Here is a 51,986-nt window from a genome sequence, read left to right as displayed (position 1 = left end):
ATATCAGGTGTGTCGTCTAAATGATTCAGCTCACCTGCCACAGGCGGCGGGCACTGTCAAAGCCTTTGCGCAGGAGAAATTGCAATATGGAAGATCACGCATTGCCGGGGACGCCTCCTGTGCCGCTGACATTGCGAAAATCAGCGCGTGCGCGGCGTATCAGTTTGCGGATTTCCCAATTGGATGGGCGGGTTACACTGACTTATCCGCAAGGTATTCCCGAGTCTGAGGCGCTGAGTTTTGCGCGCACCAAGGAAGAATGGATAAGGCAGCACCTACAAGAACAGCCAGTTCTGGCAGAGGTTCAAATCGGACTGACGATCCCAGTTGAAGGGTCTGACCGCCGAATCGTTCCCACGTCCGGCCGACGGGTGTTGTTGCAGCCCGATGCGGTCGCCGTTCCTGCCGGGGCTGAGCCGCGTCGATTGGCTCGGTTTTTGAAAGAACTTGCGCGGGATCGATTGACCGGAGCCTGCGATGACTATGCGGCGATTCTGGGTCGTTCATATACCAGCCTGAGCCTTCGTGATACGCGGTCCCGGTGGGGGTCTTGCAGTTCGCAAGGCGGACTTATGTTCTCATGGCGATTGATCCTCGCGCCGCCAGAGGTCTTGCACTATGTGGCGGCACATGAGGTGGCACATCTGGCTGAAATGAACCATTCGCCCGCATTTTGGTCGCAGGTCGAGCGAATATTTGGCCCGTACGAAAAGCAGCGTCGATGGTTGCGGGATAATGGGGCAGAATTGCACCGCTACAGGTTTGATGCATCGCCCAGTTGACCCCAAAGGTTTTTGTGATCACATGGGGCTATGTTAAGTACACGTCCAACTGACAGCCAGCCAGCCACTCATGACCGGGTGTATCGCGCCCTTCGATCACGCATTATGCATGGCGAGATTGCCCCGGGCCAGGCGCTGACGTTGCGTGGCATCGGCAAGGAATTCGGAGTGTCGATGACGCCGGCGCGCGAAGCTGTGCGCCGCTTATCCGCTGAAGGGGCGCTGTTCTTGTCATCATCTGGACGCGTGTCGACTCCCGAGCTTACAAATGACCGGATCGAGGAACTGGCCGCGCTGCGAGCGCTTCTCGAGGTTGAACTGGCCAGCCGGGCTTTGCCACGCGCGCACATTGCTTTGATCGACCGGTTGCAGAGCATCAACATGAACGTGGCTGAGATGGTGACCAAGCGCGATGCGGTTGGATACATTCGCGCCAATCTGGAATTCCACCGGACGCTTTATCTACGCGCGCAGGCCCCAGCAATGTTGGCGATTGCCGAGACGGTGTGGTTGCAACTGGGCCCCACGATGCGCGCGTTGTACGGGCGGCTCAGACGCACCGAGCCTCCTCATTATCACAAACTGATTATCGCTGCGCTCAAGGCCGGAGACGAGCCAGGGCTGCGGTTGGCCGTGCGCTCGGATGTGACCCAAGGTCTGCGTCTTTTGGTGAGTTGAGCGGCTTGTTGCCGACCTGCCAACCGGCTGCAAGGCAATGCGCACAGTTCTGGTCTGAGAAAGCCGACTGCGTTACGCTGAGGCAAATCACAAACAAGAGCAGATTACAGTCATGATCAATCGACGGACCTTTTCTATCGGGCTTGGGTCAACACTGCTGGCCGCCTGTACAGGTGGCGGAGTGCCATCCAGCGCGCCGGCATCGCGCATGCGACCGGTTCCCAACACAGGTTGGGATGCGTGGGTAACAAATTTCAAAGGGCGTGCTGTCTCTCAGGGAATTTCCCAGACCACGATCGACCGCGCTTTCGTCGGGGCAGGGTATCTGCCTGATGTGATCGAGCGTGACCGCAATCAGGTCGAATTCAAACGCTCGCTGGAAGACTATCTTGCGATCGCAGCCTCGGATGAACGCATCAGTACCGGTCAGCAGATGCTGCAACGCTATGGCCCCGTTTTGTCGCAGATCGAGTCGCAGTATGGCGTCGACAAAGAAGTGGTCGTCGCCGTCTGGGGGCTTGAAAGCCGCTATGGCGAGCGACGTGGTGACGTTCCTGTGGTCTCGGCGCTGTCGACCTTGGCCTATGACGGGCGGCGTGGTCAGTTCTTTGAAAGCCAGTTGGTCGCGGCGATGAAAATTCTGCAGAATGGCGATACGACACCTGCCAATATGACGGGCAGCTGGGCCGGAGCCATGGGGCACACCCAGTTCATCCCAACCTCTTACCTGGCCTATGCCGTGGACTTCACCGGGGACGGGCGCAGGGATATCTGGTCAGATGACCCGACGGATTCACTGGCTTCGACAGCCGCGTACCTGTCGCGCGCCGGCTGGGTACGTGGGCAACCCTGGGGTGGAGAGGCTGGAACAGTATCCGGTACACCGGTGGCCGTTCTGCAGCCACAGACACCGGGACCACGGATCGCCGTGTTCCGCAACTTTCAGGTGATCAAGCGCTACAACAACTCGGACAGCTACGCGATTGGCGTTGGGCATTTGTCAGACCGGATTGCGGGTGGTGCGCCGTTTCAGACCTCATTCGGACCAGATGCCACCGGCCTGACGCTGGAAGATCGCAAGGACCTTCAGCGCCGCCTGACGTCGGCAGGATATGACACGCAAGGTGCGGATGGTGTGATTGGTAAAAACACCGAAGCCGCGATCAGCGCGTATCAGCGGGCCAATGGTTTGCCGGTGACCGGAGACCCGTCTGTTACGCTGCTGCGCCAGCTTGGTGGTTGAAGGTTTAAGCCGCCAACCCTTTTGAACCGATATCCAGAAACTTCTGACGGCGGTCCTTGATCAGGGCCGCCGAATCCTTGCCGTCCAGCTCTTTCAGCATTGCAGCGATCGCGGCCCGTACCGATTCAACCGTTGCTTCACGATCCCGATGGGCGCCGCCTTTGGGTTCGGTGATGATCCGGTCACAAACGCCTAGCTTGTAAAGGTCCTGAGCAGTCAGACGCAACGCTTCGGCCGCCTCGCGCATCTTCTCGGAATCCTTCCATAGGATCGAGGCGCAGCCTTCAGGTGAAATCACCGAGTACACCGAATGCTCCAGCATTGCGACGCGGTTGGCCGTGGCAAATGCGACCGCGCCACCCGACCCGCCTTCACCGATAATCACGGAAACCAGAGGCACACCAATCTTCAGGCACATCTCCGTCGACCGTGCGATGGCTTCGGACTGGCCGCGTTCTTCGGCACCTTTGCCCGGATACGCGCCTGCTGTGTCAATCAGAGTGATCACCGGCAAGCCAAAGCGCCCCGCCATTTCCATCAGGCGTACAGCCTTGCGGTACCCTTCGGGCCGCGCCATGCCAAAGTTGCGTTCGATCCGCGACTTTGTGTCCGAGCCCTTTTCGTGCCCGATCACCATGACGGGCTGATCGTTGAACCGCGCCAGACCACCGATCACCGCCAGATCGTCAGCAAAGTTTCGGTCGCCCGCTAACGGGGTAAACTCAGTGAAAAGCGCATCAACATAGTTGTTGCAATGCGGGCGCTCAGGGTGACGCGCTACCTGACATTTCCGCCAGGGGGTCAGTTCTGCATAAAGCTCGTCCAGCAGTTTGGCGGCCTTGGTATCCAGCGCAGCTGCTTCTTCGGCCACGTCCATCTCTTCATTGGCGCGGGCCAGCGCACGCAATTCTTCGGCTTTGCCTTCGATCTCGGCCAGCGGTTTTTCGAAATCCAGATACTGGGTCATGACGCCTCTCAACGCGGAAGTTCCCTGCTATATGACCAAAGGTCGCCCGGGATGCAACTCAGCAAGATTTGTGGGTTGGGAATATGCGACCTCGGTAGGGCAAGCAGACGAAAGGGATATCCTTATGGCCACAAGCTATGAAGACCGTGTGTTGCGCGTATTGGCCTATATCCATGACAATCCCGCAGGTGACCTGTCTTTGGACACGCTGGCGGATGTCGCAGCCATGTCGCGGTTTCACTGGCACCGTGTTTTTCGCGCGCTCACCGGTGAAACCTGTGCGCAATCCGTGCGGCGCTTGCGGTTGCACCGCGCCGCCATCTGGCTGGTGCAATCGGACAAGCCAGTTGCACAGATCGCGGTCGAGGTCGGTTATCCCAATCTAAAGTCTTTTGCGCGGGCCTTTTCCGAGGCCTACGGCAGAAGCCCCACAGCCTTTCGCAAGGTCGGGCAGTTTCTGCCAGCCAACCCTCATTTCAAAACCGGAGAATATCCAATGCATCCCGTTACAACACGTACCGAACCCGCACGTCGCGTTGTCGCCCTGCCGCACAAAGGGGCCTATGGCGAAATAGGCAAGAGCTTTGAGGCCTTTAGTGCCCTGTGCGAGTCGCGCGAATTGTGGTCCAAGGTGGGCCCGGTGATTGGTCTGTACCTCGACAGCCCTGACACGGTGCCCGAAGATCAGCTGCGCAGCTTTGCGGGGGCCGAATACCGAGGGGATCAGACACCTGAAGGAATGGATGACCTTAAGATTCAGGGTGGAAAAACGGCAGTGCTGACGTTCAAAGGACCGTATTCCGGCCTTCACGCCGCCTACCACAGCTTGTTTGGCAACTGGCTTCCGGAATCGGGTGAAGAACCGGCAGATCAACCGTGTTACGAGATCTACCTGAACGACCCCCGTGAAACCCCGCCAGAAGAACTGCTGACCGAAATCTGCCTGCCGCTGAAGTGATCTAGCTTGGCCAGAGAACCGGGTAGAGCGAGGCCACAAGCAACGCTGCCATGGTCCAATTGAACACCAGCAACCGGCGCGGGTTGGTCAAGATCCGCGCCATCTGCTGCCCCAGCAACGTCCACGTGCTGACGGATGGTAAGTTGATCGCACCAAACACCAGCGCGACGACCACAATTGCATTCAACGTCTGATCAGGTGTGTAAGCCGTTGTCGCTGTCAACGCCATCGCCCAAGCCTTTGGATTGACCCATTGAAAGACAGCGGCCTGCAGAAAAGTCATTGGTGTGCCTGACAGATCTTGTCCCTGCGCCGGTGCGGCATGTGCGATCTTCCAGGCGAGATAGAGCAGATAGGCAACCGATGCGAATTTAAGGACGGTGTAGCTGATGGGATACCGGTCGAACACCTGAACCAGACCGGTGCCGACAAGCAAAACCATGAAGGTAAACCCCAGACCAATTCCCAGCATATGCGGGATTGTTCGCCGGAACCCAAAATTTGCGCCTGAGGCCATCAACATCAGATTGTTCGGACCCGGCGTGATCGAGGACACGAAGGCAAAAGTGATCAGGGCCAGCAATATGTCATAAGTCATGTTGCGGATAATTGCCGCTTTGGGGGCAAATGAAATTGCGTTTTCGTGCGCTTATGCATATTTGCTGCAACTAATGGCGAAAACTGATCGAATAAACCAAGAAATATTGCGTGAGCTTTCTTTGGATGGGCGTATCAGCAATCTGGAACTTGCAGATCGCGTCGGTCTGTCCCCATCTGCCTGTCTGCGCCGTGTGCAAGAGCTTGAGCGGGCTGGTGTCATTACCGGCTACCGGGCGGTTTTGAACCCGGCGGCACTGGGCGTTGGGTTTGTCGCCTATATCGGTGTTGGTCTGGGAGAGCACACCAAAGCGGCCCAAGAAGGCTTCGAACGCGCGCTGCAACAGGCGCCTGAGGTGGTCGAGTGTCATAACATCACGGGCACCATCGAATATCTGCTGCGGGTCGAATGTGCCGACCTGCCATCTTACAAAACGTTCCATACCGAGGTGCTGGGAACCTTGCCGCATGTCACCTCAATTACGTCTTATGTGGTGATGGGATCGCCCAAGGATTTGCGGGCTTGACGGTGAAATTGTGAACTTTCACGCTCTTGCAGGGTAAAAAATCACGTCCTAGTGTCATCCCAAGGACGTTGCCAACGGGGCTAATCCCAAAATAAGGCGCGCACAGGGAGACAAATATGAACTACGTTCGAACCGGGGCGATGGCGTTTGCCATTGCGCTTATCGCCGGAGCTGCCGTTGCAGCCCCTCTGAAATTGCAACCTGCAAGCCCGCAGCCCAGCCCCAAGGCAGGGCTGGATGTGAGATACGCGTGGGAGGGAAATCCCCCTCGGAAAATTCAGAACCTGTCCAAAGTGGACCACCTTTTGAAGAAGGCAAAAGCGGGGCCGCCTTTGAAGGGCCTGGACTATCGCGATACTGAAGATGGTGACCCTGTTCTGACGTTTGGCAAGGCCTACAACGTTGCCGCCGACATTTCCGGATACATTCGTTTCGACTCTGCTGGCGTCTATGAGTTGGAGACATGGTCAAATGATGGGCTTGAAGCGTGGGTCGGTGGCCAGCAGATTGGATATGTGAACGGGCGTCAGCCGTGCGAAGCCAATCAACGGACCGAGGTCGAAGTTCCGCAGGCGGGTTGGTACCCATTGAAGATTAAGTATTTCCAGAAATACGGGTCATCTTGCCTGATGATGAAATGGGGTAAGCAGGGCGAACGCTTCACCTGGACGCCGAACGATGTGTTTGGCCGCTGACCCGAAAAGACGGTCGACTAGAAACAATCAAAGGCGCCATACCGGCGCCTTTGATTTGGGTTCTTACGGCTATTAGCCGTTCGATGCGATCAGTTCCGCCTGAGCAACGATAACCTCGGCCTGCTTGATCGACGCGATGTCGACCAGTCGGCCTTTGTAGACAGTTGCGCCTTCACCATTCGCTTTGGCTTGTTCCATCGCGGCCAGGATTTCACGGGCCTCTGAAACGGCCTCATCTGTTGGGGTGAAAACCTGATTGGCCAGCGCGATTTGTTTGGGGTGAATGGCCCATTTTCCGACCATGCCCAGCGTTGCGGACCGTTTGGCCTGTGCGATGTACCCGTCGTCATCCGAGAAATCCCCGAACGGGCCGTCGACCGGCAGCACGCCATGTGTGCGACACGCGGCGACGATTGCAGCCTGCGCCCAATGCCACGGATCGGACCAGTGTTTTTCGCCTTCGCGCAGCATGTAGTAGTTTTCCTGTGTGCCGCCGATGCCTGTGGTCTGCATGCCCATCGAAGCGGCAAAATCCGCGGCCCCCAGGCTCATCGCTTGCATCCGGGGGGATGAAGCAGCGATTTCCTCGACATGCGCAACGCCGGCTGCGGATTCGATGATGACCTCGAACGAGATCGGTTTGGTCCGCCCCTTGGCGCGTTCGATCGCTGTGACCAGCGCGTCAACTGCATAGACATCTGCCGCACAACCAACCTTTGGGATCATGATCTGATCCAGACGATCCCCGGCTTGTTCCAGCACATCGACCACGTCGCGGTACCAATAGGGCGTATCCAACCCGTTGATGCGAATGGACATGTATTTGTCGCCCCAATCGACGGTGTTCAGCGCCTCGATCACATTGGCGCGCGCGGTATCCTTGTCCGACGGGGCCACCGAGTCCTCAAGATCCAGATTGATGACATCCGCGGCTGATGCCGCCATCTTAGGGAACAGCTTTGTGTTCGAACCGGGGCCAAACAACTGGCAGCGATTGGGCCGAGCCGGTGCGGCGGGTTGGATGCGGAAACTCATCTGGACCTCACGTGAGTAATGAAATTACGATTTTCTTGCTCAATGAGGTATTAAATTGCGCAGAGTAGCGCAAGCATCATTGTGCAAGTGCGGCAATGCAAGCGCAGAATATACGTCGATAAGCTGGAAACGAGCGATGAAAGTTTGATCAGTTTGGAAACTTCGAAGATTTTCGCGTCGATTCATAAAAATGCGCAAGAATACTGCATGCGTATACAAGGCGGCCAACTAAAACGCGAAATGCTCGTCTTGTTGCTTCTCTAGCTTATGCCAGAATCAAAGGAGTGCACCGCAATGATCGAGACACCGTATCTGCTGTTTTTGGGCGATGCGCCCGACCAATTGGCAGCCAAAGTGGCTATAGGTATTAAGGATTGGCGCCCGGAAAACGCTGTAGGGCAATACCGGATGGACGGGTGCAAAGCGGATCTGGGCCTGACCGACATGACTTTGGCCGAGGCGCGCGACGCAGGTGCCAAGACGCTCGTCATCGGGGTGGCCAACCGTGGTGGTGTGATCAGCCAGGAATGGAAAAAGGTTCTGGTGATGGCGCTGGAGGAAGGTTTTGATCTGGCGTCCGGCTTGCATAACTTGCTGCGTGACGAACCGGATCTAGTCGCCGTTGCCGAGGCCACCGGTCGCAAATTGCACGATGTCCGTGTGCCCGAAGTCGAATATCCGATCGCTAATGGCATCAAACGCAAAGGTAAGCGCTGTCTTGCCGTGGGCACCGATTGCTCGGTTGGTAAGATGTACACCGCCATGGCAATGGATGCCGAGATGCGTAAGCGGGGTATGAAGTCCACCTTCCGCGCCACTGGTCAGACCGGCATTCTGATCACTGGTGACGGTGTTCCATTGGACGCGGTGATCGCGGACTTCATGGCCGGTTCAGTCGAATGGCTGACGCCGGACAATGACGACGACCACTGGGACCTGATCGAAGGGCAGGGGTCCTTGTTCCACGTGTCTTATTCCGGCGTGACTATGGCGCTGATCCACGGAGGTCAGCCGGACGCATTGATCCTGTCCCATGAGCCGACCCGTGAACACATGCGCGGACTGCCAACCTATCAGTTACCGTCGCTTGCAACTCTTCGGGATACAGCGTTGGAACTGGCCAAGGTTGCGAACCCGGAGTGTCAGGTCGTTGGCATCTCGGTCAACACTCAGCACATGAGCGAAGCAGATGCGAGTGCATATCTGGCTAGGGTTGAGGAAGAAATGGGTCTGCCTGCGACTGATCCGTTCCGCTTTGGCTCGGGCAAGCTGGTCGACGCGTTGGCGACAATGTAAAAGGTTCGGATGCTGCGTGCCCAATGTGAGGGTTGCGGGGCGCCCAATGAGGCAGACAAGGGAACAAGCATGCAAGTTGATGTTTCGCGGGATGTATTCCAGTTGGCGCAGGTTTTTACCATTTCCCGCGGGTCACGAACGAAGGCCGAAGTTCTGACGGTGCGTCTGTCGGACGGCACGCATCAGGGATGGGGCGAGTGTGTTCCCTATGCCCGCTACGATGAAACGCTGGCTTCGGTTGAGGCTGAGATCGCAGGTCTGCCCGCAGATTTCACGCGCGACAGTCTGATGGGTTTGCTGCCTGCAGGCGCCGCCCGCAATGCGGTCGATTGCGCGCTGTGGGATCTGGAATGCAAGCAAGCAGGCAAACGCGCCTGGGAACTGGCAGGCCTTCCGGTACCGACCCCCGAGATCACGGCTTACACCCTTTCTTTAGACACACCCGAGGCGATGCGCGCTCAGGCTGCCCAAAACGCCCATCGCCCATTGCTGAAGATCAAGTTGGGAACACCTGATGACATGCCCAGGCTTGAGGCCGTGCGGACCGGCGCCCCAAATGCAACCATCATAATCGATGCCAACGAAGGCTGGTCGGCCGAGGTTTATGCCGATCTGGCCCCTCATCTGGTGCGGCTTGGCGTTGCATTGGTCGAGCAACCTCTGCCTGCTGGGGACGACGATACGCTGTTCGGGATGGAGCGTCCGGTGCCCGTTTGTGCAGACGAATCCTGTCACGACCGGTCAAGCCTTCCGGCGCTCACGGGCAAATACGATGTGGTCAACATCAAGCTGGACAAAACCGGCGGTCTGACCGAGGCGCTGCAACTGCGCGAGGCAGCGCTGGCCGAAGGGTATAGCGTCATGGTTGGCTGCATGGTCGGCAGCTCGCTGGCCATGGCGCCTGCGACATTGCTGGCGCAGGGTGCGATGGTAACGGACCTTGACGGCCCGCTTCTGTTGGCCGAAGACCGCAACACCCCGCTGACTTTTGATGACGCCGGAGTGCACCCACCCGAAGTGGCGCTCTGGGGTTGAGGAGAGAAGACATGACCCGCACCGTTTATGTGAATGGCGAATATTTGCCGGAAACCGAGGCGAAGATTTCGATCTTTGATCGGGGTTTTCTGATGGCGGATGCCGTCTACGAAGTGACCAGCGTTCTGGATGGAAAGCTGATCGACTTTGAAGGCCATGCGGTACGGCTTAAACGGTCTTTGGACGAATTGGACATGGCTGCCCCTTGCAGCAAGGAGGATCTGCTCATTATTCACCGTAAGTTGGTCGAGCTGAATGACATCGAAGAGGGGTTGATTTACCTTCAGGTCACGCGCGGAAGCGACGGCGATCGGGACTTTGTATTCCCGGCGGATGACACCAAACCAACCATCGTTTTGTTCACTCAGAACAAACCTGGATTGGCGGATAGCCCAGCCTCCCGTAAAGGCGCCAAGATCATTTCAATTGACGACATTCGGTGGGGTCGCCGCGATATCAAAACGGTGCAGTTGCTGTACCCATCGATGGGCAAGATGATGGCGAAAAAGGCTGGCGCGGATGATGCGTGGATGATCGAAGATGGCTATGTGACCGAAGGCACCAGTAATAACGCTTACTTCGTCAAAAACGGCAAGATTGTCACCCGCCCACTGTCAACCGACATCCTGCATGGAATCACCCGCAAGGCGGTACTGCGCATGGCGGCTGAAGCACAGATGGAAATCGAAGAGCGCCTGTTCACCATCGATGAGGCAAAAGAGGCTGATGAGGCCTTCACCACCTCGGCCAGCGCGTTTGTTATGCCAGTGGTCGAAATTGACGGTGTACAGCTGGGCGACGGAACGCCGGGTCGGATCGCCAAACGTCTGCGTGAGATTTACCTGGATGAAAGCCGTAAAGCCGCAATCTGACGGCAAAAACGCAAAAAGCCCGCCAGACCGGCGGGCTTTCGACATATCAACCCGGCCACCTAGTCCTTCTTGCCTACGTTTTCCTCAAACGCGACGTCGAATTCGGCCTTTTTCTCGGGGCTGGCTTCAGTTTGATAATTAGCTTTCCACTCATCCATCGTCATGCCGTAGAAAACCTGACGGGCCTCATCTTTGCCCATCTCGATGCCTTTTTCGTTGGCCGCTTCCTGATACCAGCGCGACAGGCAGTTTCGGCAAAAACCGGTCAGGTTCATCATATCGATGTTTTGCACATCCGTCCGGTCCCGCATCAGGTGTTTTTGCAACCGGCGGAAGGCAGCGGCCTGAAGTTCGATTTCGGTTTGCTGATCCATGGTTGGGCTCCGAGTTGTTGGCGTATTGGTTTCGAGTGACCTAGCAAGCCTCAGGCTGTGTTACAATGGTACCGCGCTTGTGACCGATGGCGATTGCCGGCGAATACCTTATGCAAGGTGCAGCGCCAGCCATGGCATCAGGCAGAATACGATAATCAGGATCTTGTAGTTTGCCAAATATCGAAAATAGGCTTTTTTGACGTCCGCGCGCTCCATCTGAAACATGCGCCCGTGGATGCCGGCGATCCAGTCCAGCATGATCAGGATCATCAGGGTGCTAAACAGCAAAACGGCGATGTTGAGAACGGTCATCCAGCCGAAAACGGTTGTCAGGAATTCCTGTGTCATCTTTGCCTCCTTCGTCCCAATAATGTGGGAATTGTCGGGCTGTCTCACAATAGTTCGAGGCTTAAAACGGCCGCTGCTGGCCCTTATGTCACAGACAGCTATCTGCCAGAGCGTCTTGCAGAATCTTTGCCAGTCGCTCTGCCCATTCGCGTTGCCCATGGTGATCCGCAATCAGATCATTGCGCAATTCAATCAGCGCGTTGGGACGCCCGTGCACCGTGCAGTGCCTGTCTATCGCATCACCGGGCAGCACGCCCGTGTAAGGCTCGTTCACGCCAACACACAGATCACCTTCGGCCTCTAATCGGTTGATCAGCGGATCCGCGAACCGCTTGTCCGGGGTGTGTAAGACACCGACATGCCAGGGGCGCGGCTCACGTCCACGAAGTTGCCGCGTGAATGAGTGCATGGACACGATCACAGCATGGGGCAGGGCAGCCATGCGTTCCAAAGCCTGATGATAGGGGCGGTAGCACATGTTCAGACGTCGCTCACGCTCGGCAGCATCGGCGCGGCGGTTGCCGGGAATGATCGACCCATCATAGAGTTTCATCAACAGCGTCGGATCATCCTCGCCGCGGTTCGGATCAATCACCAGACGCGAGAAATTGGCCGCAATCACTGGGGCGTTCAGGATCTCGCCCAGATGTTTCGAAACCTCGTAGGCCCCGACATCATAAGCGATGTGACGCTCCATATCTTCACGGGGCAAGCCCAGATCTCCGCCGTTGATTTCCGGAGGAACCATGTTTGTTGCATGGTCGCATGTGATCAGCCAGCGGGACGGGCGATCCTCGCCGTGCGTAAAGAAGGGGGTGTACGTCATGTGCCTGTCATCAAGTTTGTCGCAGGTGTAGTGCAGTTGCCTCAGAAAGGGAATTGCGCAATAAGCACCCTAACGCTGTTTGCGGTAACATTGAGAGATTTAGGAGAGCAACTACCAATGCGACGCCTGAGAAATGTAAAAATCGTGGCGACGCTGGGACCGGCGTCTAATGATTACGACACCATCCGCGCTTTGCACGAGGCGGGCGCCGATGTGTTTCGTCTGAACATGAGCCATGGCAGTCACGATGAAATCCGCGAACGGCATCGGATTATTCGGCAAGTCGAAAAGGATCTTGATAGCCCGATCGCCATTCTGGCTGACCTTCAGGGGCCCAAGCTGCGTGTGGGTGTTTTCGCCGCGGATGCGGAAGAGCTGGAAGAGGGCGCATCCTTTCGTCTGGATCTGGATCCAGCAGCAGGGGACGGAACCCGCGTTTGTCTGCCACACCCCGAGATCTTTGCAGCACTTGAGCCCGGGTCACGCCTGCTGGTGAATGATGGCAAGATACGCCTGTTTGTGCAGGAGTGCGGTCAGGACTTTGCCAATTGCAGCGTAGAAGTCGGTGGCACGATATCGAACCGCAAGGGCGTGAACGTTCCGGATGTCGTGTTGCCGCTGGCAGCACTTTCAGCCAAGGATCGTGGCGATCTGGAATTTGTCTGCCAACTGGGCGTTGACTGGCTCGCGCTGAGCTTTGTTCAGCGTGCAAAGGATGTGTTCGAAGCGCGCGCACTGGCCGATGGCCGCGCTGCTATTCTTTCCAAGATCGAAAAACCCGCCGCGGTCGAAGCGTTCGACGATATCCTCGACGCGTCAGACGGGATCATGGTCGCCCGGGGCGATCTTGGTGTTGAACTGCCAGTTTCAGCGGTTCCACCAATCCAGAAACGTTTGGTTCGCCGGTGTCGCGGTGCGGCCAAACCCGTGATCGTCGCTACGCAGATGCTTGAAAGCATGATTGAAAGCCCAATGCCCACACGGGCCGAGGTCTCGGACGTGGCAACCGCCATCTACGAAGGCACAGACGCCATCATGCTCAGTGCCGAATCTGCCGCCGGTTCCTATCCGATTGAGGCTGTGCAGACCATGAACAAGGTTGCGATCGAGGTTGAGGCCGACCCGACCTATACCCAGATCATCGCCGCCTCGCGTAGTGCCAAAGGAACCACAGTTGCTGATGGTATCGTTGCGGCGGCCCGTGAAATTGCCGAGAAAACTGACATCAAGGCGATCTGCTGTTTTACCCAAAGCGGGACAACGGCGTCGCTGACTGCGCGCGAACGGCCCGGTGTGCCGATCATCGCCATGACCTCACAAAAAGGCACGGCACGTAGATTGTGCCTCAGTTGGGGCTGCAACTGCGTGATGACGCCCGAGCTGGAGCGGTTCAAAAGTGCCGTTGTGAACGCAGCCCGCGCAGCCCGCGCGGGTGGATTTGCCACCGAAACCGATCAGATCGTTGTGACAGCAGGTGTGCCTTTCAACGTGCCCGGTTCGACAAATATCTTGCGCGTTGCCCCGTGTGACGAACGCCTGATTTACAGCACTGATCCGGAGTAAACCGGGCCAAGACTCCGACTGATTAGAGAGATTCTGGCAGCGGCCTCATCTGGTGTGACACCTGATGAGGCCGCTTCTGTCGTTTCTGGTGCTCAAAAAAGCATTGATTTTCAGCATTTTATGACACTTATGAGCGAATTCGACAAAATGAGTTTCCTTTTCAGGTAGAATTTCCTGATAAATGACCTAAGGGCAGTCAAAGCCAAATGTTCCAAGTTCCGGCTGCTCTGCCGGGGGCACGGGCCCCGGTGAAATTAACAATAATGGAGGAACGAGATGACAACAAAGATTGTCATAGGACTGGACGGGACAGAAACCGGAGAGCGCGCGATCGCATTTGCCAAAGACTTGGCGAAGCGGATCGGGACATGCGAACTTCTGGTTGCGTATGTAATCGAATGGTCCCCCTACACTTTCCAAACACCGGAAGAAAACGCACAGCGTCACAAGCGGCGCGAAGAAGAGGTTGATCTGGCGACAACACGCATTGTCACGCCGGCTGTCGACGCTCTGAAAGCAGCCGGATTTGAAGCACATGGAATAGTGCGTCACGGAGACGTGGCGGAAACGCTGAATTCCATAACGGTTGAGAACGGCGGTGTGCAAATCGTCGTTGGCCGGGCTTCGGCGGATGGGTTCAAGAAACGCCTGTTTGGCAGCTCGACCCAAAATCTGGTGATGCACGCAGATGTTCCGGTCACGGTTGTGAATTGAGGGAGGCGCAAGAATGAAAACGCTAAAACAACTGGGCCTGCCCGCCGCAATTGCGGCTTTCACGGCCAGCGCGGCAGCCGCGCAAGAGGCGCCTGGCCTCGATGATAAAATCAACCAAGCTTTCGCTGATCTGACAGGACCGTTTGTCAGCTTTATCTTTGCCCCGTTTCCAGGAACGGGATTCCCATGGATCGTGGGGTGGCTGGTTATTGCGGCCACTGTGTTCACGCTCTACTTCGCCTTCGTGCAGCTCCGGTTTTTTAGCCACGCGATCAGCCTGGTTAAAGGCGACTATTCTGATCCCAACGATGCGGGTGAGGTCAGCCACTTTCAGGCCCTGGCCACGGCTCTCTCGGGTACGGTCGGTCTGGGCAACATTGCTGGTGTGGCCGTCGCCGTGGGTATCGGCGGGCCGGGCGCCACGTTCTGGATGATCGTCGCGGGCCTGCTGGGCATGGCGTCGAAATTCACCGAATGTACTTTGGGTGTGAAATACCGGAACGAATATGATGACGGCACCGTGTCCGGTGGTCCGATGTACTACATGTCCAAAGGGTTCGACGAGCTGGGTCTGCCGGGCGGCAAGATACTGGCGGTCCTGTTCTCAATCTTCTGTATCCTCGGTGCGCTGGGCGGTGGCAACATGTTCCAGGCCAATCAGGCGCATCAGCAGATTGCGGGCATTACCGGCGACTATCCCGGCTGGATCACCGGTCTGGTTTTTGCGGCAATCGTCTTCATGGTGATTGTTGGCGGTCTGAAATCCATTGCGCGCGTGACCGAGAAGGTCGTGCCGTTTATGGGGGTCATGTATGTGGCAGCGGCACTGGTGATCATCATCATGCACGCCGATCAGATCGGTTGGGCCTTTGGTCAGATCTTCGCTGGTGCCTTCACCGGCTTGGGCGTTGCTGGTGGCATGGTCGGTGCATTGATCCAGGGCTTTCGTCGTGCGGCGTTTTCGAACGAAGCAGGTGTTGGTTCTGCGGCCATCGCACACTCGGCGGTTCGGACCAAAGAGCCGATCACTGAAGGCTTCGTGTCGCTGCTTGAGCCGTTCATCGATACGGTCGTGATCTGTACCATGACTGCGCTGGTGATCATCATCACCCAGCAGCTGATCGTCGATCCGGATACCGGCAAATACATGCTCAACGAAGCAGGCAACGCGATTGCCACTGTCGATGGCAACTCGGGTGTCAGCCTGACCTCAGCGGCCTTTGGCAGCGCCTTCAGCTGGTTCCCATACGTGCTGGCGATTGCAGTGGTTCTGTTTGCCTTCTCGACCATGATCAGCTGGTCCTACTACGGCCTCAAAGCCTGGACCTATCTGTTCGGCGAAGGCCAGACCAAGGAACTGGTGTTCAAGGTCATCTTCTGCATCTTCGTGGTCATCGGTGCCGCCGCCAACCTCGGCCCGGTCATCGATTTCTCGGATGCGGCGATCTTCGCGATGGCGGTTGTGAACGTCTTTGCGCTCTACTTCCTGATGAAAGTGGTGCGTCAGGAGCTTGCATCCTACAGCGAAAGACTGAAGAGCGGTGAAATCCGTAAATTCGGCCATTAATCATACCACCGGGGCGGCCCTTGTCGCCCCGGTGCCTGACCAACCTGCAAAAACCGCAGATTCTGGTCCAAACCCCCTTGCCAGTATGACCGAACTTGCGTAAACGGCGCTTCTGATCGCGTGACCGGCCAATGTGGCATGCCGAGTCGCGTTTAGTACCGAACCCCGAAAGGAGACGGAAATGCCTAAGATGAAGACAAAGTCGAGCGCGAAAAAGCGCTTTAAGGTGACTGCGACCGGTAAGGTCCTTGCTGGCCAGGCCGGCAAGCGTCACGGCATGATCAAGCGGACCAAGAAATTCATCCGCGATGCCCGTGGCAACACCACCCTGTCCGCCCCCGACGCCAAGATCGTCAAGGGCTACATGCCCTACGACCGCTAAGAGGAGATTTAGAGATGTCCCGCGTTAAAGGTGGAACCGTAACCCACGCCCGTCACAAGAAGATCATTAAGGCCGCAAAAGGCTATTATGGTCGTCGCAAAAGCACCTTCAAGGTCGCCTCTCAGGCCGTCGACAAGGCCAACCAGTACGCGACCCGTGACCGTAAGAACCGCAAGCGCAACTTCCGCGCGCTGTGGATCCAGCGGATCAACGCTGCTGTGCGTAGCCATGACGAGGCTCTGACTTATTCCCGCTTCATCAACGGCCTGACTCTGGCCGGTATCGAAGTGGACCGCAAAGTTCTGGCCGACCTGGCCGTGCACGAACCGGAAGCGTTCGGCGCGATCGTCGCCCAGGCTCAGGCTGCTCTGACCGCCTGATTGTCTTTTAGAGAGACAGTGAATGAAGGGCCGTCCCGTATGGGGCGGCCTTTTTTGTTGATAGCCGAAAGTGAACTCAGCAACACTCCGGCAAAATAATGCCCACAACGCCCATGGTGATGCTCGGATAGATCACTCCTGCGCTGGTGATACCGCCCGTTGATAAAGATGCCACGTGGCGTGGCCCAGGATCGGCAGGGTGAAAATCAGGCCCAAAAACGCTGGGACCAGCGACAACAGTATCGTAACTGAGGTGATCGCTGCCCAAGTGAGCATGACACCCGGGCTTTCCGCAACGACGCGCAAGGACGTTAACATGGCTGAAACGAAATTGATCTCCCGGTCGAGCAGCATGGGCATGGCAACGACGGTCACCGAAAATAGTACCGCCGACAGAAATGCGCCGACGCAGGTGCCGATGGCAAGGAAGGTCCAGCCCTGAGATGTGAAGAATACGGTATTCAAGAACCCTTCAAAATCCGAAAAAGATGCGTTCTGCAGGGTGATCGCCAGCCAAAGCCGGATTTGGTAAATCCACACCCAGAAAATGAACAGGGTGACAAAGGCCATCCATCCCATTTCGCGTTTGCGTTGATTGGCCATCACGGTAAGGATTTCTGACCAGCCGAAACTCTCTCCGTTCTGCAACCGCCGGGACATTTCGTAAAGCCCGGCAGCGGCAAAGGGCGCGACCAGCGGAAAGCCTACGATGGCAGGAATGATCATCCAGATCTTGCCGAGCCAGACCAGACTCCAAACCATCAGGATTCCGAAAACCGCATAGAACAAGCCGAAGAAGCAGCTCATGAAGGGGCGCGCCAGAAAGTCGGAAAACCCTGCATTCAGCGATGCTGTGATATCACCCGTGGTTACCTTATTGATTTGGGGCCCGGCCGCATGTTGCGGCCTCAGGTTTTCCGGTGGTGTAGATCCTGTAGTTTTGGATGCCATGACACACTCCTCTCAAAGAATGGTGTCGCGCTGGGTGGTCTGCCAACTTGCTAAGCGGTGAAGCAGACATCCTTCCTGACTAAAGTCTGCATCAGTGGAGGTATAAGAGCAAGAAGTAGGATGGCAGCCATAATTCTGCTGGCGTGCATAGTTAACTTTAGCGGAGCCTCGTGCCTAATTGCTGGGGTCTTTCTTCACCAACTGGGCCGCAAACGCCACGCCCGTACCGGGTCCGGCATAGGTGATCATAATCACGTCATCCAGATAAACGCCGTTGAATATTCCCGCTGAAACATCATCGCCCGATATCCCGGCCTCGGCCAGAACAAAGCGGGTTGGGTCGTCTAAGCTGAAGGTGCCCATTGCTTCTTCGACGATCCAGTCTTTGTCACCGATCCGCCGCCAGCGGTTGGTGGCGGTGATCAGGTTGCCATCCAGCTTCGTGATCTCCAACTCCATTTCGGTCTGCAGCAGACCTCTATCGTGGTTTGGGTTCGATTTGGCGAAGGCCACCAGATAGGTGCCGGTCCAGGTTCCGACGATCTGCGGAAAGCCGCTGCCGTCATCAGCAGAGGCCGGAGTGGCGATGGCAAGGATAAGGGCTGCGACGAGATTGCGTAACATCAAGAGGGTCTCCTGCGTCGGGATGTGGTGATCACAGGCTATCCGAGTTCGGGAAATTGACAAACTCTGGTGTTCCAAAGAAAAAACCGGCGCGGATAGCGCCGGTTTTCACAATTCCAACAGGGCAGGTGCCTAGATATCAGGTCAGCCAAACACCCGGCCCAACGCGCCATCGACTGCATCGGTGATTTGATCGATATCATCCGCTGTTGCGATCAGTGCCGGTGAGAAGCACAGCGTGTTGTTGCGACCTGGAACCGAGCGGTTGGTGACGCCGATGATGACGCCTTGCGCCATACAATCCGCCACAACCGCTTGTGCCAGCTTCTCGTCAACAGGTTCGCGAGATGACCGGTCCGCGACCAACTCGGCCCCCAGGAACAGGCCCTTGCCGCGCACGTCGCCGACGACTTTGTGCTTTTCCATCAGTGCCTGCAGGTTCGCTGTCATGCGATCGCCCATATCGACACAATTGCCCAGCAGATTTTCAGCTTCGATGATTCGCATGTTCTCGATCGCGGCTGCCGGACCAGCGGTACAGCCGCCAAAGGTTGAGATATCGCGGAAGTAGTTCATCGGATCAGCGGCATCGTCCTTGAACATGTCGAACACGTCTTCGGTGGTCACAAGGCACGCAATCGCCGCATAGCCCGAGGCAACACCCTTGGCCATGGTCACGAAATCGGGCTGTATGCCGTATTGCTGATAACCGAACCAGGTGCCGGTACGGCCAACGCCGCAGACGACCTCATCAATATGCAGCAGGACATCGTATTTCTTGCAGATCTCCTGCACGCGCGGCCAATACCCGTCGGGCGCTTCGATCACGCCGCCGCCAGCGGTGACCGGCTCAAGGCAGAGGGCGCCAACAGTCTCGGGGCCTTCACGCAGGATCACCTCTTCGATCTGGTTGGCCGCCCATTCACCAAAGTTCTCTTCCGGTGCGCCGTCCAGCTCGTGCTTGCGGTATTCCATGCAATGGGGCACGCGCACGAAACCCGGTGCAAAGGGGCCGTACTGCATGTTGCGTTCGTCCTGACCACCTGCTGACATCGCTGCCAAGGTCGAGCCGTGGTAGTCACGGTCGCGATACAGGATCTTGGTCTTCTTGCCGCCATAGCGCTTATGCGCGATCTGGCGGATCATTTTGAAGGCTTTCTCGTTCGCCTCAGAGCCGGAGTTGGTGTAATAAACCCGGCTCATGCCTGGCATCTTTTTGATCAGCTTTTCTGCAAACAGGGCACCGGGGATCGAACCAGCTGAATTCGCGAAATAGCACAGTTTCATCAACTGGTCGTAGACCGCCTTACAGATCGATTCGCGACCATAGCCTACGTTCACAGTCCAGACCCCACCCGAGACCGCATCCAGATGCTCTTTGCCCTTCTGGTCCCAGACCCGCATGCCTTTTCCTTCGACAATGATGCGCGGATCATTGGTTTCAAAGGGTTTATGCTGGATCAGGTGGTGCCAGATATGGGCGCGGTCGGCCTCGACCACGCGGGAAAGATCGTTTTCGTTGAACGTGCCGTCCATGACATGTCCTTTCAATGAGATGCGGTGTGCGGGAGATGGAAAGACCACGTCCCTGCATGTGTTTAAGATGCTTCAGATCACCGCGAAAGACCGGATGTAGATAGGGCCAGATCACATCATCCCGTATCGCCAGTCGATGCGGCCGACGTATTTATACGGGTTTGTCAGACGGGTAACTTTATGCTCAAGTCGCGCGCACTGCGATAACGGAGGATTGGCGGATGACTGACCCTAACATCTATGAACGTCATTTGGACAAATGCCGCGCAAATTACACGCCTCTGTCACCGCTCAGTTTTATTGAACGCACCGCGCAGGTGTATCCGGATTACCCTTCGGTGGTGTACGGCGATCGCAGATACACCTGGGCAGACACCTACGCCCGCTGCCGCCGGCTGGCCAGCGCCCTGAATGCAAGGGGCGTGGGACTGGGGGATACCGTTTCGATCATCGCAGCCAACATCCCCGAGTTGTATGAGGCGCATTTTGGCGTGCCCATGGCAGGGGCGGTTCTGAACGCGATCAACACGCGATTGGATGCGCCGGTCATTGCGTTCATTCTGAACCATGCGGAAGCCAAGGTGCTAGTCGTCGATCCTGAGTTTTCGGAAGTCGCTAAAGAGGCCTTGAAGCATGTCGAGCGCGACCTTCTGGTCATCGATATCGAAGATCCCAGCTTTGATGGCGGCATGCGTCTGGGCGACCTGACCTATGACGCATTGCTGGGCGAAGGTGACCCGGAATTCAATTGGTCACTACCCGCCGATGAATGGGACGCAATCACGCTGAACTACACGTCGGGAACAACCGGCAACCCAAAGGGAGTAGTTTATCATCATCGTGGGGCCACGCTGAATGCGCAGTCGGACATTCTGGACTGGGACATGCCAAAGCATTCCGTCTACCTGTGGACGCTGCCGATGTTTCATTGCAATGGCTGGTGTTTCCCTTGGGCCATGGCGGCCAACGCCGGGGTCTCGGTCTGTTTGCGCGCGGTGCGGGCTGAACCGATCTATGCGGCCTTCAGGGATGAAAAAGTCAGCCATTTTTGCGGCGCGCCGATTGTGTTGAACATGCTCGCCCATGCGCCGGATCACCTCAAGGATTTCGGCCACCAGATCAAGGTGATGACCGCCGGTGCCCCGCCACCCGCAGCGGTAATCGAGGCGATGGAGGCGATGGGTATCGAAGTGACCCATGTCTATGGGCTGACCGAAACCTACGGCCCATCGGTTGTGTGCGCGTGGAAAGAAGAATGGGATAGCAAGACCGCCGAAGAACGCGCTGCGCTCAAAGTGCGGCAGGGTGTCAGATACACCGCCTTGTCGGGGCTGATGGTGGCTGACCCGGAAACTCTGGATCCGGTGCCAGCAGACGGCGAAACCATGGGTGAGATTTTCATGCAGGGCAACGTTGTGATGAAAGGGTATCTGAAGAACCCCGAAGCCACGGATAAGGCTTTTGCTGGTGGCTGGTTCGCCTCAGGTGATTTGGGTGTCATGCATCCCGATGGCTACATCGCGCTGAAAGACCGGTCCAAGGACATCATCATCTCTGGGGGTGAGAATATTTCATCCGTCGAGGTTGAGGGCGTTCTGTACAAACATCCTGCCGTGATGGAGGCCGCGGTCGTGGCCAGACCGGATGAGAAATGGGGCGAAACACCGTGCGCCTTCGTCGAGCTAAAGCCGGAAGCATCGGTGACCGAAGCAGATCTGATCGCCTTTTGCCGGGACAATATGGCCCATTTCAAAGCGCCAAAATCGGTGGTGTTCGGAACCTTGCCAAAAACGTCAACGGGCAAGGTTCAGAAGTTCGTTCTGCGGGATCAGGCGCGCGCCCTGGTTTAGGTGTGAACCTTGTCAAAGATGGATAAATCCAGGTCCAGCATCTCGCCCATCCATATGGCTCTGTCACGGTGATCCGCGAGATGATCACCGGTTTCCGGGTGGGTGAATATCGTGAGCCCCTGTCGGTTCAACATCAGCCATGGAATGACCTGATCAAACGCGTCTGCCGCAAAACCCAGTTGGCAACTCCAACGGGGATGCGGTCCAACGTTTCGCGCGTGCATCCGTCCCATTTGGACTGGAAAAAGGTGCGCTGCCTCTTCGCAGATCTGTTGCGCTGTTGCTTGGGTGTCTGGGTCGAAATAGATATGCGCGTGATAGCCGGTGACTTCTGGCATCTGAACCTCATTTTGTAATGAATCAAAGCTAGGTCCAATCGCCGCTCTGGACTACCCGCACCAGCACACAGGGTCTGTGCTGAACGCCACAAAAATTTGCTATGCTGGCGCGTGCTGGTCGGGACGGGCTGCGACAAAGGCGGGATGATCGCTGCAGGCTGCCTCGACAGCCAACAGGCGTGGCAAGTGTGACAGATCAACCTCCCAACGGCGGGCGTTGTAAAGCTGAGGGATCAGGCACAGATCGGCGAGCCCGGGTTGTGTGCCTGTGCAATAAGGCGATTGCGTGAACTCAGCTAGCAGTGCTTCGAACGCTTCCAGCCCGGGCCGAATATAGTGTTGCATCCACGCGTCGGGCATGTTGCTGGCATCCGCGCTTAGCACGGTCGCATGTTTGGCGACTGCAAGGTTGCAGATCGGGTGTATGTCCACCGCAATCGACTGGGCCAGCGCCTGCGCTTTGGCGCGATCTGCCGGGTTTTCGGGCAACAGGTTTAGCTGTCGTGTGCGGTCCAAGTATTCGATGATGGCCAGGGATTGGGTCAGTCTCAACCCGTCGATCTCCAAAACGGGGACCAGACCTTGCGGGTTGCGTGACCGATGCGCGTCGCCCTTTTGCTCTCCGCTGACCAAGTCCACGACGACTGCGTCATATGAGATCCCGGCCAAATTCAGCGCAATTCGGACCCGGTAGCTGGCCGAGGATCTCCAAAAATCATAAAGAACGATGTTGCTCACTCAGTCCCTCGATAAGTCGTTTTCAGGCGTGCCGCGTTGATCGCTTGGACCAGAACCGCGTTGTCGCCGATGTGATTGGCCAGAACCAGAACCAGCCGCGCGTTCAGCGCATCGCTGTCGACTTTATCTATTCCGTCATGCGCCGCCAACAGGTCGGCATAGAAGTCATCCGCATTATCGATATTCGGGGTGAGGATCAGATCAGCCATTTCGGTTACTCCTTCCCACTGGCCCGGCGGATTGCATGCCGGAACGCGTTTTCTTCATAGGTGTCGCGCCGCGCGGCCACATGCTGATCCGGGCGGATCAAATAGACCGCACTGGGGGCATCGCCCAGATAGCGCCGTTTGAGCGCCAGAGTCATGTCATCCTTGACCGATAGTGCCAGCCGTCTGACTTCGATCCCGTCTTCCTGCAAAATCTCTGGCGCATCCGCGTCAATTGTCAGCAGGGTGAACTGTCCGGCCAGTTTGGGCAAAAGAAAATCGCCACCTAGTGGTACGTCCGGACAGGCCGAACCGGGCCGCGTTTGGGCAGGCCCATCCAGCGCATCGGCTGAATTCAGGGAGGACCCGTCGTAGGTGCAGGGTTCGCTCAACCGTCCCGAATTCACCATGGGACGGGCAAATTCGAAATGCTCGCTCAGGTCCAGAACTGCATCCCTCAGCACCCGTGACATATCGGATTTGGGCGTGATGAAATCGGTCGAGCGGCTGGATTTCCGAATGTTCTCGTCTGCGCCCTGAATGCGTTCGGAATCATAACTGTCCAGCAAGCTTTCGGGGGCGTCTCCATCCAGCACGAGTTTGAGTTTCCAGCACAGGTTGTCGACGTCCTGCAGGCCCGAGTTTGCCCCCCGTGCCCCAAATGGACTGACCTGATGCGCACTGTCCCCGGCAAAAACCGCGCGTCCTTGTCTGAAGCTTTCCATGCGGCGGCATTGGAACGTGTAGATCGAGACCCATTCAAGCTGAAACTCGACCTCTTCGCCGAGCATCTCTTTCAGGCGGGGGATCACGTTCTCGGGGCGTTTCTCGCGTTCCTTGTCGATATCCCAACCTAATTGCAGGTCGATGCGCCAGACATTGTCCGGTTGTTTGTGCAACAGCGCGGATTGGCCCCGATTAAAGGGCGGGTCAAACCAGAACCATCGTTCAGACGGAAAGTCCGCCTCCATGATCACATCCGCGATCAGGAAATTGTCTTCGAATACACGCCCGTCAAAATCGATCCCCAGCATCCGCCGTGTGGGCGAATTGGCCCCGTCGCAGGCAATCAGCCAGTCAGCTTCGACTGTATAGGGGCCTTCCGGGGTTTCGACCTCCAACCGGACATGATCTTCATGGGTACCGACAGCCTCGACCTTGTTGCGTCCACGTATTTGAACCGGCGCGCCTTCAGCCTGCAACGCGCGCAGCCGGTCCATCAGGAAGGTTTCCACATAGTATTGCTGCAGGTTAATAAAGGCCGGGTTCGCAAAGCCCTCGTCGGGCTGCAGATTGAAATCATAGACCTGGCGGTCGTCGAAAAACACTTTGCCACGGTCCCAGCGCACACCTTTGTCCAGTAGGCGCTGCCCGCAACCCAGCCGATCAGCAATATCCAGCGTACGCTGGGAAAAACAGATGGCGCGGCTTCCGAAACTGACTTTGTCATTGTCGTCCAGGACCAGAACTTCGACATCTTGCTGCGCCAGATCAATCGCAGCTGCCAGACCCACTGGCCCGGCGCCGATCACGATCACCTTGTGTCGAACAGGTGTTGCGGTGTCCTGATCCGGACTGCGTTCATAAGCATAAAGTGGAACTTCGAAAATCTTGTTCATGGGCTTTCCCCCAAGCAGATGCGCCAAAGGTCGCTTTGCAATTCCGCTGGCGGCGTGCACCAACGGCCTTGAGTTCATGGTTTCATCGATTTGAGCTCGTGAAAACGATCTGGATCAATGTCGGCTGACTTTCTTAATCTTGAAGCGCCTCCCACATCTCCAGATCGCGCTGGGCGGTCCAGATGCGGGGTGTATCAATGCCCCGTGCTTCGTCAAAGGCGCGTGACACGTTGAAGGGCAGACAGTGTTCATAGATCGCATAGTCCGAAAACTTGGGGTCACATTCGGCCCGCACTGCGTCCCACGCCTCTTTCAAGGTGCCACCACGAGCGGCCACTTTGGCTGCGGGGCGATATGTGCCGTCCACGAAGTCGCGCGTGTTTTCGATTGCGGCGCTCACCATGTCCTTTCCAAGCAGTGCATCGCCGCGACCCGGCGCAATCGCGTCGACATCGAACCATTTGATCTCGTCCAGCGTGTCGCCCCAATCGCCAAAATGACCATCACCGCAGTAACAGGCCGAGTGGTATTCGACGATGTCGCCAGTGAACATCACGTTCTGATCCGGCACATGGATCACGATATCGCCCGCCGTGTGGGCCCGGCCCAGATGCATCAGATCGACCCGGCGGTCGCCGAGATATACGGTCATCGTGTCGCTGAATGTTGTGGTCGGCCAGGTCAGGCCGGGAATGCTTTCATGCCCTTGGAACAGGCGTGGGAAGCGCTGGAACTCGCTGTCCCAGTCTTCTTGACCCCGTTCGACAACCATTGCACGGGCCATGTCGGACATGAGGATCTGTTGCGCACCAAACGCACTGGCCCCCAGCACACGCACCGCGTGGTAGTGGGTCAGCGCGACATGGGTGATAGGCTTGTCGGTGACAGAGCGCACGCATTCGATCACCTTATTTGCAAGGCGCGGGGTGGCCTGCGCCTCGACAATCATCACGCTGTCATCGCCGATGATGACACCGGAATTCGGGTCGCCTTCGGCCGTGAAAGCGTAGAGCCCGTCACCAACTTCGGTGAATGAAGTTTGTTTGTCAGTCATGTCCCCCTGGGACGCGAATGCTTTGGTCATCGACTTATCCTTTTGGAAACCGCCTCCGGCGGGAGTATTTGGGAAAAGATGAAGATTGGGTGCTCATCTTTTGAATGGGTCGTCCAGCGCGGGCAGTAGTGTGCCGGAGCAATCGCCAAAGCCTATTGTGTAACCATCGCCACGGGCCGCGCCAGACAGTGTCAGCGTGTCGCCATCTTCGATGAAGCTGCGTGTTTCACCGGTGTCCAGCGTCAGGGGTTCTTTCCCACCCCAGCTGAGTTCCAACAGTGAGCCCCGTTCGGGTTTGGTCGGGCCGGAAATAGTACCCGATCCCAATAGGTCACCGGTATTCATGGGGCACCCAGAGGTTGTGTGGTGTGCCAGTTGTTGACCGGCGGAATAGTACATCTGGTTGAAATTTGTCTGGCCGATCACGGTCGCCTCTTTGTTTTTTGGCGCCATAGTGATGGACAGATCAATGTCATAAAGCATCGGGCCGCAATCCTTCAGGTGATCAAGCAGCTCGAAAGCGCGCCTGGGCGTTTCACAGCGAAACGGTTCCAACGCGGCTTTGGTCACAATCCACGGGCTGATCGAGGTCGCGGTTGCCTTGGCCTGGAACGGGCCGAGCGGTTGATACTCCCAGGCTTGGATGTCGCGTGCAGACCAATCGTTCAAAAGGACATAGCCAAAGATATTGTCGTCGGCTTCTTGCACAGTGATCGGGCCGTCAGATGCCGTACCGACGATTGCCCCCATTTCAAGCTCGATGTCAAAGCGGCGGCTGGGCAGGAACGCAGGCAATTCCTGATCTGGAGATTTCAATTGCCCCCATGGGCGGCGGATATCTGTTCCCGAGACGACAACAGATGATGCCCGACCGTTATAGCCAATCGGAATGTGCAGCCAGTTTGGCGGCAGCGCGTTTTCTGGGCCACGGAACATTGTGCCGACATTTTGCGCGTGATGCCGGCCGGCGTAGAAATCGGTGTATTCACTGACTGCGAATGGCATATGCATCTGGGCAGTGTTTTGTGCGACCAGCAAGGGTGCGATCTGGTTTGGCTCCTCTGCCCCGTCTGCCAGAAGGGCTGTCACGCGGTTTCTGAAAGCGGCCCAAACAGCTGGCCCTTCCTCCATCAAGGGGTTCCAGAAGGGCAGATCGAACAGCGGCTCATCTGCGAGCACGATAACCCCTTCCGCTTCTGCCGCCGTGACGTCGAGGATCATGTCCCCGATTGCAACGCCGCATCGGGGTTCACCGCCATCGATCGAAAAGACCCCGTAGGGCAGGTTATTCAGGGGAAACGGATGCGCGGCATCGTTGGCCGAGATCACCCAGGATTTCATCAAAGGCATGTTTTCTCCAAACCTTGGAAATTAGAACGGTTACTTCTTGCCCGGTGTGCCGTCGAATTTCTTCTCAAGCGATGTCCAGCAATCGATATAGTCATCCTGCAACGGGGCCTCGGTCGCTGCAAATTGCGTCAAGTGCTGCGGGAACCGGGTTTCGAACATGAAGGACATGGTCTGGTCCAGCTTGTCGGGGCCCAGATTGGCGTTGGACGCTTTTTCAAAGGCTTCCTTATCCGGGCCATGTGGGATCATCATGTTGTGCAGGCTCATCCCGCCAGGAACAAAGCCCTGAGGTTTCGCGTCGTACTGGCCGTAAATGTTGCCCATCAGTTCGGACATGATGTTTTTGTGGTACCAGGGTGGACGGAAAGTATCTTCCATCACCATCCAGCGTTCGCGGAACAGGACAAAGTCGATATTCGCCGTGCCCGGCTGCCCCGAAGGCGCGGTGAGCACGGTAAAGATTGACGGGTCCGGATGGTCAAACAGGATCGCGCCGACCGGGCAATAATTGCGCATGTCGTATTTGTAGGGCGTGTAGTTGCCGTGCCAGGCGACGACATCCAACGGGCTGTGAGGGATCTTGGTGGTATGAAATTGGCCGCACCATTTGATGGTGACGGTCGAAGGTACTTCGCGATCTTCAAAGGCAGCTATGGGTGCTTTGAAGTCGCGGGGGTTGGCCATGCAGTTGGCGCCAATCGGACCGCGCCCCGGCAACTCGAATTTCTGTCCGTAATTCTCGCAAACAAAACCCCGCGCCGGACCGTCCAGAACCTCGACGCGGTAAAGCAACCCGCGTGGGATGATCGCGATTTCTTTGGGTTCCAGATCAATGATCCCCAATTCGGTCGCGAACCGCAGACGGCCCTCTTGCGGAACCACCAGCAATTCAGAATCGGCCGAGAAGAAATAGTCATCCACCATTGATTCCGTGACCAGATAGATATGGCTGGCCATACCGACCTGAGTGTTGACGTCGCCAGCGGTCGTCATCGTTCGCATGCCGGTCAGCCAGTTCAGTTCGGCGTCTGAATGCGGAACCGGATCCCATCGATATTGACCCAGACTGATCACGTCTGAGTCAATGCAGGGGGCGGATTTCCAGTAAGGTAGATCGATTTTTTCGTAGCGGTGAGAGTGCTTTACCGAGGGTCGAATGCGATAACACCATGTGCGCTCCGGCGGGTTGGCAGTGAAGGCGGTGCCGCTCAGCTGCTCTCCGTAAAGACCATAGTTGCACTTTTGCGGGCTGTTCATGCCTTGCGGCAGAGCATCGGGCAGGGCTTCGGTTTCAAAGTCGTTGCCAAAGCCGGGCATATAGCCTGCATGGGTTCCAACAGGCGTGCTGGCCTGTGTCATCGTATGTGGGTTTGTCGGACGATTCATTGTGTGTTCCTCCGTTTGCTACTTGTCGAATAATAGTTGTTTTTGTAACTAACAAGCATGACAAACGATGACTCTGACAAAAAAGATGATTTTGGACTGCAACATTTCCTGCCGTTCCTGCTGAACCAGGCGGCCGAGGAAAGCTCTCTTGATTTTCAGCGGGCCTATAAGAATCGCTATGGCATGCTGAGGACCGAATGGCGGGTACTGTTTCATCTAGGTGTTTTCGGCCAGATGACAGCAAAAGAGATTGGTGAACGTGCCAAAATCCACAAAACCAAAATCAGCCGCGCCGTTCGCAAGCTTGAACAACGTCGATACTTGACCCGGACCCGGCATCAGGATGACCGCCGGGTGGAATGGTTGACGCTGACACCGGCGGGTAAAACGGTTTATCACGAGTTGCGCGGGATCGCGGAACAGTATGATGCGAAGTTGGCGAACCTGTTCAGCACAGACGAAGCAGCGCTGCTACGCCGCATGCTCCGACGTCTTGCCGCGATGGACTAACTACTGGTAATTCTGCCGGGGCATCCCCAGATGTGTCACATGCTTGATATGGACAAAAACATGACGTCATTCGATCCCGCGACGGCCCCTGCGACCAGTCTGATCGACTGGCTGGTGACTAAAGGGCTTGAAGGCGCCGGGCAAGAAGAATTGCTGGAAGAGTTCTGCACCCGACTTGTCGAGTTGGGCGTCCCGCTGATGCGGTTTCACGCGGCGCAGTCGACGCTGCACCCGGTCTATGGCGGAACCGGGTATAGCTGGTACCATGACAAAGGTGGTGAATCCGAGAAATTCGAAAACACGGATACGCCCAGTGAGCAGTGGCAAAGCAGCCCGCTTTATGCGTTGCTGCACGAGGATTTGGGCGAAATTCGGGTGAAACTTTACGAGCAGAATGAATCCAGTCGGTTTCCCCTGCTCAATGACCTGCGAGAGGTCGGTGCCACGGAATATTATGCGACAGGTGTTTCTTTTGAAAGCTCCGGTCAAGTGCGCCCGAACGGGGCGCAAAAGGCTACCGATGGTGTTTTGATGTCGTGGACCAGCAATGCACCAAAAGGGTTTGAGGACACAGATCTGTCCCTGATCCGCGAGGTCCTGCCACATCTGGGGTTGGCGCTAAAGTCCGCCAAGAACCAGACACTGGCACGCGATCTGTTGCGTGTTTATCTGGGGCGGGATGCAGGTAGGCGTGTCCTGTCCGGTGAAATCCGGCGTGGTTCTTTGCAGCAGATTGATGCGGTGATCTGGAATTTCGATCTGGAAGGCTTCACCAACCTGTCCGAGGAACTGCCCGGGTTGGATATTATCGAAATGCTGAATGACTACCTGGCGGTGGCTGTTCGTGTCGTTCACGATAGCGGTGGGAACATTCTGAAATTCATGGGCGACGGGTTGATGGCCATGTTCGATGTGGGGGAGATTGACGCGGATGCCCGTGCCGCCCTGTCCGCTGTACCGTTGCTGCAGACTCGGATGGCCGAACTCAACGCCCAACGGCAGGCTGCAGGGCAACCAGTCGCCAATTTTACGCTGGCGCTGCACTCTGGCGAGATTCTGTATGGCAATATCGGTTCAGAAACCCGTCTGGACTTCACGGTGATCGGCCCTGCTGTAAATCAGGCCGCACGGATCGCAGGAATGCACCGCTCGTTGGGGCAAAGGATTCTGATTTCAGACGACGTCGCCAGTGCGGCACAGCCTTGTGCGCAAGAACTTGTCTCGGTGGGCCGTTACATGCTGCGCGGCGTGTCCGAGCCCAAAGAGCTGTTCACGATCTACACGCCAGCAAGTTAAAAGTCGATCTCAACGCCCGGCAGGTTCAACTCGCGCATCATGTCGCGCAACTCCTGCCGCGCTGCGATGTTCGAGATGTTCAACTGTTTGACCCCGATATCCTTGAGATCCAGCAAAGTCAGGCCGCGCGGGAACAGCTCGCGAAAAATGACCCGTTCGGAAAAGCCCGAGGCGACGCGAAACCCGATGCGCTGCGACAGCATCTCGATGGCGCGCTGCATCTTTTCCTTGTTCACCATACGCTGGGTTCCGACCCGGTTGCGTACGACCACCCAGTCGATCGGCTTCAGTCCGGCCTGTGCCCGCAATTGCCGCGCGTTCCAGACCATCTCGGAATAGACAGACGGGCCCAGAATCTTCTCGCCCTTTGAATCGATCCGCGCCAGCAGATCGAAATCGATGAAACTGTCATTCAGTGGCGTGATCAGCGTATCCGCCAACGAATGCGCTACCTGGCTTAGGCGGGTATGCGAGCCTGGGCAGTCGATCAGGATGAAATCGCTGTCGCTTTCCAACTCGGCCACGGCGGCGGACAGCCGGTGGTCATAGATGTTTTCGCCGGGCTTCAGCTTGCTGGCATCGATCTCGGGCAGGTCGTGATGAAGCGGGCTAGGCAAACCCGTGTCCGTGCCATTCAGAAAATTGACCCGGTTCTCAAAGTAACGTCCCAAGCTGCGCTGTCGCAGGTCAAGGTCCAGTGTGCTGACCTTGTGTCCCAGCCGCGCCAAAGCTGTGGCAACATGCATCGACACGGTCGATTTGCCTGCGCCGCCCTTTTCGTTTCCGACCACAATGATATGTGCCATGCTTGTGTTCCCAAGTCGTACCGTGTTTGTCCACACGTTGTTGTGAGCCACTATATGTTGTGTCAGCGGGGAAGGAAAGAACCTCAAGCGGCGCTTTGGGTCAATATCAGTCTCTAATTTGGAAAACCACGCCCGGATCGCAGGTTAGAGCGAACCACTTGCCAAAGGCACCCCCCTGATTCACTGCCCAAACCAGCTTTCAGCGAGCAGGGCAAGGGTAAGAGCATCTGTTCCTGAATGTTTTGATCGTCTTCCTGCAAGTCCTGATTTGCGCGGGCGCACTGGGTATGATCCGGCATATAGAAAGGATCGCCTGTTCAGATATACTGGAACTCGTTGGGCACGCTGTGCCGACCTACACAGCAGTCTGCGGTTCAGGCAAACCGGACTTGTGCAGTGCCGCTAATTCTGACGCAAAAACCCTTGCATGCGCGGCGTAAGATGCACTGCAGTGAAGCGAATCTCCCAAACCAGTCGTTCAGTCATGACGAAATTAGCAAAATTCAAAGTGACTTTTCATTACGATCTTTCCCAAATATCGAGACGCGGACACTGTTGCCGTCTCCCATGACCTCACCGGTGGGCTATCGGTGCCGTTGGGCAGCAAAGAGCTCTTTTGAACCAAAGAGAAGGAGTGCGAGCGGCTGCCGAAAAACACGCGGCGTACTCAAACAAAACGCAAAGCCACTCGCAGCTGGTGATTAGCTGTATTCTTTGCGCGCGTAAAGTATTCAATTATGGCGATTTGAAGGTACTACTTTGCTGGCCGCCTTGTCCCGCGATCAGTGAATTCGAGCGTTGGTCTTCGCTGTAGACTGCATGAAGGGCTGGTTTCGAAATCGCTCTGAGGCGTGGTCTTTAATGCATCTGCATAAGTTTTTGTCGTGGGAGTATGTGCAGCTTAGAGATCGGATTGACAGAATCGGCTCGAAGCAGCCACCCACGAGATAAAAAAAGCCGCCCCATCGGGACGGCCTTTCGAAATCGAAACGGAAAGGGTTTAGAAACCAAGGCCTTCGTACTTCTTTTTGAACTTCGACACGCGGCCGCCGGCGTCCATCAGGCGCGACGAGCCACCGGTCCATGCAGGGTGCACAGAGGGGTCGATTTCCAGAGCAAGCTGGTCGCCTTCGGCGCCCCAGGTGGATTTCATCTGAACGACGGTGCCATCGGTCATTTTGACGTTGATGACGTGATAATCGGGATGGATGTCTTTTTTCATCTTTCCGCTCCTTACGCCTCGGCGCCAGCCTTGGGCTTGTAGTTGGTGACTTCTGCGATACGCGCGGATTTACCACGACGCGAGCGCAGGTAGTACAGTTTGGCGCGGCGAACGCGGCCGCGGCGGACAACGGTGATGCTGTCGATGTTGGTCGAGAACAGCGGGAACACACGCTCCACGCCTTCGCCAAACGAAATCTTGCGAACGGTGAACGAACCGGCAATGCCATTGCCGTTGTTGCGCGCGATGCAGACGCCTTCGTAGTTCTGCACACGGGTGCGCGACCCTTCGGTCACTTTATAGCCGACACGGATGGTGTCTCCGGCTTTGAAATCGGGGATGTCTTTCCCCAGGGCGGCAATTTGTTCCGCCTCAAGCTGTGCGATCAGGTCCATCGCATTTACTCCTATATGCTCGTGGTTGGTCCACGAAGTTTGGGCACGGCCTGAGAGCTCTTGGTCTTCACCGGGTCCTGCGTACAGCCCGCCAGAGGTCAGATCGAATGTTCCTTTGGTGTAGTCCGCCACGTCGCGTCCGGGCTGAAGAAAGCAGGACGTCACGCCATGATGCAAACCAAAACACCGGAGTCGCAAAAAGCGGCACCGGATTGCGGTCGTTTAAGGGCTTTGCGGCGAAGGATCAAGACTAAATCGCTGTGATGTGCAGCACGGGCTGGTGGGATTCCGCCATTTACAAAATGCAGCGTTGCCTTACGCCCATGATTGGGCATTCTGAAGCTAATTAAAAGAGCAGAGATTTAGAACAGGAACAGATCATGCGATTTGCGCTTTTGCTGGCATTTGCAGGTGCTGTGCTTGTGTCTTGCGGGCGTGGCGGCCCGCAACCTCAGGTGATCGAACCCGCACCGGGCGTCGACAGAACAGCACCATCGGTTGTCTATCCCGATTTTGGCGACGATGACCCACATGAATGGGAAGGGCGACATCCTGGTCTATACCCTGTCCATGGGCTCGATGTCTCACGCTGGCAGGGGCCGATTGATTGGCGCACAGCCAAGGCTTCAGGGGTCAGCTTTGCGTTTTTGAAAGCAACGGAAGGCGGGGATGTTGCCGATCCGCTGTTTGACGACCACCGCCGTGGTGCGCAGGCGGCGGGGGTGCCTTGGGGGGCGTATCACTACTATTACTTCTGCCGTCCGGCGCGGGAACAAGCCCGTTGGTTTATCCAGAATGTCCCGAAAGGTGCCGACCTGCCGCATGTCCTAGACATGGAGTGGACGCCGCATTCCAGAACCTGCACATTGCGCCCCGACGGTGCGACGGTGCGCGCCGAAGCCCAAAGGTTCCTTGATATTCTGGAACGTCACTATGGCCGCCGGCCCATCGTCTACACCACCGTGGACTTTTTCGAGGACACAGATATCGCGCGGCTACCTCGGACCGAGTTCTGGCTCAGATCGGTGGCGGGTCACCCGCGTCAGGTCTACCCGCGGGCACTTTGGCGGTTCTGGCAATACACGGGCACCGGTTTGGTGCCCGGCGTGCGCGGTCGGGTCGATATCAACACGTTCAACGGCACCCCGGAAACCTGGGCTCAATGGAAAGCTGGCGGCTCTTAGATCTTAGGCACGTCGTCGGTTGCGACCGTGCCGCCGCCAATCAGGATTCCCGTCAGAAGGATGTTCGTTGTGTATCCGCCGATCACTGCTGCAGGTGCGCCACACATCGACACCGCTAATCCGCGTTATCCTCTTGGGAAGAAACATATTCTTCCCACACATCCGGCCTTCTTTCCCGAGTTATATTCTTGGCTTTGTTGTGACGCCATTCTTCGATGCGCCCATGGTGGCCGGACATAAGGATGTCTGGGATCGGGCGGCCGTTCCACTCGGCTGGGCGGGTATATTGCGGATGTTCCAGCAGGCCGGACGAAAAGCTTTCTTCCTCGGTCGAGGCTTGGTTTCCCAGAACGCCAGGGATCAGCCGAACGGTGGCGTCAATCAGGGCTTGCGCAGCGATTTCCCCGCCGGTCATGACAAAGTCCCCCAGCGACACTTCCTGGACCCCGTAGTGTTCGAGCACACGTTCATCCACACCTTCGAAACGGCCACATAGCAAGGTCATACCGTCACACCGCGCCAGGTTCTGCATCATGCGCTGGTCCATGCGGCGTCCGCGTGGGCTGAGATAGATCAGCGGCCAGTTGCCCTGAACACCTGCCATTGTGTGCTCGATCGCCGCCCCTAGAACGTCGGCACGCAAAACCATGCCCGCGCCGCCCCCTGCGGGTGTGTCATCAACGTTGCGGTGTTTGCCAATCCCAAACTGTCGCAGATCCACGGTTTCCATCTGCCACAGCCCTTCCTGCAGGGCCTTGCCGGTCAGGCTTTCGCCCAGAACACCGGGAAAAGCTGATGGGAACAGGGTAATGATCTTGGCCTTCCACACGCCTTGCAAATCTGGCGTGGGTGTCACCAGCTCGCGCGGTTTCAGCGTTGGGCGCAGCGCCTTGCGGCCGTGGGATTTGGTGGGCTTCGCTGTCATTTTTGACCGATCATTTCGCTCTGGCTGGTTTCGACCACGGCTTTCTTTCGGGCGTTCAGCGCCGCGTCTTCCAGCGACGAACGGTTCAGCGCCAATAGGTCAGCCAGTACCTCTTTGGACGGGCTGGAGTTGGTTCGATCAGGGGCTACAAGCCGCAAGGCCTTGCTTTGCGAAAGGTCCAGAAATTCAGCAAATGGCGCGCCGGGGCCGAATTGGCGTTTTTGCAGGTCTTCCAACCATGCGGTCTGGACAGTGACCGATGGAAGCCTTTTGCGTATGGTGTCCGCAGTGCCCTGAAGATCTGGCAAGTGATCCAGATCTGCGCAGAACTCATCAAAATCCCGCACGACCCGGCTGTGTTGCAGGTCATGTGCCCACAAGCTGTAAAGCCAGCTGTCCCGCTGTCGCAGGGACAGATAGACAGTCATGTCGACCTCTTCCCCCAAAAATCGACGGTGAACGGCGCTGACGACAGTGGCCACAAGATCAGGCGCTGCCGCGTAGCCTTCGACGCGGTTTCGGCTTGGCCGCAGTCCCGAGAAATTCTCTTCGCTTAGGATCAACCCGCGGCGGGTGCCGAAATCCAGCTTGCCCAGAAAGTCGTTCATTCGGATTCCGAAGTCTGAAAGCGTTGAATCCAAACGGTAAATCGAATGGCGTGTAGCAGCCTCGGACAACCCGGCCTTGCGGGTCTTATAGGGGAGGGCCAATGAGAAATGCGGCCAGATCAGCTCGCGGTTTTCGTACAGAAAGGATTGCGCCGCTGTGGTGCCGGTTTTGTGTAGCCCCAGATGCAGCAGGACGCGCCGCATCAGATCAAGCCTTCGGGCGGGTCAGCAACGATACGACCCTGATCCAGATCGACTGTGGGTACCGCCTCCAGGGTGAAGGGCAGCAGAACCGTTGATTTCAATCCCGCTCCGTGAAGCTCCAATAAATCTGTCGCGCCATGGTTTTGCACGGATTTGACCTGGCCCAGCAACGTGCCACCTGTGTCATACACATCAAGCCCGATCAGATCGGCGTGGTAGAATTCGTCATCGGGAAGCGACGGCAACTGGTCGCGCCTGGCATAAAGGCGCAAGCCGTTGAACGCGTCAGCCTGTTCCTTGGTCTCGATCCCACCCAATCGGGCGGCAAAGCCGTTTTTTATCGGACGGGTCAGAACCACAGGATAACGCTCTTGGCCCGCCTCATCTGTTAGTGGGGAATAGGTCTCGATATCTTCCGGCACAGCGCAAAAGCTCTTCAGCCGTACCTCACCGCGTACCCCGTAAGAGCCCGCAATACTGCCGACACAGATCAGATCAGTCATTTGATCCCGCCGTTGTTACACATACACCGTCCTGCCATTTACCTCGCTCGGCACAGGCCTCGCGCTGATTGCTGCGTTCAAAGAACACGCCGACAATAAATGCGATCAGCAGCAGGATGGGAAGTCGTATCAGTCCAAACATTATCAATCACCGCGTTTCGATGGGCAGGCAGCCGTCACGGATTTCCCAGCCGACACGCTCAAGCTCGGGCGTCTCCGAGGGTTCTTCAGGCCAGCCAACGCAGAAATAACCGATAAGTCGCCAATCAAGAGGGACTCGCAAGTCCTGGGCCATCTTGTCGGGGTCAAGGATGGACACCCATCCCAAACCCAGCCCCTGTGCCCGCAATGACAGCCAGAACAGGGTGATGGCCGAAACCACGGAATACCGCCGCATCTCGGGCATGGTGCCCGCACCCAGACCTTGCCCTTTGTCGGTGGCATCGTCACAGAAGACGGCCAGCTGCACCGGGGCCTCTTGCATGCCAGTCAGTTTCAGGCGGCTGTAAAGCTGCGCCTTCTCACCGGAGTATCCACGAAGGGCAGCGTCGTTGGTTGTTTGGAAATTCTTCAGCGCTGCGGCCCGTGCCTCTGCGCTTTCAACGCGGATCACCCGCCAGGGTTCGCTCAGCCCCACCGAGGGGGCCAATTGAAACGCGTCGAGGCAGCGCGTCAGCACTGCCTCGTCTATCGCGCGGGTGCGGAACCGGCGCACATCGCGCCGGAGCCGCATCAACAGATCGAACTGCGTGCGAAAATCGCCAGTGAACGCCTGATCCTGCACGCGCTCGTCTGCTTATTCTTCCGCAGCCGCTTCTTCGGCAGGAGCTTCAGCGGCCTCAGTAGCTTCAGCAGCCTTCGCAGCCTTCTCTTCCGCACGTTCCTGAGCTTTCTTGCCCGGGGTGCCCTTGTTGGGGTTGTTGCGCTCGGCTTTGTCACGGGTGCCGGCTGCTTCCAGCATACGTGCGATTCGGTCGGTGGGCTGTGCACCCTGATCCAGCCAGTACTGAACGCGCTCAACATCCATTTTTACGCGCTCTTCGCTGTCTTTCGGCAGCAGCGGGTTGTAGGTGCCAAGCTTTTCGATGAAACGGCCGTCGCGCGGCATGCGGCTGTCAGCAGCCACGATGCGGTAGAAGGGACGTTTTTTCGAGCCGCCGCGGGCGAGACGAATTTTCATTGCCATGGTGATATCTCCTTTGAATGGCGTGACCGGAAGATGTCCGGTTATTTCTGGTGTTTGTTGAACCAAAGGTTCACTTTTGATGTTTCCTGTGGTGTCGGATGACTTCCTGAATGATGAAGTTCAGAAAAGCCTTGGCGAAATCGGGGTCCAGATCGGCCTCTTTCGCCAGGTCTTCTAACCGTGCGATCTGCGCGGCTTCGCGCGACGGATCGGACGGGGGAAGGTCGTGTGTGGCCTTGAGCTTGCCAACGGCCTGGGTGTGTTTGAACCGCTCGCCCAGCGTATAGACAAGGATCGCGTCCAGCCGGTCGATGCTTTCGCGATGCTCTTTCAACAGCGTGGCAGCCTGTGTCACGGGGTTGGTCATTGGCCGGTCCTCTCAGCGGTCAAAGCAGGGGTATTCACGTCAATCTTTGGGTGTCGCCAGATCTGGGCGCGTTTGCCCAACAGCTCGGCGTTTTCATGCTCCAGCGTTGCGCCTAGGCGTCTGGCCAGCACACGAGAGCGATCGTTGGCATGTGCGATGTACGAAATGACACCGTTCAGGTCCTGATATCGCGCGGCATAATCCCGTGCCGCCGTCGCAGCCTCGGACCCCAGCCCTTTGCCCTCGGCCTCTGCCATCAGCGCCCAGCCCAACTCGGGCTCAGCCCAGCCTGGCACGTAAATCATACCGGTCCATCCCACGAATGTGCCGCTGGCCTTTTCGGTCAGGTGCCACAGGCCATAACCGCGCAGCGCCCAATGCCCCAGCCTGTTTGACAGCGAACTCCAGCACTCGAACGCGTCTTTGGGACCACCCACCATATAGCTGCGCTCGGTCGCAAAGAATGCGGTCATTGCGGGCAGATCATCCAGATGCGGCGCGCGCAGGATCAGGCGGTCGGTCTCGACGTGAGGGATTACAAAGCTGCTTTGCATCACTGCCCCTCGCCTGACTGCGGCCTGTGACGGTAGGCTATGCAGTTTTCCAGCGGAACCACCGCGTTCTGGTCCAAAGATGCCCCCAGCCGCTCAGCCAGCTTCTGCGAACGGATGTTTCCGGTGTCGATATAGCTGACAACGCTGGTCCAATCCAATTCCTCGAACAAATGTGAAAGGACGGTTTGGCAAGCCTCGCGTGCCAGCCCTTGCCCTTCGAATTCAGGCCCGACAACCAGCCATGACATCTCGGGTTCCGGAAAATTAATCGGATGATAGGGCCCGGCCATCCCAACCATGGCCATATCGGCCTTTCGGTAAATCGAGAACAAGCCATAGCCGCACAAAGTCCACTGCCCAGCATATAGCGTCAGCTTGCGCCACGCCTCGGCTTCCGTCATCGGGCCACCGTAGAACAGGCTGTGATCGGATTTGAAGAACTCGAACATCGGAGCGACATCGTCAGGCGAAGGGCCACGAAGGATCAGACGTTCAGTTTCAAGTTGAGGATTTGCTGCTGAGGTCATGCGTAGGCCTCCAGCCCGCCGTTCGCCAGATCAGACGGGGCAGGGTGTCGCCAGACATTCATCGTGCCAAAGGCCGGATGCTCGAACGTGTAATCGAACTGTGCGCCCATGCGTTCCGCAACCGCTTTGCTGCCCAGATTATCAGGATCGATCAGTGAGATCGCCGTTTCCCAACCCAGAACGTCATATGCATGCGCGCGCGCGGCCAGCGCAGCCTCGGTCGCATAACCCTTACCGGTGGCGTTGTTCATCAGGGTCCAGCCGATCTCGGGTTCGGGCCAGCTGTGTGGGAACCACAGTCCGACATGGCCGACATATGTGCCGGTGTCCTTTTCCTCGACACCCCAGAAGCCATAGCCGCGCATCGCCCAATGGCCCAGCAGCATTGCGATGGCCCGCCATGTCTCGTCGTGGCGCTTCGGCCCGCCGACAAATTTTGAGGCGTCGCTGGCAAAGAACTCTGCCTCGGCTGCAACGTCCGCTTCGCAAGGTGCGCGCAGGATCAGGCGCTCGGTTTCAAGTCGGGGGATGTTCATTGCGAGTGTCATGCCTGCGCCTCGCCATACCGCCAGACATGCTGATCATTGCTAAAGGCACCTTCAGCGGTCTTGTCCCGTAATGCGCCCAGCCGTTCCGCAAGAGCGTTCGAGCGGGTATTCGATTGTGACACGTAGCTTACGAATTGCCCCGACCCCAACAGGTCAAAGCCGAAATCTCGCACAGCCGTGCAAGCCTCGGTCGCATAGCCTTTCATATGGTGTTCGGTGCGGAACATGTAGCCAAGCTCCGGCTCTTGGTCGTCCCATTCGAGGCCGAGAATGACGAAGCCGACGACCTGATCATCCTCCTTAAGCGTGACCGAAAACAGGCCGTGACCATGCAGAAGCCAGCCGGAAGTGTAGTAGGAAAACTCTGTCCACGCTTCCTGCTCAGTATCGCCGAAGCTCTCCTTGCAGATTGAAGTCCACACCGGCAGGTCATCCAGAGTGGGTGCACGCAGAACCAGCCGCCGGGTCTGAATGACCGGCAGGGCCGCGCGATACTGCGCTGCTGCCATCGCCGCCTTTCCGGACGGGGGCTGGGTGCAGCGTGTTGGAGTCACTTTTTCTTTCCGAACCCGCTCAAACCTGGGGGCAGGGCCATGCCGCCACCCATTCCAGGCATACCGGGCATCTTGCCTCCCATCGCCTTGGCCGCCTGTTCCAGCGCCTTGGGATCCATGCCCGCTGCCATATCCTCGGGCGAGGGGCCGCCTTTGCCAAACATGCCTTTCATGGCCTGCTTCAGCATCTTGCCTTTGCCCATCTTGCCCATCTTCTTCATCATGTCCGACATCTGTCGGTGCATCTTGAGCAGCTTATTGAGGTCGCTGACTTCCATGCCGGAACCTGCCGCGATGCGCTTCTTGCGGCTCGCTTGCAACAATTGAGGGTTGGCGCGTTCGCGTTTGGTCATCGACTGGATCATGGCGATCTGGCGCTTGAGCACTTTGTCATCCATGCCCGCTTCTTCGACCTGCTTGGCCATCTTGCCCATGCCCGGCATCATGCCCATCATGCCCTGCATGCCGCCCATCTGGATCATCTGTTCCAGCTGCATCTTCAGGTCGTTCATGTTGAACTGACCTTTGACCATGCGCTTCATCATGCGCTCGGTCTGTTCCATCTCCATCGTTTCCTGGGCCTTTTCGACCAGAGCAACGATGTCTCCCATGCCCAGAATACGACCGGCGATCCGGTCCGGCTCGAATGTTTCGAGCGCGTCCATCTTCTCGCCCAGACCGACAAAGCGGATCGGCTTGCCTGTGACTGCGCGCATCGACAGAGCCGCACCGCCGCGCCCGTCGCCGTCCATCCGGGTCAGAACTACGCCCGAGATGCCGACCTTGGCTTCGAATTCTTCGGCCACTTCAACGGCGACTTGACCGGTCAGGCCATCGACAACCAGCAGGGTTTCACGAGGGTCGACCGCATTGCGAACGTCTTCGACTTCCTGCATCAGCACTTCGTCGATGTGCAATCGGCCTGCGGTATCCAGCATATAGACGTCATAGCCGCCCAGCGTCGCCTGCTGCTTGGCACGTTTGGCGATATCGACCGGTTTCTGTCCGGGAACAATCGGCAGGGTGTCGACCCCGACCTGAGTACCCAGCACGGCCAACTGATCCATCGCCGCCGGGCGATAGACGTCGAGCGAGGCCATCAGGACCTTCTTGCCTTCTTTCTCCTTCAGGCGCTTGGCCAGCTTGCCGGTCGTGGTCGTCTTACCCGAGCCCTGAAGGCCAACCATCAGGATCGGGGCAGGTGGGTTGTCGATCTTCAGAACGCCTGGGTCCTCTTCGCCGCGCAGCACCTCAACCAGCGTGTCATGCACGATCTTGACGACCTGCTGACCAGGGGTAATCGATTTGGTAACAGCCTGACCGGTGGCCTGATCCTGCACCTTCTTGACGAATTCGCGCGCGACCGGCAGCGAGACATCGGCCTCAAGCAGGGCCACGCGAACCTCACGCAGGGCGGTTTTGACGTCTTCCTCGGACAGGGCACCTTGTTTGGTCAGCCGGTCAAAGACGCCGGAGAGGCGTTCGGATAGATTTTCAAACATGCCTTCGGCCTCCTTAGCCGGTTATCTGATGGCAGTTCCTAGGTAGGAAGCGCCGGTTAAATGCACAATTGCCCCCACGGGCGTGACACGCTGGTGGGGGGCGATCCCTGAACGACTCAAGGGACCGGAAGATCAGACGCTTCCGGATGTTTGACGGCGATTTAGGCCGATTGGCTGTCCGAGTCAACCTTGCGCTTCGGATGCCAGGCATTGACCGCATCGACCATCCGCTGCGCGCCGCGTCCACTGACATAGGCTTCGACAATCGGGTGACGACCAGCGCTCATGCCTTTCTCCAGGATCAGAACGGGACGATGCATCTTGGACGTGGTCCTGTCGCGGGTCGAGGTGGTGGTTTCCACCTCGGCATGGGACAGGTTCGACAGCTCATGTTCTACAGAGTCATATCCAAAGAGCGATTGGCGACGGATCAGGATACTGTTGCTTTTACGGTCCAATATGACCTGAACGCGGCGTACAAAGACGCAGAACGCGCCAAAGCCTAACCCGCCACCGAACAAAGCAAAGATAATGCCGAACCAGACACCCTCACTCCCTTCGGTGGCCATGAAGAGGCCTGCGCCGACAAAGCATAGGATAAAGATCGCCAACATGATACCGATCAGCCAGGGCGTGTTGGATAGAATCAGTTGGTCCGGAGTGTTGCGCGTCACTTTCATGGCGGCACGCTAACACTGAGATTGCAGGTTGTCGTGGCTTGAATTTGCCCACGAGATACGCGATGAGCGCATGAAACAGGAGGTTCCCATGGGCGCATCATCCACTTTTCAGGACACATTGCCGCTCAGTTCCGACGCACTGCTGGCGCAGCTGGATGCCTGGGGCCTGACCTACCGGCTGCATACTCATGTCCCGCTGCGCACTGTCGAAGATGCGAAAGGTGTGGAAGATCAGTTTCTGGTGCCCGGCGAGAGCACCCTGCGCCTCAAGAACCTATATCTGCGCGACAAGAAGAAACGGAACTATCTGGTCACGCTGGAGCAAAGCCGCGAGATTGACCTCAAAGCGCTGGGCGCCGAGCTTGCTGTGGGAAGCCTATCTTTTGGTTCAGCTGATCGCCTGTTCCAGAACCTCGGTATTCGCCCCGGCGCGGTCAGCCCGCTGGCGATGATAAATGGCGTACAAAACAACGTGCGGTTCTTCATGGACGCTGCCGCGCAGCAGGCAGATGTCATTAATATGCACCCGTTGGTCAATGACAGAACTGTCGCGATGGCCCGTGGGGATGTGATGGCCTTCTTTGACCAAATCAAATGTGAAGTAGGCTGGCTGCAGTGAACTAAGGCTCAGCCTTCCTCAAGCGCTTCGGTCAGGGCCGCAGCAACATGGGCTGCGGACGGGTTAACAAACAGATGCCCCGCGGCCTTGAACACCGGATCATCCAAATGGTTTGGAAAGGCCAGCGGTAATTCGGTACAGGCCAGCAGGATGGCGGTGCCCGGCGTGGCGTGCCTGTTGCAATAAGCCAGCAGCCGGCCGCGTGCGTTCTCGGAGGCTCCGCCATAGAAATCGGTATCGATCATCGACTGCATTTTTGCGATCTCGGGCTGGGGCAAGCGTTCGTTTGCCGAAATACCTTCAACCGAAAGCCGGTCAGCGTAGTTGCGAGCTTCCATCGTCACCGAAGTGCCGAGGACCAGCGCCTTTTCAGCCCCGGTTTTGGCGGTTGCTTTGGCGGTCGCGTCAAAAATGCTGAGGATCGGCATGGTCACACCGCGCTGGATCGCATGCAGGCGGGCATGCGGCGTATTGGATGCGATAATCCCAAAATCACATCCGGCCCGCTCCAGAGTCAGCAAAGCCGCACGAAACACCGCATCGAAATCTGCCCAGCTGTCTTCATCACCGGCCATCCCTCGCAACGCGCGCGTGTGGGCCTGCACAACAGATTCGATTGTCATCTGTGGGATCGGAAGCGGGGATCCGTGGCCGCATTTGGCAAAGTGCCTGCTCGCACCTTCAGCGATGGCCCGGTAGTAGTCTACGGTCGATGCCCAGCCGACACCCCCAAGAATTCCGATCTTTTTCATGACAAAACGTCCAATCTGCCGAGAGAAACCTCTGAACAGATTGGACGTTTTGGCGGCACAGCACCAGAGGGGGATTAGGCGGCCAACTCGCTTACAGCCTTTTGTGCGGTGCTGAGGGTGTTTTCGGGGTCCAGCGCCATTTGATCGGCGGCGACGACATCGACATCGGTGATTCCGATGAAGCCCAGCACATGGCGGGCATAGCCCGAAGCATAGTCGACCTCGGATCCGACAGCCGTTCCGCCCGAGGCGATGGCCAGAACGGCGCGCTTGCCTTCCAGCAACCCTTTAGGGCCGTTTTCGCTGTAGCTGAATGTCAGGCCGACGCGGGCAACAAGGTCGATCCAGGCCTTGAACGCTGCGGGCACCGAAAAGTTGTAGATCGGCAAACCGATAACAATCGTGTCCGCATCGTGCAGCTCCTGTACCAACTCGTCCGACAGGGCCAGCCGGTCACGCTGTACCGAGTCGCGATCATCGGCAGGTGTAAAGTTTGCGGCAATCCAGTCTTCGGTCAGCAGCGGCAGAGGGCTGGCCAGATCACGCCGGATGATGCGGTTGGCGCCCAGGTGCCTGACGATCCGATTGGAAAGATCGCGGGTTGCTGAACCGGTGCGGCGGGCCGAGGCGTCGATGTGAAGGATAGTTTTGGTCATGTCTTGGCGTCCTTTGAGAGGGTTGGTCTTTGGCTTCCCTTCAATATGAATGTTGCACTCACGAACAAAACTCGGATATATCAACAGTTACTGTTAGAAATTGCACAAAGACGGCACTGCCATGGATAATTGGGACGAAGTGAGAACCGCCTATCAGGTGGCGCGGATGGGAACGGTCAGCGGCGCTGCCGAAGTATTGGGCGTCCACCACGCCACGGTGATCCGTCACATCGACGCAATCGAGGCCCGGTTGGGCGTCAAACTGTTCCAGCGTCACGCGCGTGGCTATACGCCGACCGAGGCCGGAGAAGATCTGTTGCGGGTGGCTCAGGCCACCGAAGATCAGTTCAACCAGCTTGTCGGTCGGATGAAAGGTCGGGGGGATGACGTCTCGGGCGAATTGGTTGTAACCTCGCTGGCCTCATTGGCCCCTTTGATTGTGCCGACACTCAGCGAGTTTCAAAGAACCCATCCTGATTTGATCGTGCGCTATTTGACCGGTGATCGCCTGTTCCGGCTTGAATATGGCGAAGCGCATGTCGCCATCCGGGCCGGGGCCGCCCCCGACCAGCCCGACAATGTGGTGCAGCCGTTTATTCCGCAAGAGGTCGGACTGTTTGCGAGCAAGGACTATATCGCGCGGCGCGGCAAGCCTTCTGGTGTGGAGGATTTCGCCAACCACGCCTTTGTCGGCAACGATGATGAAAACAGCCGTGCCCCGTTTTCGCGTTGGTTGCGTGCCAATGCCCCCGCCCAGGCGATCACATTCCGCTGTTCGAACAACTTCACGGGTGGCGAGGCAGTCCGGGCCGGGGCCGGGATCGGGTTCATGGCCCGATGGGAAGCGGCGCGCCTCCCCGAGTTGGAAGAGGTCATGGACCCGCTACCGGAATGGTCCGGCAAGCTATGGCTTGTGACTCATGTCGATTTGCATCGCACAACCAAGGTGCAGGCCTTTTTGAAATACCTGAAAGAACAGGCCAAGGGCTGGCTGCCATGAGCGCACAAGCGCGTGGCCATCTGGCCATGCTGGTGTTCTCGGCACTGGTCGCAGGCAGTTTCTCACTTGGGTCGATGATTGCCAATGAAATCGCTCCGGCCGCGTTGAACGCAGTTCGATTTGCCATCGCGGCGGTGGTGATCGGGTTTGCTGCACTGATTACGACAGGGGCGTCCCGTGACGCCATGCGAGCGCCCTGGCGGTACTTCATATTGGGCGGCTTGTTCGCGACCTATTTTGTGCTGATGTTTTACGGCCTCAAGACCGCGCCGCCGGTCAGCGCAGCAGCGGTGTTCACCCTGACCCCGGTGATGTCGGCTGTTGCCGGGTGGTTTCTTTTGCGGCAGGTCACCACGTCACGCATGGCTTTGGCCCTCACCGTCGGCGCCGTTGGCGCGTTATGGGTGATATTTCGCGCAGACTGGCAGGCGTTTCGGGCCTTTGAGATTGGTATGGGGGAAATCATCTACTTTTGCGGTTGTGCGGCGCATGCAGTATACACACCGATGGTTCGGAAACTGAACAGGGGCGAGCCCGCAGTGGTGTTCACCTTTGGCACATTGCTGGCTGGTTGTCTGTTGCTTGGTGTTTTTGGATGGTCCGATATCGTTGCAACCGATTGGGCGGCGTTACCTGGGATTGTCTGGATCGGCCTTTTGTACCTATCCTTTTTTGCCACTGCAGCCAGCTTTGTTCTGGTGCAGTTCGCTGCGCTGCGCCTGCCATCGGCCAAGGTCATGGCTTATACCTATCTGGTGCCCAGCTGGGTGATCTTGTGGGAGGTCGCGCTAGGCAACGGTGTGCCGCCAGGGCTGATCATCATTGGCGTGGTATTGACGATCATCGCTTTGCTTTTGCTGCTGAAAGACGAGATTTCAAGCTCTGCGCCTAAGCAAAGTAATCCTGGTTGAAACTTGCTTTCCGGGCAGGTTCTGGCAGCATCAAAAGGAAAGGCCAGCCCCTGATCTGGCCGCAGACCTAAAGGCTTTATTATGAATCGACTTTACTACGTTTCCATTCTGTTTGTTTTAGGTGCATGCGCACCGGGCACTCAAAGCAGCTCGGACGTTTCCGATTTGCAAGCCAGTTGCGAGGCACTCGTCTCGGCCCAAACCGGCGTGCGTGCAAGCGACGTAACCGCCGTATCGACGCAATCGGTGCCGACCGGATCGGTCACGACGGTCTCGGTCGTCGGTGTCGAAGCGCCCTGGCTGTGTCAGGCCGGCCCGACCGGAGTTGTTTTTGGCGTGGAATACAGTCAGGAAGGATAACCCCGGGTGGGTTTGCCGCCACAACACCCCTTGAGGCAGATCAAGGCCACTATCGAGCGTCCCTTCTACCATCCTTGTGAATGAGAGGAGAAAGCTATGTTCGACCACATCATGATCCCAGTTGATCTGCATATGCCGCCAGAGGTACACAAAGCCACCAAGGTCGCGGCAGAGGTGGCCAAATGGCAGAATGCCAGGATCACCGCAGTCAGTGTAACCGGTACGCAACCCGGCGATGTCACCCAATCCGACTCAGCGATTGCCAAGGATCTCGTGGCGTTTGCCGACCAACTGGCCGAACAAAGCGGGTCGCAGGTAGAAACGCGCAACATTCATTCGGTTGACGTGGCAGCCGAAGTTGATGGGGGCCTCACGCGCGCCGCAGAAGAAATCGGCGCCGATCTGATTGTCGTGGGAACGCACGCGCCACGGATCACCGATTATATATTCTCAAGCCATGCGGGATATCTGGCCAAGCACGCTAAGGTGTCGGTATTCGTGGTTAGATAGGCCCAACCTAAGTGTCGTCCGTTGCCGGAAGCTCAATTTCCAGAAACCGTTCGAACGCGTCCAGGTTGACGGGTTCGAATTGACCAAACCCTTGCATCCAGACAGACGCAGCCCGCAAGGCGTCGGGCTCCAGCTTGCACCATTTCACACGCCCGCGTTTTTCCTGTGAAATCAAACCAGCCTTGGTCAGGATGACCAGATGTTTTGAGATTGCGGCCAGCGATATCTCAAACGGTTCAGCCACATCTGTCACGGCCATATCATCCTCGAGCAGCATGGCAAGAATGGCGCGGCGGGTCGGATCGGCAAGGGCGGCAAATACAGTGTCGAGATCTTTGGACATGCTTTTGCTGAACCACAGTGCCTGAGTTTGGTCAACCATTTGGTTGAATATACGATTTCGCGGGTTTGTAGCCGCGGCGGGGTCTTGTTGGACAGAGTGGTCTTCATTGGATGTCGGTTTAGTATTTATGAATCAATAGGTTGAGCTGCGTCAATTGCGGCGGTCAATGGCGTTGACTCTGTGGCCGCGCGCCCTTAGCACCTAGCTTCAAGACTGTGCGAGGAAAACGCCCGTGACCGATGATGACCAAAAGCAGCGTATGGCGCAGCTGGAGGCCAAGATCGATGCGGCGAAAAAGGCCAAACAGCCTGAGACCCGCGCAGACGCTGACTATTCGGGGGGCGAGCTTGCCTGGCGGATGGTCATCGAAATGGTATCCGGTCTGGGGATCGGATTTGGCATCGGATACGGGCTCGACAGCCTGTTCGGGACGCTCCCGATCTTTCTGGTGCTGTTCACATTGCTGGGTCTTGTCGCCGGGGTAAAGGTTATGCTCCGCAGCGCACAACAGGCTCAAGAGAAACAAACGGCGGCCGAGGCCACCGATAAGGACGAGAGGGACTGAACGTGGCGACTGAGACCACCGCAGCAGAAGGCAGCAGCCTGGTATTCCACCCGATGGACCAGTTCATCGTCAAGCCGTTGTTTGGCGACGGTGCGATTGCCTGGTACACGCCCACCAACGTGACCCTGTGGATGTTCCTGGCCATTGCCGCGATCTTTGGTCTGTTGGTTCTTAGCACCTCGAAGCGCGCGATTGTTCCGACCCGGATGCAGTCGGTCGCCGAATTGGCCTACGGCTTTATCTACAAGATGCTGGAAGACATTTGTGGCAAGGAAGGCGTCAAATACTTTCCCTATGTCATGACGCTGTTCATGTTCATTGTCTGTGCGAACTTCCTGGGTATGATCCCGACATCATTCACCACCACATCGCATTTCGCCGTGACCATCCCGTTGGCGCTGGCCGTGTTCCTGACCGTGACCATCCTTGGTTTCGTCAAGAACGGCGCCGCTTTCCTGGGTCTGTTTTGGGTGTCCAGCGCGCCTCTGGCGCTGCGCCCTGTCCTGGCGATCATCGAGCTGATCTCGTACTTCGTACGCCCGGTCAGCCACTCTATTCGTCTTGCCGGTAACGTCATGGCAGGCCACGCGGTTATCAAGGTGTTCGCAGGCTTTGCCGCGATTGCCGTGATCTCGCCCGTGTCCGTTCTGGCGATCACCGCAATGTACGGCCTCGAGGTCCTTGTGTCCTTTATCCAGGCCTACGTATTCACCATTCTGACCTGCGTTTATCTGAAGGATGCGCTGCATCCGTCGCACTAAGGTCCGATACCCAAACATCGAAACTTCCAATTCGTAAGGAGAAACATCATGGAAGGCGATCTCGCACACATCGGCGCAGGCCTGGCAGCAATCGGTTCCGGCGCAGCCGCAATCGGGGTGGGCAACGTAGCAGGCAACTTCCTGGCCGGCGCCCTGCGCAATCCTTCGGCGGCTGCTTCGCAGACCGCAACCCTGTTCATCGGTATCGCATTCGCAGAAGCCCTGGGGATCTTCGCATTCCTGGTCTCGCTGCTGCTGATGTTCGCCGTCTAACCAGCGGAACCTGATCCTTACGCGCAGGTGGGCCCAAGCCATAGCGGCCTACCTGTTGTAAAGACAAAGTTCCGACGGAGGACAACATGGCGACTGAACCCATTGCCGAAGAAATAGCTGGCTCGTGCGTCGACGCTTATGGCTCTGCCATCGGTATGCCGCAGCTCTGCTTCGATTGGTTCCCCAACCAGATTTTCTGGCTGGTCATTACGCTGGTCGTCATCTTTCTGGTCCTGTCCCGCGTGGCCTTGCCTCGCATCGCGGCAATCCTGGCGGAACGTCAGGGGACCATTACAAATGACCTGGCTGCAGCCGAAGACCTGAAGGCCAAGGCTGTTGAAGCTGAAGAGGCCTACAACAAGGCGTTGGCCGATGCCCGCGCCGAGGCACAGCGTATTGCTGCCGAGGCCCGCGCTGAAATCCAGTCTGGTCTGGATGACGCGATTGCCATGGCAGACTTGGAAATTGCTGCCAAAACGGCTGAATCGGAAAAGGCAATTGCCGGCATCCGGGCCAGCGCGCTGGATAGTATTCAAGTGGTTGCCAAGGATACGGCAGCTGAACTGGTCACTGCACTGGGTGGCAAGGCAGATGCCAAAGCCATCGACGGTGCCGTTGACGCGCAGACGAAAGGATAAGTGACATGCGGAATACTCTTGCCCTTATCCTGACCGTTGGCACTGCCAGCCCTGCGCTGGCCGCAAGTAGCCCGTTCTTTTCGCTTGGCAATACAGATTTTGTCGTGCTGCTGGGCTTCATCGTCTTCATCGCGGTCCTTTTCTACTTCAAGGTACCGGGCATGATTGGCGGTGCGCTGGACAATCGTGCCGAAGGCATCAAGTCCGAACTGGACGAAGCCCGTGCCCTGCACGAAGAAGCCCGCAGTCTGCTGGCCTCGTACGAGCGCAAACAGCGCGAAGTTCAGGGTCAAGCGGACGCCATCGTTGCGGCCGCCAAAGAAGATGCTCTGCTTGCTGCCGAACAGGCCAAGGTTGATCTGGAACAATCCATTGCCCGCCGTCTGGCTGCGGCACAGGATCAGATCGCTTCGGCTGAAGCGTCGGCCGTCAAGGAAGTTCGCGATCAGGCCATCACCGTTGCGGTTTCCGCCGCCAACGCCGTGCTGGCCAAGCAAATGACCGCTGCGCAGGCAAATAAGCTGATCGACGCCTCTATTGCGGATGTCGGTGAAAAACTGCACTAATCGGCCTTACAGCAAATAGATGATGACCCGAGAGCCTAAGGCCCTCGGGTTTTTCTTTGCCTGAAGAGTTCGGCCACTTTAGCGAATTGAGCAAACCGGATCTGGATGTGCATTGACCAGATAAGCCTCAGCGTTGCGCGCTATTTTATCAGCCCTGCGCGGTTTCATGATCCAACCGCTGCTGCGCAATCGCTTCGTTCCGCGCGGCTTTCTGCTGATCCGCCATACAGCGTTCGACAAACCCCAGGTGATGCTCGACGGCTTCACGTGCACCTTTGGGGTCTCGGTCTTGTAATGCATCGTTGATCGCGCGGTGCTGATCCAGAATGGCGTCGCGCGTTGTGCGCTGCTGGAACATCATCTGGCGATTATAAAACACACCCTGACGCAGCAGATCGAACATCGACCGCATCATGTGCAGCATCACGACGTTATGGCTGGCTTCGATGATGGCCATGTGAAACTGGGCGTCCAGCTGCGCCTCTTCCTCGGTGGCATTTCGGTCATGCGCCGAGACCATCTTATCGAATATCGTCTGAACAACCTTCAGATCGCTCTCGGATCCAAGCCGTGTGGCCCGTTCGGCCGCCAACCCTTCCATGTCCCGGCGGAACGATAGATAGTCGAACACCGCTTCGTCATGGCTGCTGAACAACTGTATCAATGCCGGTGAAAAAGCCGATCCCAGCACCTCGGCCACATAAATCCCGGACCCAGCCTTGGCGGTCAGCAGCCCCTGGTCCTGGAGGTCTGAAATCGCTTCGCGCAGCGACGGGCGCGATACCCCCATACGCTCGGCCAGCTCGCGTTCTGAGGGCAGACGCTCGCCCGGTCTCAGAATGCCGCGGAGGATCAGCAGTTCAATCTGTCGGACAACGGCGAGAGAGAGTTTTTCGGTCTGAACTTTTTGGAAAGGCATGGTGATTTCCGGAATTGGTCAAATCATATGACCACGTAATCCGGACACATTCAAGAAGATCGGGTTCACGCCGATTGAAACATTGGGTCAGTAGTGTTGACTTTGTTGTGCACCTGCCTAGGCTGCCCCGAATTGAGATCGGAGGAGCCTCATGTCCTTGCACCCGCTATTTGCCACCCGAGCCTCTCGGATGAAGGCGTCGGAAATCCGCGAATTGCTGAAACTGCTCGATCAACCCGGCATCATTTCATTTGCCGGAGGCATCCCGGACCCCAAGCTTTTTCCGTCGGACGAGTTCGCCAAAGCGTATCAAGCGGCGCTCGGATCAGAGAGCAAGGACCAGGCGCTGCAATATTCTATCAGCGAAGGCTACGTTCCTTTGCGCCAATGGCTGGTAGACCATATGCGGCAGATCGGTGTGGAGTGTGACATCGACAATGTGCTGATCACGTCGGGGTCTCAACAAGCGCTGGACTATCTGGGTAAGCTTTTCTTGTCGCCCGGAGATACAGCATTAGTGGGCTGGCCCACCTATCTTGGTGCGATCAATGCGTTTGATGCGTATGAACCGCGTTTTGATCAACTGAGCATCAATGGCAATCGGGGCGCTGCAGAATACAGGGCGGCGGCCGGCGGCGGCGCCGTCAAGTTTGCCTATCTCTCAGCAGATTTTGCCAACCCGACCGGTGAAACAGTCGATCTGCGGGGGCGGGAGGCCGTACTTGATCTGGCCGAAGACCTGAACTGCGCGGTGATCGAAGATGGTGCCTATCAGGCGCTTCGATATGACGGCGCGCCGATCCCGCCAATTCTGGCATTGGAACTGTCCCGAAAGGGATCGATCGATGCGTGCAGGACCATCTATTGTGGCAGCTTCTCTAAAACCCTGTCGCCGGGATTACGGGTGGGCTGGGTGGTTGCAGCCAAACCGGTCATTTCGCAGCTGGTTCTGTTGAAGCAGGCCTCGGATCTGCATTCAGCGACCATCAATCAGATGGCAGTGCATCAGGTGGCTGAGGCCTGCTTTGACACCCATGTGTCGACATTGCGC

At 57.2% G+C, this 51,986-nt stretch carries 65 protein-coding genes (1 of these 65 running past the window's edge); 29 read left to right on the top strand and 36 right to left on the bottom strand.

All coding sequences use genetic code 11. From position 1 onward, the window contains the following. Positions 1 to 86: 86 nt before the first annotated feature. The 3 genes from Q1B13_RS21380 to Q1B13_RS21370 all read left to right on the top strand — a co-directional run bounded on the left by Q1B13_RS21380 (position 87) and on the right by Q1B13_RS21370 (position 2,703). Positions 87 to 782: a M48 family metallopeptidase gene (locus Q1B13_RS21380; RefSeq protein WP_299083668.1), complete on the top strand. Its 696-nt coding sequence runs from the start codon at positions 87 to 89 to the stop codon at positions 780 to 782. Between the two features lie 30 nt (positions 783 to 812). After that, positions 813 to 1,460, top strand: coding sequence for a GntR family transcriptional regulator (locus Q1B13_RS21375; RefSeq protein WP_298937176.1), 648 nt, complete (start codon positions 813 to 815; stop codon positions 1,458 to 1,460). A gap of 112 nt (positions 1,461 to 1,572) precedes the next feature. Next, positions 1,573 to 2,703 carry a lytic murein transglycosylase gene (locus tag Q1B13_RS21370; RefSeq protein ID WP_298937175.1) on the top strand — a complete coding sequence of 377 codons (1,131 nt, stop codon included), beginning with the start codon at positions 1,573 to 1,575 and terminating at the stop codon, positions 2,701 to 2,703. Positions 2,704 to 2,707: 4 nt separating this feature from the next. Here Q1B13_RS21370 and Q1B13_RS21365 read toward each other — a convergent pair whose 3' ends face one another. Then, positions 2,708 to 3,670: an acetyl-CoA carboxylase carboxyltransferase subunit alpha gene (locus Q1B13_RS21365; protein WP_298937174.1), complete on the bottom strand. Its 963-nt coding sequence runs from the start codon at positions 3,668 to 3,670 to the stop codon at positions 2,708 to 2,710. 124 nt (positions 3,671 to 3,794) lie between these two features. On the opposite strand from Q1B13_RS21365, the gene Q1B13_RS21360 reads away from it, so the two are divergent. Further along, positions 3,795 to 4,628: a GyrI-like domain-containing protein gene (locus Q1B13_RS21360; RefSeq protein WP_299083682.1), complete on the top strand. Its 834-nt coding sequence runs from the start codon at positions 3,795 to 3,797 to the stop codon at positions 4,626 to 4,628. Between the two features lies 1 nt (position 4,629). On the opposite strand, the gene Q1B13_RS21355 is transcribed toward Q1B13_RS21360, so the two are convergent. After that, the gene (locus Q1B13_RS21355) at positions 4,630 to 5,226 is read right to left on the bottom strand and encodes a LysE family translocator (RefSeq protein WP_298937173.1); all 597 of its coding nucleotides are present in this window, start codon (positions 5,224 to 5,226) and stop codon (positions 4,630 to 4,632) included. Positions 5,227 to 5,299: 73 nt separating this feature from the next. Here Q1B13_RS21355 and Q1B13_RS21350 point away from each other — a divergent pair, with 73 nt between their 5' ends. Next, on the top strand, positions 5,300 to 5,752 hold the full coding sequence (locus Q1B13_RS21350) for an Lrp/AsnC family transcriptional regulator (protein WP_366871120.1): 453 nt from the start codon (positions 5,300 to 5,302) through the stop codon (positions 5,750 to 5,752). A gap of 116 nt (positions 5,753 to 5,868) precedes the next feature. Beyond that, the gene (locus Q1B13_RS21345; RefSeq protein WP_299083662.1) at positions 5,869 to 6,447 is read left to right on the top strand and encodes a PA14 domain-containing protein; all 579 of its coding nucleotides are present in this window, start codon (positions 5,869 to 5,871) and stop codon (positions 6,445 to 6,447) included. 72 nt (positions 6,448 to 6,519) lie between these two features. On the opposite strand, the gene Q1B13_RS21340 is transcribed toward Q1B13_RS21345, so the two are convergent. Further along, positions 6,520 to 7,482, bottom strand: coding sequence for an L-malyl-CoA/beta-methylmalyl-CoA lyase (locus tag Q1B13_RS21340; protein ID WP_299083659.1), 963 nt, complete (start codon positions 7,480 to 7,482; stop codon positions 6,520 to 6,522). Between the two features lie 294 nt (positions 7,483 to 7,776). On the opposite strand from Q1B13_RS21340, the gene dgcN reads away from it, so the two are divergent. From dgcN to Q1B13_RS21325, 3 genes are all read left to right on the top strand, one after another. Further along, entirely contained in the window at positions 7,777 to 8,778 is a 1,002-nt protein-coding gene (gene dgcN / locus Q1B13_RS21335) for an N-acetyltransferase DgcN (RefSeq protein ID WP_299083657.1), read from the top strand. Positions 8,779 to 8,847: 69 nt separating this feature from the next. Further along, the gene (gene dgcA / locus Q1B13_RS21330; protein WP_299083654.1) at positions 8,848 to 9,813 is read left to right on the top strand and encodes an N-acetyl-D-Glu racemase DgcA; all 966 of its coding nucleotides are present in this window, start codon (positions 8,848 to 8,850) and stop codon (positions 9,811 to 9,813) included. Between the two features lie 11 nt (positions 9,814 to 9,824). Then, positions 9,825 to 10,685, top strand: coding sequence for a D-amino-acid transaminase (locus Q1B13_RS21325; protein WP_299083651.1), 861 nt, complete (start codon positions 9,825 to 9,827; stop codon positions 10,683 to 10,685). A gap of 59 nt (positions 10,686 to 10,744) precedes the next feature. On the opposite strand, the gene Q1B13_RS21320 is transcribed toward Q1B13_RS21325, so the two are convergent. The 3 genes from Q1B13_RS21320 to Q1B13_RS21310 all read right to left on the bottom strand — a co-directional run bounded on the left by Q1B13_RS21320 (position 10,745) and on the right by Q1B13_RS21310 (position 12,233). Beyond that, on the bottom strand, positions 10,745 to 11,059 hold the full coding sequence (locus tag Q1B13_RS21320) for a DUF1244 domain-containing protein (RefSeq protein WP_299083648.1): 315 nt from the start codon (positions 11,057 to 11,059) through the stop codon (positions 10,745 to 10,747). A 108-nt stretch (positions 11,060 to 11,167) separates the two neighbouring features. After that, on the bottom strand, positions 11,168 to 11,407 hold the full coding sequence (locus Q1B13_RS21315; RefSeq protein ID WP_299083645.1) for a DUF6868 family protein: 240 nt from the start codon (positions 11,405 to 11,407) through the stop codon (positions 11,168 to 11,170). 88 nt (positions 11,408 to 11,495) lie between these two features. Next, the gene (locus Q1B13_RS21310) at positions 11,496 to 12,233 is read right to left on the bottom strand and encodes an N-formylglutamate amidohydrolase (RefSeq protein ID WP_299083642.1); all 738 of its coding nucleotides are present in this window, start codon (positions 12,231 to 12,233) and stop codon (positions 11,496 to 11,498) included. 117 nt (positions 12,234 to 12,350) lie between these two features. Between Q1B13_RS21310 and pyk the strand changes: the two genes are divergently transcribed. The 5 genes from pyk to rplT all read left to right on the top strand — a co-directional run bounded on the left by pyk (position 12,351) and on the right by rplT (position 16,839). After that, a complete protein-coding gene (gene pyk, locus Q1B13_RS21305; protein WP_298937162.1) occupies positions 12,351 to 13,796 on the top strand; it encodes a pyruvate kinase in 1,446 nt (481 codons plus the stop codon). A 276-nt stretch (positions 13,797 to 14,072) separates the two neighbouring features. Continuing rightward, positions 14,073 to 14,510: a universal stress protein gene (locus tag Q1B13_RS21300; RefSeq protein ID WP_120634485.1), complete on the top strand. Its 438-nt coding sequence runs from the start codon at positions 14,073 to 14,075 to the stop codon at positions 14,508 to 14,510. Positions 14,511 to 14,523: 13 nt separating this feature from the next. Beyond that, positions 14,524 to 16,077, top strand: a complete 1,554-nt coding sequence (locus tag Q1B13_RS21295) for a sodium:alanine symporter family protein (RefSeq protein ID WP_298937161.1) — start codon at positions 14,524 to 14,526, stop codon at positions 16,075 to 16,077. Positions 16,078 to 16,258: 181 nt separating this feature from the next. Then, positions 16,259 to 16,459, top strand: coding sequence for a 50S ribosomal protein L35 (gene rpmI, locus Q1B13_RS21290; protein ID WP_010443552.1), 201 nt, complete (start codon positions 16,259 to 16,261; stop codon positions 16,457 to 16,459). A 14-nt stretch (positions 16,460 to 16,473) separates the two neighbouring features. Next, positions 16,474 to 16,839 carry a 50S ribosomal protein L20 gene (gene rplT / locus Q1B13_RS21285; protein ID WP_120634483.1) on the top strand — a complete coding sequence of 122 codons (366 nt, stop codon included), beginning with the start codon at positions 16,474 to 16,476 and terminating at the stop codon, positions 16,837 to 16,839. A 132-nt stretch (positions 16,840 to 16,971) separates the two neighbouring features. Here the strand turns inward: rplT and Q1B13_RS21280 are convergent, their stop codons facing one another. The 3 genes from Q1B13_RS21280 to Q1B13_RS21270 form a co-directional block, all read right to left on the bottom strand. Next, positions 16,972 to 17,790: a DUF2189 domain-containing protein gene (locus Q1B13_RS21280; protein WP_298937160.1), complete on the bottom strand. Its 819-nt coding sequence runs from the start codon at positions 17,788 to 17,790 to the stop codon at positions 16,972 to 16,974. Positions 17,791 to 17,964: 174 nt separating this feature from the next. After that, entirely contained in the window at positions 17,965 to 18,414 is a 450-nt protein-coding gene (locus Q1B13_RS21275) for a hypothetical protein (protein ID WP_298937159.1), read from the bottom strand. Between the two features lie 144 nt (positions 18,415 to 18,558). After that, a complete protein-coding gene (locus Q1B13_RS21270; RefSeq protein ID WP_299083639.1) occupies positions 18,559 to 19,950 on the bottom strand; it encodes an aminotransferase class III-fold pyridoxal phosphate-dependent enzyme in 1,392 nt (463 codons plus the stop codon). A 221-nt stretch (positions 19,951 to 20,171) separates the two neighbouring features. Here Q1B13_RS21270 and Q1B13_RS21265 point away from each other — a divergent pair, with 221 nt between their 5' ends. Further along, on the top strand, positions 20,172 to 21,800 hold the full coding sequence (locus Q1B13_RS21265; protein ID WP_299083635.1) for an acyl-CoA synthetase: 1,629 nt from the start codon (positions 20,172 to 20,174) through the stop codon (positions 21,798 to 21,800). On the opposite strand, the gene Q1B13_RS21260 is transcribed toward Q1B13_RS21265, so the two are convergent. From Q1B13_RS21260 to hmgA, 7 genes are all read right to left on the bottom strand, one after another. Beyond that, positions 21,797 to 22,138 carry a DOPA 4,5-dioxygenase family protein gene (locus Q1B13_RS21260; RefSeq protein WP_299083632.1) on the bottom strand — a complete coding sequence of 114 codons (342 nt, stop codon included), beginning with the start codon at positions 22,136 to 22,138 and terminating at the stop codon, positions 21,797 to 21,799. The genes Q1B13_RS21265 and Q1B13_RS21260 overlap by 4 nt on opposite strands. A 99-nt stretch (positions 22,139 to 22,237) precedes the next feature. Then, on the bottom strand, positions 22,238 to 22,876 hold the full coding sequence (gene maiA / locus Q1B13_RS21255) for a maleylacetoacetate isomerase (protein WP_299083630.1): 639 nt from the start codon (positions 22,874 to 22,876) through the stop codon (positions 22,238 to 22,240). Beyond that, positions 22,873 to 23,085, bottom strand: a complete 213-nt coding sequence (locus Q1B13_RS21250) for a DUF2783 domain-containing protein (RefSeq protein WP_298937154.1) — start codon at positions 23,083 to 23,085, stop codon at positions 22,873 to 22,875. The genes maiA and Q1B13_RS21250 overlap by 4 nt, the downstream gene beginning before the upstream one ends. Positions 23,086 to 23,090: 5 nt before the next feature. After that, complete coding sequence (locus Q1B13_RS21245) at positions 23,091 to 24,701, bottom strand: FAD-dependent oxidoreductase (protein WP_299083627.1); 1,611 nt, start codon at positions 24,699 to 24,701, stop codon at positions 23,091 to 23,093. 133 nt (positions 24,702 to 24,834) lie between these two features. Then, complete coding sequence (locus Q1B13_RS21240; protein WP_299083625.1) at positions 24,835 to 25,785, bottom strand: MBL fold metallo-hydrolase; 951 nt, start codon at positions 25,783 to 25,785, stop codon at positions 24,835 to 24,837. Between the two features lie 63 nt (positions 25,786 to 25,848). Then, positions 25,849 to 27,105, bottom strand: coding sequence for a fumarylacetoacetase (fahA, locus tag Q1B13_RS21235; RefSeq protein WP_299083623.1), 1,257 nt, complete (start codon positions 27,103 to 27,105; stop codon positions 25,849 to 25,851). 30 nt (positions 27,106 to 27,135) lie between these two features. Further along, positions 27,136 to 28,491 (bottom strand): homogentisate 1,2-dioxygenase, encoded by a 1,356-nt coding sequence (gene hmgA, locus Q1B13_RS21230; protein ID WP_299083620.1) that lies wholly within the window; start codon positions 28,489 to 28,491, stop codon positions 27,136 to 27,138. 57 nt (positions 28,492 to 28,548) lie between these two features. On the opposite strand from hmgA, the gene Q1B13_RS21225 reads away from it, so the two are divergent. Next, positions 28,549 to 29,001, top strand: a complete 453-nt coding sequence (locus Q1B13_RS21225; protein ID WP_299083617.1) for a MarR family transcriptional regulator — start codon at positions 28,549 to 28,551, stop codon at positions 28,999 to 29,001. A gap of 39 nt (positions 29,002 to 29,040) precedes the next feature. Further along, positions 29,041 to 30,297, top strand: coding sequence for an adenylate/guanylate cyclase domain-containing protein (locus Q1B13_RS21220; RefSeq protein ID WP_299800414.1), 1,257 nt, complete (start codon positions 29,041 to 29,043; stop codon positions 30,295 to 30,297). On the opposite strand, the gene Q1B13_RS21215 is transcribed toward Q1B13_RS21220, so the two are convergent. The 3 genes from Q1B13_RS21215 to rplS all read right to left on the bottom strand — a co-directional run bounded on the left by Q1B13_RS21215 (position 30,294) and on the right by rplS (position 32,720). Next, positions 30,294 to 31,103 carry a division plane positioning ATPase MipZ gene (locus tag Q1B13_RS21215; protein ID WP_298937147.1) on the bottom strand — a complete coding sequence of 270 codons (810 nt, stop codon included), beginning with the start codon at positions 31,101 to 31,103 and terminating at the stop codon, positions 30,294 to 30,296. The genes Q1B13_RS21220 and Q1B13_RS21215 overlap by 4 nt on opposite strands. 1,000 nt (positions 31,104 to 32,103) lie before the next feature. Beyond that, positions 32,104 to 32,325: a 50S ribosomal protein L31 gene (rpmE, locus tag Q1B13_RS21210; protein ID WP_170636256.1), complete on the bottom strand. Its 222-nt coding sequence runs from the start codon at positions 32,323 to 32,325 to the stop codon at positions 32,104 to 32,106. A gap of 11 nt (positions 32,326 to 32,336) precedes the next feature. Continuing rightward, a complete protein-coding gene (gene rplS / locus Q1B13_RS21205; protein ID WP_120634534.1) occupies positions 32,337 to 32,720 on the bottom strand; it encodes a 50S ribosomal protein L19 in 384 nt (127 codons plus the stop codon). Positions 32,721 to 33,100: 380 nt separating this feature from the next. Between rplS and Q1B13_RS21200 the strand changes: the two genes are divergently transcribed. Beyond that, entirely contained in the window at positions 33,101 to 33,904 is an 804-nt protein-coding gene (locus tag Q1B13_RS21200) for a GH25 family lysozyme (RefSeq protein WP_299083611.1), read from the top strand. A gap of 115 nt (positions 33,905 to 34,019) precedes the next feature. Here Q1B13_RS21200 and trmD read toward each other — a convergent pair whose 3' ends face one another. From trmD to Q1B13_RS21135, 13 genes are all read right to left on the bottom strand, one after another. Then, positions 34,020 to 34,829: a tRNA (guanosine(37)-N1)-methyltransferase TrmD gene (gene trmD, locus Q1B13_RS21195; RefSeq protein WP_299083608.1), complete on the bottom strand. Its 810-nt coding sequence runs from the start codon at positions 34,827 to 34,829 to the stop codon at positions 34,020 to 34,022. Then, positions 34,826 to 35,641 carry a hypothetical protein gene (locus Q1B13_RS21190; protein WP_299083605.1) on the bottom strand — a complete coding sequence of 272 codons (816 nt, stop codon included), beginning with the start codon at positions 35,639 to 35,641 and terminating at the stop codon, positions 34,826 to 34,828. The genes trmD and Q1B13_RS21190 overlap by 4 nt, the downstream gene beginning before the upstream one ends. Further along, a complete protein-coding gene (gene rimM, locus Q1B13_RS21185; protein ID WP_299083601.1) occupies positions 35,641 to 36,144 on the bottom strand; it encodes a ribosome maturation factor RimM in 504 nt (167 codons plus the stop codon). Before rimM ends, Q1B13_RS21190 begins: the two co-directional genes overlap by 1 nt. After that, positions 36,137 to 36,286, bottom strand: a complete 150-nt coding sequence (locus tag Q1B13_RS21180) for a hypothetical protein (RefSeq protein WP_298937142.1) — start codon at positions 36,284 to 36,286, stop codon at positions 36,137 to 36,139. Before Q1B13_RS21180 ends, rimM begins: the two co-directional genes overlap by 8 nt. Before the next feature lie 6 nt (positions 36,287 to 36,292). Beyond that, on the bottom strand, positions 36,293 to 36,928 hold the full coding sequence (bluB, locus tag Q1B13_RS21175) for a 5,6-dimethylbenzimidazole synthase (RefSeq protein WP_299083598.1): 636 nt from the start codon (positions 36,926 to 36,928) through the stop codon (positions 36,293 to 36,295). 12 nt (positions 36,929 to 36,940) lie between these two features. Beyond that, complete coding sequence (rpsP, locus tag Q1B13_RS21170) at positions 36,941 to 37,330, bottom strand: 30S ribosomal protein S16 (RefSeq protein WP_298937140.1); 390 nt, start codon at positions 37,328 to 37,330, stop codon at positions 36,941 to 36,943. Positions 37,331 to 37,400: 70 nt separating this feature from the next. Next, on the bottom strand, positions 37,401 to 37,697 hold the full coding sequence (locus tag Q1B13_RS21165; protein ID WP_298937139.1) for a chorismate mutase: 297 nt from the start codon (positions 37,695 to 37,697) through the stop codon (positions 37,401 to 37,403). Then, positions 37,694 to 38,251 (bottom strand): GNAT family N-acetyltransferase, encoded by a 558-nt coding sequence (locus Q1B13_RS21160; RefSeq protein WP_299083595.1) that lies wholly within the window; start codon positions 38,249 to 38,251, stop codon positions 37,694 to 37,696. The genes Q1B13_RS21165 and Q1B13_RS21160 overlap by 4 nt, the downstream gene beginning before the upstream one ends. Further along, a complete protein-coding gene (locus Q1B13_RS21155; RefSeq protein WP_299083592.1) occupies positions 38,251 to 38,778 on the bottom strand; it encodes a GNAT family N-acetyltransferase in 528 nt (175 codons plus the stop codon). Before Q1B13_RS21155 ends, Q1B13_RS21160 begins: the two co-directional genes overlap by 1 nt. After that, the gene (locus Q1B13_RS21150; protein ID WP_299800409.1) at positions 38,775 to 39,314 is read right to left on the bottom strand and encodes a GNAT family N-acetyltransferase; all 540 of its coding nucleotides are present in this window, start codon (positions 39,312 to 39,314) and stop codon (positions 38,775 to 38,777) included. Before Q1B13_RS21150 ends, Q1B13_RS21155 begins: the two co-directional genes overlap by 4 nt. An 8-nt stretch (positions 39,315 to 39,322) precedes the next feature. Further along, entirely contained in the window at positions 39,323 to 39,835 is a 513-nt protein-coding gene (locus Q1B13_RS21145; protein WP_299083587.1) for a GNAT family N-acetyltransferase, read from the bottom strand. Between the two features lie 41 nt (positions 39,836 to 39,876). Further along, on the bottom strand, positions 39,877 to 41,382 hold the full coding sequence (gene ffh, locus Q1B13_RS21140; RefSeq protein ID WP_299083585.1) for a signal recognition particle protein: 1,506 nt from the start codon (positions 41,380 to 41,382) through the stop codon (positions 39,877 to 39,879). 161 nt (positions 41,383 to 41,543) lie between these two features. Further along, on the bottom strand, positions 41,544 to 42,062 hold the full coding sequence (locus Q1B13_RS21135) for a hypothetical protein (protein ID WP_299083583.1): 519 nt from the start codon (positions 42,060 to 42,062) through the stop codon (positions 41,544 to 41,546). Between the two features lie 88 nt (positions 42,063 to 42,150). On the opposite strand from Q1B13_RS21135, the gene Q1B13_RS21130 reads away from it, so the two are divergent. After that, positions 42,151 to 42,681, top strand: a complete 531-nt coding sequence (locus tag Q1B13_RS21130; RefSeq protein WP_299083581.1) for a prolyl-tRNA synthetase associated domain-containing protein — start codon at positions 42,151 to 42,153, stop codon at positions 42,679 to 42,681. 8 nt (positions 42,682 to 42,689) lie between these two features. Here the strand turns inward: Q1B13_RS21130 and Q1B13_RS21125 are convergent, their stop codons facing one another. Then, positions 42,690 to 43,433 (bottom strand): aspartate/glutamate racemase family protein, encoded by a 744-nt coding sequence (locus Q1B13_RS21125; protein WP_299083579.1) that lies wholly within the window; start codon positions 43,431 to 43,433, stop codon positions 42,690 to 42,692. A gap of 74 nt (positions 43,434 to 43,507) precedes the next feature. Then, positions 43,508 to 44,089 carry an NAD(P)H-dependent oxidoreductase gene (locus tag Q1B13_RS21120; RefSeq protein ID WP_299083577.1) on the bottom strand — a complete coding sequence of 194 codons (582 nt, stop codon included), beginning with the start codon at positions 44,087 to 44,089 and terminating at the stop codon, positions 43,508 to 43,510. 121 nt (positions 44,090 to 44,210) lie between these two features. Between Q1B13_RS21120 and Q1B13_RS21115 the strand changes: the two genes are divergently transcribed. The 4 genes from Q1B13_RS21115 to Q1B13_RS21100 all read left to right on the top strand — a co-directional run bounded on the left by Q1B13_RS21115 (position 44,211) and on the right by Q1B13_RS21100 (position 46,870). Then, positions 44,211 to 45,089 (top strand): LysR family transcriptional regulator, encoded by an 879-nt coding sequence (locus Q1B13_RS21115; RefSeq protein ID WP_298937131.1) that lies wholly within the window; start codon positions 44,211 to 44,213, stop codon positions 45,087 to 45,089. Then, complete coding sequence (locus Q1B13_RS21110; RefSeq protein WP_299083574.1) at positions 45,086 to 46,000, top strand: DMT family transporter; 915 nt, start codon at positions 45,086 to 45,088, stop codon at positions 45,998 to 46,000. Before Q1B13_RS21115 ends, Q1B13_RS21110 begins: the two co-directional genes overlap by 4 nt. 81 nt (positions 46,001 to 46,081) lie before the next feature. Then, positions 46,082 to 46,360, top strand: coding sequence for a hypothetical protein (locus Q1B13_RS21105; RefSeq protein WP_299083572.1), 279 nt, complete (start codon positions 46,082 to 46,084; stop codon positions 46,358 to 46,360). 96 nt (positions 46,361 to 46,456) lie between these two features. Next, positions 46,457 to 46,870 (top strand): universal stress protein, encoded by a 414-nt coding sequence (locus tag Q1B13_RS21100; protein WP_299083570.1) that lies wholly within the window; start codon positions 46,457 to 46,459, stop codon positions 46,868 to 46,870. Between the two features lie 7 nt (positions 46,871 to 46,877). Here the strand turns inward: Q1B13_RS21100 and Q1B13_RS21095 are convergent, their stop codons facing one another. Then, positions 46,878 to 47,213: a helix-turn-helix transcriptional regulator gene (locus Q1B13_RS21095; protein ID WP_298937127.1), complete on the bottom strand. Its 336-nt coding sequence runs from the start codon at positions 47,211 to 47,213 to the stop codon at positions 46,878 to 46,880. A gap of 232 nt (positions 47,214 to 47,445) precedes the next feature. Between Q1B13_RS21095 and Q1B13_RS21090 the strand changes: the two genes are divergently transcribed. From Q1B13_RS21090 to Q1B13_RS21070, 5 genes are all read left to right on the top strand, one after another. Continuing rightward, positions 47,446 to 47,778, top strand: a complete 333-nt coding sequence (locus tag Q1B13_RS21090; RefSeq protein ID WP_298937126.1) for an AtpZ/AtpI family protein — start codon at positions 47,446 to 47,448, stop codon at positions 47,776 to 47,778. Positions 47,779 to 47,780: 2 nt separating this feature from the next. Continuing rightward, a complete protein-coding gene (locus tag Q1B13_RS21085; protein WP_298937125.1) occupies positions 47,781 to 48,539 on the top strand; it encodes a F0F1 ATP synthase subunit A in 759 nt (252 codons plus the stop codon). A gap of 48 nt (positions 48,540 to 48,587) precedes the next feature. Next, on the top strand, positions 48,588 to 48,812 hold the full coding sequence (locus Q1B13_RS21080; protein ID WP_005981269.1) for a F0F1 ATP synthase subunit C: 225 nt from the start codon (positions 48,588 to 48,590) through the stop codon (positions 48,810 to 48,812). Positions 48,813 to 48,898: 86 nt separating this feature from the next. Next, on the top strand, positions 48,899 to 49,450 hold the full coding sequence (locus Q1B13_RS21075; protein ID WP_298937124.1) for a F0F1 ATP synthase subunit B': 552 nt from the start codon (positions 48,899 to 48,901) through the stop codon (positions 49,448 to 49,450). A 5-nt stretch (positions 49,451 to 49,455) separates the two neighbouring features. Beyond that, positions 49,456 to 50,016, top strand: coding sequence for a F0F1 ATP synthase subunit B (locus Q1B13_RS21070; RefSeq protein WP_299083567.1), 561 nt, complete (start codon positions 49,456 to 49,458; stop codon positions 50,014 to 50,016). A gap of 148 nt (positions 50,017 to 50,164) precedes the next feature. Here the strand turns inward: Q1B13_RS21070 and Q1B13_RS21065 are convergent, their stop codons facing one another. After that, entirely contained in the window at positions 50,165 to 50,935 is a 771-nt protein-coding gene (locus Q1B13_RS21065; protein ID WP_299083565.1) for a FadR/GntR family transcriptional regulator, read from the bottom strand. A 151-nt stretch (positions 50,936 to 51,086) separates the two neighbouring features. Between Q1B13_RS21065 and Q1B13_RS21060 the strand changes: the two genes are divergently transcribed. Continuing rightward, positions 51,087 to 51,986: the 5' portion of a PLP-dependent aminotransferase family protein gene (locus Q1B13_RS21060; protein ID WP_299083563.1), read on the top strand. 300 nt of this gene lie beyond the right edge of the window; only the first 900 of its 1,200 coding nucleotides appear in the window; its start codon is at positions 51,087 to 51,089; the stop codon falls past the right edge of the window.

It is taken from the genome of uncultured Ruegeria sp. (genome assembly GCF_947489545.1).
GTDB lineage: Bacteria > Pseudomonadota > Alphaproteobacteria > Rhodobacterales > Rhodobacteraceae > Ruegeria.
Note: the sequence above shows the minus strand (reverse complement) of the source record. Positions and strands in the feature narration are given on the sequence as shown.

What these genes read in the sequence shown, in the direction of transcription:
- Q1B13_RS21380 (WP_299083668.1), top strand. Translation starts at nt 87, where the DNA reads ATGGAAGATCACGCATTGCCGGGGACGCCTCCTGTGCCGCTGACATTG.
- Q1B13_RS21375 (WP_298937176.1), top strand. Translation starts at nt 813, where the DNA reads ATGTTAAGTACACGTCCAACTGACAGCCAGCCAGCCACTCATGACCGG.
- Q1B13_RS21370 (WP_298937175.1), top strand. Translation starts at nt 1,573, where the DNA reads ATGATCAATCGACGGACCTTTTCTATCGGGCTTGGGTCAACACTGCTG.
- Q1B13_RS21365 (WP_298937174.1), bottom strand. Translation starts at nt 3,670, where the DNA reads ATGACCCAGTATCTGGATTTCGAAAAACCGCTGGCCGAGATCGAAGGC.
- Q1B13_RS21360 (WP_299083682.1), top strand. Translation starts at nt 3,795, where the DNA reads ATGGCCACAAGCTATGAAGACCGTGTGTTGCGCGTATTGGCCTATATC.
- Q1B13_RS21355 (WP_298937173.1), bottom strand. Translation starts at nt 5,226, where the DNA reads ATGACTTATGACATATTGCTGGCCCTGATCACTTTTGCCTTCGTGTCC.
- Q1B13_RS21350 (WP_366871120.1), top strand. Translation starts at nt 5,300, where the DNA reads ATGGCGAAAACTGATCGAATAAACCAAGAAATATTGCGTGAGCTTTCT.
- Q1B13_RS21345 (WP_299083662.1), top strand. Translation starts at nt 5,869, where the DNA reads ATGAACTACGTTCGAACCGGGGCGATGGCGTTTGCCATTGCGCTTATC.
- Q1B13_RS21340 (WP_299083659.1), bottom strand. Translation starts at nt 7,482, where the DNA reads ATGAGTTTCCGCATCCAACCCGCCGCACCGGCTCGGCCCAATCGCTGC.
- dgcN (WP_299083657.1), top strand. Translation starts at nt 7,777, where the DNA reads ATGATCGAGACACCGTATCTGCTGTTTTTGGGCGATGCGCCCGACCAA.
- dgcA (WP_299083654.1), top strand. Translation starts at nt 8,848, where the DNA reads ATGCAAGTTGATGTTTCGCGGGATGTATTCCAGTTGGCGCAGGTTTTT.
- Q1B13_RS21325 (WP_299083651.1), top strand. Translation starts at nt 9,825, where the DNA reads ATGACCCGCACCGTTTATGTGAATGGCGAATATTTGCCGGAAACCGAG.
- Q1B13_RS21320 (WP_299083648.1), bottom strand. Translation starts at nt 11,059, where the DNA reads ATGGATCAGCAAACCGAAATCGAACTTCAGGCCGCTGCCTTCCGCCGG.
- Q1B13_RS21315 (WP_299083645.1), bottom strand. Translation starts at nt 11,407, where the DNA reads ATGACACAGGAATTCCTGACAACCGTTTTCGGCTGGATGACCGTTCTC.
- Q1B13_RS21310 (WP_299083642.1), bottom strand. Translation starts at nt 12,233, where the DNA reads ATGACGTACACCCCCTTCTTTACGCACGGCGAGGATCGCCCGTCCCGC.
- pyk (WP_298937162.1), top strand. Translation starts at nt 12,351, where the DNA reads ATGCGACGCCTGAGAAATGTAAAAATCGTGGCGACGCTGGGACCGGCG.
- Q1B13_RS21300 (WP_120634485.1), top strand. Translation starts at nt 14,073, where the DNA reads ATGACAACAAAGATTGTCATAGGACTGGACGGGACAGAAACCGGAGAG.
- Q1B13_RS21295 (WP_298937161.1), top strand. Translation starts at nt 14,524, where the DNA reads ATGAAAACGCTAAAACAACTGGGCCTGCCCGCCGCAATTGCGGCTTTC.
- rpmI (WP_010443552.1), top strand. Translation starts at nt 16,259, where the DNA reads ATGCCTAAGATGAAGACAAAGTCGAGCGCGAAAAAGCGCTTTAAGGTG.
- rplT (WP_120634483.1), top strand. Translation starts at nt 16,474, where the DNA reads ATGTCCCGCGTTAAAGGTGGAACCGTAACCCACGCCCGTCACAAGAAG.
- Q1B13_RS21280 (WP_298937160.1), bottom strand. Translation starts at nt 17,790, where the DNA reads ATGGCATCCAAAACTACAGGATCTACACCACCGGAAAACCTGAGGCCG.
- Q1B13_RS21275 (WP_298937159.1), bottom strand. Translation starts at nt 18,414, where the DNA reads ATGTTACGCAATCTCGTCGCAGCCCTTATCCTTGCCATCGCCACTCCG.
- Q1B13_RS21270 (WP_299083639.1), bottom strand. Translation starts at nt 19,950, where the DNA reads ATGGACGGCACGTTCAACGAAAACGATCTTTCCCGCGTGGTCGAGGCC.
- Q1B13_RS21265 (WP_299083635.1), top strand. Translation starts at nt 20,172, where the DNA reads ATGACTGACCCTAACATCTATGAACGTCATTTGGACAAATGCCGCGCA.
- Q1B13_RS21260 (WP_299083632.1), bottom strand. Translation starts at nt 22,138, where the DNA reads ATGCCAGAAGTCACCGGCTATCACGCGCATATCTATTTCGACCCAGAC.
- Q1B13_RS21250 (WP_298937154.1), bottom strand. Translation starts at nt 23,085, where the DNA reads ATGGCTGATCTGATCCTCACCCCGAATATCGATAATGCGGATGACTTC.
- Q1B13_RS21245 (WP_299083627.1), bottom strand. Translation starts at nt 24,701, where the DNA reads ATGAACAAGATTTTCGAAGTTCCACTTTATGCTTATGAACGCAGTCCG.
- Q1B13_RS21240 (WP_299083625.1), bottom strand. Translation starts at nt 25,785, where the DNA reads ATGACCAAAGCATTCGCGTCCCAGGGGGACATGACTGACAAACAAACT.
- fahA (WP_299083623.1), bottom strand. Translation starts at nt 27,105, where the DNA reads ATGCCTTTGATGAAATCCTGGGTGATCTCGGCCAACGATGCCGCGCAT.
- hmgA (WP_299083620.1), bottom strand. Translation starts at nt 28,491, where the DNA reads ATGAATCGTCCGACAAACCCACATACGATGACACAGGCCAGCACGCCT.
- Q1B13_RS21225 (WP_299083617.1), top strand. Translation starts at nt 28,549, where the DNA reads ATGACAAACGATGACTCTGACAAAAAAGATGATTTTGGACTGCAACAT.
- Q1B13_RS21220 (WP_299800414.1), top strand. Translation starts at nt 29,041, where the DNA reads ATGCTTGATATGGACAAAAACATGACGTCATTCGATCCCGCGACGGCC.
- Q1B13_RS21215 (WP_298937147.1), bottom strand. Translation starts at nt 31,103, where the DNA reads ATGGCACATATCATTGTGGTCGGAAACGAAAAGGGCGGCGCAGGCAAA.
- rpmE (WP_170636256.1), bottom strand. Translation starts at nt 32,325, where the DNA reads ATGAAAAAAGACATCCATCCCGATTATCACGTCATCAACGTCAAAATG.
- rplS (WP_120634534.1), bottom strand. Translation starts at nt 32,720, where the DNA reads ATGGACCTGATCGCACAGCTTGAGGCGGAACAAATTGCCGCCCTGGGG.
- Q1B13_RS21200 (WP_299083611.1), top strand. Translation starts at nt 33,101, where the DNA reads ATGCGATTTGCGCTTTTGCTGGCATTTGCAGGTGCTGTGCTTGTGTCT.
- trmD (WP_299083608.1), bottom strand. Translation starts at nt 34,829, where the DNA reads ATGACAGCGAAGCCCACCAAATCCCACGGCCGCAAGGCGCTGCGCCCA.
- Q1B13_RS21190 (WP_299083605.1), bottom strand. Translation starts at nt 35,641, where the DNA reads ATGCGGCGCGTCCTGCTGCATCTGGGGCTACACAAAACCGGCACCACA.
- rimM (WP_299083601.1), bottom strand. Translation starts at nt 36,144, where the DNA reads ATGACTGATCTGATCTGTGTCGGCAGTATTGCGGGCTCTTACGGGGTA.
- Q1B13_RS21180 (WP_298937142.1), bottom strand. Translation starts at nt 36,286, where the DNA reads ATGTTTGGACTGATACGACTTCCCATCCTGCTGCTGATCGCATTTATT.
- rpsP (WP_298937140.1), bottom strand. Translation starts at nt 37,330, where the DNA reads ATGGCAATGAAAATTCGTCTCGCCCGCGGCGGCTCGAAAAAACGTCCC.
- Q1B13_RS21165 (WP_298937139.1), bottom strand. Translation starts at nt 37,697, where the DNA reads ATGACCAACCCCGTGACACAGGCTGCCACGCTGTTGAAAGAGCATCGC.
- Q1B13_RS21160 (WP_299083595.1), bottom strand. Translation starts at nt 38,251, where the DNA reads ATGCAAAGCAGCTTTGTAATCCCTCACGTCGAGACCGACCGCCTGATC.
- Q1B13_RS21155 (WP_299083592.1), bottom strand. Translation starts at nt 38,778, where the DNA reads ATGACCTCAGCAGCAAATCCTCAACTTGAAACTGAACGTCTGATCCTT.
- Q1B13_RS21150 (WP_299800409.1), bottom strand. Translation starts at nt 39,314, where the DNA reads ATGAACATCCCCCGACTTGAAACCGAGCGCCTGATCCTGCGCGCACCT.
- Q1B13_RS21145 (WP_299083587.1), bottom strand. Translation starts at nt 39,835, where the DNA reads ATGGCAGCAGCGCAGTATCGCGCGGCCCTGCCGGTCATTCAGACCCGG.
- ffh (WP_299083585.1), bottom strand. Translation starts at nt 41,382, where the DNA reads ATGTTTGAAAATCTATCCGAACGCCTCTCCGGCGTCTTTGACCGGCTG.
- Q1B13_RS21135 (WP_299083583.1), bottom strand. Translation starts at nt 42,062, where the DNA reads ATGAAAGTGACGCGCAACACTCCGGACCAACTGATTCTATCCAACACG.
- Q1B13_RS21130 (WP_299083581.1), top strand. Translation starts at nt 42,151, where the DNA reads ATGGGCGCATCATCCACTTTTCAGGACACATTGCCGCTCAGTTCCGAC.
- Q1B13_RS21125 (WP_299083579.1), bottom strand. Translation starts at nt 43,433, where the DNA reads ATGAAAAAGATCGGAATTCTTGGGGGTGTCGGCTGGGCATCGACCGTA.
- Q1B13_RS21120 (WP_299083577.1), bottom strand. Translation starts at nt 44,089, where the DNA reads ATGACCAAAACTATCCTTCACATCGACGCCTCGGCCCGCCGCACCGGT.
- Q1B13_RS21115 (WP_298937131.1), top strand. Translation starts at nt 44,211, where the DNA reads ATGGATAATTGGGACGAAGTGAGAACCGCCTATCAGGTGGCGCGGATG.
- Q1B13_RS21110 (WP_299083574.1), top strand. Translation starts at nt 45,086, where the DNA reads ATGAGCGCACAAGCGCGTGGCCATCTGGCCATGCTGGTGTTCTCGGCA.
- Q1B13_RS21105 (WP_299083572.1), top strand. Translation starts at nt 46,082, where the DNA reads ATGAATCGACTTTACTACGTTTCCATTCTGTTTGTTTTAGGTGCATGC.
- Q1B13_RS21100 (WP_299083570.1), top strand. Translation starts at nt 46,457, where the DNA reads ATGTTCGACCACATCATGATCCCAGTTGATCTGCATATGCCGCCAGAG.
- Q1B13_RS21095 (WP_298937127.1), bottom strand. Translation starts at nt 47,213, where the DNA reads ATGTCCAAAGATCTCGACACTGTATTTGCCGCCCTTGCCGATCCGACC.
- Q1B13_RS21080 (WP_005981269.1), top strand. Translation starts at nt 48,588, where the DNA reads ATGGAAGGCGATCTCGCACACATCGGCGCAGGCCTGGCAGCAATCGGT.
- Q1B13_RS21075 (WP_298937124.1), top strand. Translation starts at nt 48,899, where the DNA reads ATGGCGACTGAACCCATTGCCGAAGAAATAGCTGGCTCGTGCGTCGAC.
- Q1B13_RS21070 (WP_299083567.1), top strand. Translation starts at nt 49,456, where the DNA reads ATGCGGAATACTCTTGCCCTTATCCTGACCGTTGGCACTGCCAGCCCT.
- Q1B13_RS21065 (WP_299083565.1), bottom strand. Translation starts at nt 50,935, where the DNA reads ATGCCTTTCCAAAAAGTTCAGACCGAAAAACTCTCTCTCGCCGTTGTC.